The sequence below is a fragment of the Pseudomonas sp. NBRC 111138 genome (assembly GCF_001320835.1).
GTDB lineage: Bacteria > Pseudomonadota > Gammaproteobacteria > Pseudomonadales > Pseudomonadaceae > Aquipseudomonas > Aquipseudomonas paracarnis.
Window position 1 is genome coordinate 1 of the sequence record NZ_BCBO01000096.1, and the last position, 57,671, is coordinate 57,671.

At 55.2% G+C, this 57,671-nt stretch carries 42 protein-coding genes and 5 pseudogenes (1 of these 47 running past the window's edge); 20 read left to right on the forward strand and 27 right to left on the reverse strand.

Going from position 1 to position 57,671, the window contains the following annotated elements; translation table 11 throughout:
- The 3 genes from APH41_RS18255 to APH41_RS18265 all read left to right on the forward strand — a co-directional run.
- Positions 1-1,114: hypothetical protein (locus APH41_RS18255; protein WP_054920511.1), on the forward strand; the 1,114-nt coding region annotated here is incomplete at its 5' end.
- A 57-nt stretch (positions 1,115-1,171) separates the two neighbouring features.
- The gene (locus APH41_RS18260) at positions 1,172-1,399 is read left to right on the forward strand and encodes an AlpA family transcriptional regulator (protein WP_054920514.1); all 228 of its coding nucleotides are present in this window, start codon (positions 1,172-1,174) and stop codon (positions 1,397-1,399) included.
- A 434-nt stretch (positions 1,400-1,833) separates the two neighbouring features.
- Positions 1,834-2,532 (forward strand): inovirus Gp2 family protein, encoded by a 699-nt coding sequence (locus APH41_RS18265; RefSeq protein WP_054920516.1) that lies wholly within the window; start codon positions 1,834-1,836, stop codon positions 2,530-2,532.
- Positions 2,533-2,733: 201 nt separating this feature from the next.
- On the opposite strand, the gene APH41_RS18270 is transcribed toward APH41_RS18265, so the two are convergent.
- Positions 2,734-3,522, reverse strand: a complete 789-nt coding sequence (locus tag APH41_RS18270) for a hypothetical protein (protein ID WP_054920518.1) — start codon at positions 3,520-3,522, stop codon at positions 2,734-2,736.
- A 50-nt stretch (positions 3,523-3,572) separates the two neighbouring features.
- The gene (locus tag APH41_RS18275; RefSeq protein ID WP_054920652.1) at positions 3,573-3,926 is read right to left on the reverse strand and encodes a hypothetical protein; all 354 of its coding nucleotides are present in this window, start codon (positions 3,924-3,926) and stop codon (positions 3,573-3,575) included.
- 198 nt (positions 3,927-4,124) lie between these two features.
- Here APH41_RS18275 and APH41_RS28315 point away from each other — a divergent pair, with 198 nt between their 5' ends.
- Positions 4,125-4,370, forward strand: a complete 246-nt coding sequence (locus APH41_RS28315) for a helix-turn-helix domain-containing protein (RefSeq protein WP_082430467.1) — start codon at positions 4,125-4,127, stop codon at positions 4,368-4,370.
- A 228-nt stretch (positions 4,371-4,598) separates the two neighbouring features.
- Here the strand turns inward: APH41_RS28315 and APH41_RS29455 are convergent, their stop codons facing one another.
- The 6 genes and pseudogenes from APH41_RS29455 to APH41_RS28320 all read right to left on the reverse strand — a co-directional run.
- Positions 4,599-4,733: a hypothetical protein gene (locus tag APH41_RS29455; RefSeq protein ID WP_256220331.1), complete on the reverse strand. Its 135-nt coding sequence runs from the start codon at positions 4,731-4,733 to the stop codon at positions 4,599-4,601.
- 56 nt (positions 4,734-4,789) lie between these two features.
- Positions 4,790-5,683 carry a hypothetical protein gene (locus tag APH41_RS18280; RefSeq protein ID WP_054920520.1) on the reverse strand — a complete coding sequence of 298 codons (894 nt, stop codon included), beginning with the start codon at positions 5,681-5,683 and terminating at the stop codon, positions 4,790-4,792.
- A gap of 88 nt (positions 5,684-5,771) precedes the next feature.
- A complete protein-coding gene (locus tag APH41_RS18285; protein ID WP_082430468.1) occupies positions 5,772-6,776 on the reverse strand; it encodes a YqaJ viral recombinase family protein in 1,005 nt (334 codons plus the stop codon).
- Positions 6,777-6,848: 72 nt separating this feature from the next.
- Positions 6,849-7,817: a DUF932 domain-containing protein gene (locus tag APH41_RS18290; protein ID WP_054920524.1), complete on the reverse strand. Its 969-nt coding sequence runs from the start codon at positions 7,815-7,817 to the stop codon at positions 6,849-6,851.
- A gap of 96 nt (positions 7,818-7,913) precedes the next feature.
- Positions 7,914-8,186: a hypothetical protein gene (locus tag APH41_RS18295; RefSeq protein WP_177333578.1), complete on the reverse strand. Its 273-nt coding sequence runs from the start codon at positions 8,184-8,186 to the stop codon at positions 7,914-7,916.
- A 402-nt stretch (positions 8,187-8,588) separates the two neighbouring features.
- Positions 8,589-9,046 (reverse strand): annotated as a pseudogene (locus APH41_RS28320) (transposase); the annotation flags it as partial.
- A gap of 143 nt (positions 9,047-9,189) precedes the next feature.
- Between APH41_RS28320 and APH41_RS18305 the strand changes: the two are divergent.
- Genes APH41_RS18305 through APH41_RS18325 form a run of 5 tightly spaced genes read left to right on the forward strand, consistent with a single transcriptional unit; the run spans position 9,190 to position 18,346 of the window.
- Complete coding sequence (locus APH41_RS18305; RefSeq protein ID WP_371262628.1) at positions 9,190-9,429, forward strand: helix-turn-helix domain-containing protein; 240 nt, start codon at positions 9,190-9,192, stop codon at positions 9,427-9,429.
- Between the two features lie 17 nt (positions 9,430-9,446).
- Positions 9,447-12,656, forward strand: a complete 3,210-nt coding sequence (locus APH41_RS18310; protein ID WP_054920531.1) for a helicase-related protein — start codon at positions 9,447-9,449, stop codon at positions 12,654-12,656.
- Between the two features lie 15 nt (positions 12,657-12,671).
- Positions 12,672-13,451, forward strand: coding sequence for a DUF4391 domain-containing protein (locus APH41_RS18315; protein WP_054920533.1), 780 nt, complete (start codon positions 12,672-12,674; stop codon positions 13,449-13,451).
- The gene (locus APH41_RS18320; RefSeq protein WP_054920536.1) at positions 13,451-15,313 is read left to right on the forward strand and encodes a site-specific DNA-methyltransferase; all 1,863 of its coding nucleotides are present in this window, start codon (positions 13,451-13,453) and stop codon (positions 15,311-15,313) included. Before APH41_RS18315 ends, APH41_RS18320 begins: the two co-directional genes overlap by 1 nt.
- Before the next feature lie 12 nt (positions 15,314-15,325).
- On the forward strand, positions 15,326-18,346 hold the full coding sequence (locus tag APH41_RS18325; protein WP_054920538.1) for a type III restriction-modification system endonuclease: 3,021 nt from the start codon (positions 15,326-15,328) through the stop codon (positions 18,344-18,346).
- 170 nt (positions 18,347-18,516) lie between these two features.
- On the opposite strand, the pseudogene radC reads toward APH41_RS18325, so the two are convergent.
- Both radC and APH41_RS29460 read right to left on the reverse strand, forming a co-directional pair.
- Positions 18,517-19,013 (reverse strand): annotated as a pseudogene (gene radC, locus APH41_RS18330) (DNA repair protein RadC).
- 96 nt (positions 19,014-19,109) lie between these two features.
- Positions 19,110-19,437: pseudogene (locus tag APH41_RS29460) on the reverse strand (hypothetical protein).
- 479 nt (positions 19,438-19,916) lie between these two features.
- Between APH41_RS29460 and recC the strand changes: the two are divergent.
- Genes recC through recD form a run of 3 tightly spaced genes read left to right on the forward strand, consistent with a single transcriptional unit; the run spans position 19,917 to position 29,148 of the window.
- The gene (gene recC / locus APH41_RS18335) at positions 19,917-23,387 is read left to right on the forward strand and encodes an exodeoxyribonuclease V subunit gamma (protein ID WP_054920541.1); all 3,471 of its coding nucleotides are present in this window, start codon (positions 19,917-19,919) and stop codon (positions 23,385-23,387) included.
- Entirely contained in the window at positions 23,384-27,058 is a 3,675-nt protein-coding gene (gene recB, locus APH41_RS18340) for an exodeoxyribonuclease V subunit beta (RefSeq protein ID WP_054920543.1), read from the forward strand. The genes recC and recB overlap by 4 nt, the downstream gene beginning before the upstream one ends.
- Positions 27,055-29,148: an exodeoxyribonuclease V subunit alpha gene (gene recD, locus APH41_RS18345; protein ID WP_054920545.1), complete on the forward strand. Its 2,094-nt coding sequence runs from the start codon at positions 27,055-27,057 to the stop codon at positions 29,146-29,148. Before recB ends, recD begins: the two co-directional genes overlap by 4 nt.
- Here the strand turns inward: recD and APH41_RS29085 are convergent.
- Positions 29,136-29,300 carry a hypothetical protein gene (locus APH41_RS29085; protein WP_177333579.1) on the reverse strand — a complete coding sequence of 55 codons (165 nt, stop codon included), beginning with the start codon at positions 29,298-29,300 and terminating at the stop codon, positions 29,136-29,138. The genes recD and APH41_RS29085 overlap by 13 nt on opposite strands.
- Before the next feature lie 121 nt (positions 29,301-29,421).
- Between APH41_RS29085 and APH41_RS18350 the strand changes: the two genes are divergently transcribed.
- The 3 genes and pseudogenes from APH41_RS18350 to APH41_RS28335 all read left to right on the forward strand — a co-directional run bounded on the left by APH41_RS18350 (position 29,422) and on the right by APH41_RS28335 (position 31,297).
- On the forward strand, positions 29,422-30,063 hold the full coding sequence (locus tag APH41_RS18350) for a tetratricopeptide repeat protein (RefSeq protein WP_156359067.1): 642 nt from the start codon (positions 29,422-29,424) through the stop codon (positions 30,061-30,063).
- Positions 30,053-30,310, forward strand: a complete 258-nt coding sequence (locus APH41_RS18355; protein WP_054920550.1) for a hypothetical protein — start codon at positions 30,053-30,055, stop codon at positions 30,308-30,310. Before APH41_RS18350 ends, APH41_RS18355 begins: the two co-directional genes overlap by 11 nt.
- Before the next feature lie 236 nt (positions 30,311-30,546).
- Positions 30,547-31,297, forward strand: a pseudogene (locus APH41_RS28335) (NAD-dependent deacetylase).
- A 28-nt stretch (positions 31,298-31,325) separates the two neighbouring features.
- On the opposite strand, the gene APH41_RS18360 reads toward APH41_RS28335, so the two are convergent.
- The 3 genes from APH41_RS18360 to APH41_RS18370 all read right to left on the reverse strand — a co-directional run bounded on the left by APH41_RS18360 (position 31,326) and on the right by APH41_RS18370 (position 35,116).
- Positions 31,326-31,862, reverse strand: a complete 537-nt coding sequence (locus APH41_RS18360) for a GIY-YIG nuclease family protein (protein ID WP_054920553.1) — start codon at positions 31,860-31,862, stop codon at positions 31,326-31,328.
- A gap of 45 nt (positions 31,863-31,907) precedes the next feature.
- The gene (locus tag APH41_RS18365; protein ID WP_054920555.1) at positions 31,908-32,930 is read right to left on the reverse strand and encodes a YafY family protein; all 1,023 of its coding nucleotides are present in this window, start codon (positions 32,928-32,930) and stop codon (positions 31,908-31,910) included.
- 95 nt (positions 32,931-33,025) lie between these two features.
- Complete coding sequence (locus APH41_RS18370; protein WP_054920557.1) at positions 33,026-35,116, reverse strand: AAA family ATPase; 2,091 nt, start codon at positions 35,114-35,116, stop codon at positions 33,026-33,028.
- A 157-nt stretch (positions 35,117-35,273) separates the two neighbouring features.
- Between APH41_RS18370 and APH41_RS29465 the strand changes: the two genes are divergently transcribed.
- Positions 35,274-35,405 (forward strand): hypothetical protein, encoded by a 132-nt coding sequence (locus APH41_RS29465; protein ID WP_256220333.1) that lies wholly within the window; start codon positions 35,274-35,276, stop codon positions 35,403-35,405.
- Between the two features lie 13 nt (positions 35,406-35,418).
- On the opposite strand, the gene APH41_RS18375 is transcribed toward APH41_RS29465, so the two are convergent.
- From APH41_RS18375 to APH41_RS18385, 3 genes are all read right to left on the reverse strand, one after another.
- Positions 35,419-36,069 (reverse strand): HEPN domain-containing protein, encoded by a 651-nt coding sequence (locus tag APH41_RS18375; protein ID WP_054920560.1) that lies wholly within the window; start codon positions 36,067-36,069, stop codon positions 35,419-35,421.
- A 127-nt stretch (positions 36,070-36,196) separates the two neighbouring features.
- Positions 36,197-36,535 (reverse strand): YkvA family protein, encoded by a 339-nt coding sequence (locus tag APH41_RS18380; protein WP_054920563.1) that lies wholly within the window; start codon positions 36,533-36,535, stop codon positions 36,197-36,199.
- An 82-nt stretch (positions 36,536-36,617) separates the two neighbouring features.
- Complete coding sequence (locus APH41_RS18385; RefSeq protein WP_054920565.1) at positions 36,618-37,040, reverse strand: hypothetical protein; 423 nt, start codon at positions 37,038-37,040, stop codon at positions 36,618-36,620.
- Positions 37,041-37,664: 624 nt separating this feature from the next.
- Here APH41_RS18385 and APH41_RS18390 point away from each other — a divergent pair.
- From APH41_RS18390 to APH41_RS18400, 4 genes are read left to right on the forward strand one after another with little or no spacing between them, the layout of a single operon-like run.
- Positions 37,665-39,047, forward strand: coding sequence for a hypothetical protein (locus APH41_RS18390; protein WP_054920567.1), 1,383 nt, complete (start codon positions 37,665-37,667; stop codon positions 39,045-39,047).
- Positions 39,044-40,951: a hypothetical protein gene (locus APH41_RS18395; RefSeq protein WP_054920569.1), complete on the forward strand. Its 1,908-nt coding sequence runs from the start codon at positions 39,044-39,046 to the stop codon at positions 40,949-40,951. Before APH41_RS18390 ends, APH41_RS18395 begins: the two co-directional genes overlap by 4 nt.
- On the forward strand, positions 40,938-41,294 hold the full coding sequence (locus APH41_RS29205) for an SNF2-related protein (protein WP_256220334.1): 357 nt from the start codon (positions 40,938-40,940) through the stop codon (positions 41,292-41,294). The genes APH41_RS18395 and APH41_RS29205 overlap by 14 nt, the downstream gene beginning before the upstream one ends.
- Before the next feature lie 41 nt (positions 41,295-41,335).
- Positions 41,336-43,690 (forward strand): DEAD/DEAH box helicase, encoded by a 2,355-nt coding sequence (locus APH41_RS18400; protein WP_218187868.1) that lies wholly within the window; start codon positions 41,336-41,338, stop codon positions 43,688-43,690.
- Between the two features lie 343 nt (positions 43,691-44,033).
- On the opposite strand, the gene APH41_RS18405 is transcribed toward APH41_RS18400, so the two are convergent.
- The 10 genes and pseudogenes from APH41_RS18405 to APH41_RS18450 form a co-directional block, all read right to left on the reverse strand.
- Positions 44,034-45,326, reverse strand: a complete 1,293-nt coding sequence (locus APH41_RS18405) for a hypothetical protein (RefSeq protein ID WP_177333580.1) — start codon at positions 45,324-45,326, stop codon at positions 44,034-44,036.
- Between the two features lie 242 nt (positions 45,327-45,568).
- A complete protein-coding gene (locus tag APH41_RS18410) occupies positions 45,569-46,300 on the reverse strand; it encodes a hypothetical protein (protein WP_054920573.1) in 732 nt (243 codons plus the stop codon).
- Positions 46,301-46,357: 57 nt separating this feature from the next.
- On the reverse strand, positions 46,358-46,720 hold the full coding sequence (locus APH41_RS18415) for a hypothetical protein (protein ID WP_054920575.1): 363 nt from the start codon (positions 46,718-46,720) through the stop codon (positions 46,358-46,360).
- 8 nt (positions 46,721-46,728) lie between these two features.
- Positions 46,729-49,371: a hypothetical protein gene (locus APH41_RS18420; protein WP_054920578.1), complete on the reverse strand. Its 2,643-nt coding sequence runs from the start codon at positions 49,369-49,371 to the stop codon at positions 46,729-46,731.
- A gap of 41 nt (positions 49,372-49,412) precedes the next feature.
- On the reverse strand, positions 49,413-49,805 hold the full coding sequence (locus APH41_RS18425; RefSeq protein WP_156359068.1) for a hypothetical protein: 393 nt from the start codon (positions 49,803-49,805) through the stop codon (positions 49,413-49,415).
- 176 nt (positions 49,806-49,981) lie between these two features.
- Positions 49,982-50,485 carry a hypothetical protein gene (locus APH41_RS18430; protein ID WP_054920582.1) on the reverse strand — a complete coding sequence of 168 codons (504 nt, stop codon included), beginning with the start codon at positions 50,483-50,485 and terminating at the stop codon, positions 49,982-49,984.
- A gap of 68 nt (positions 50,486-50,553) precedes the next feature.
- Positions 50,554-52,806 carry a dynamin family protein gene (locus tag APH41_RS18435; protein ID WP_054920584.1) on the reverse strand — a complete coding sequence of 751 codons (2,253 nt, stop codon included), beginning with the start codon at positions 52,804-52,806 and terminating at the stop codon, positions 50,554-50,556.
- A 10-nt stretch (positions 52,807-52,816) separates the two neighbouring features.
- The gene (locus tag APH41_RS18440; RefSeq protein ID WP_177333581.1) at positions 52,817-54,985 is read right to left on the reverse strand and encodes a dynamin family protein; all 2,169 of its coding nucleotides are present in this window, start codon (positions 54,983-54,985) and stop codon (positions 52,817-52,819) included.
- 1,298 nt (positions 54,986-56,283) lie between these two features.
- A pseudogene (locus APH41_RS18445) lies at positions 56,284-56,553 on the reverse strand (integrase); the annotation flags it as partial.
- A 25-nt stretch (positions 56,554-56,578) separates the two neighbouring features.
- Positions 56,579-57,671, reverse strand: the 3' portion of a protein-coding gene (locus tag APH41_RS18450) for an integrase arm-type DNA-binding domain-containing protein (protein WP_054920591.1). The gene runs 167 nt beyond the window's last position; only the last 1,093 of its 1,260 coding nucleotides appear in the window; the start codon falls outside the window, past its right edge; its stop codon occupies positions 56,579-56,581.

Genomic DNA, 57,671 nt, shown 5'->3' on the forward strand with positions numbered 1-57,671 from the left:
CGTGGCTATGCAACTCCAGTTAGCGAGCGTCATCACACCTCCCCGCGCTGCTGCACCTTACCCGGGGCTGGTCGAGCGCCTGATCACGGGACCTTACATTCACGCCACAGGACCTGACGTGGAGATTCATGGGGTACCGGCGAAGCTCGCTCGGGTGGGGCAGAAGAGGAGCGTGCCGAATCGCACTTCATTGCTCAGTCGATCCAATCGGCTTCTTCTTGCAATGCTATTCGCTCATGCAGACCGTTTTGGTGTTGTTAATTCATTCGGGAATGTAGAGCTATGCCGGCTCGCCGGTCTTGAGCAGACAAGCCTTAAACAGCGAATTAAGAAACTCATTGAAATGGGATTTATTCGACGGCACGTGCCTGGAGTCGCCAGCCCCATTTTTGCTGAAAAACTCAAAAGCAGTTATGTCCTTAACTTGAACCATCGGCAAATCACCTTGGGTGCGGACATACTCGGCTTCGTCGTGCATGAGAGTGTGGACGAGGGGGCTGATGTTGTACGGTATTTGGGGGCCGTGTGGTTTGATCTTGAACGCTGGCGGAGCTCTGCTGTTAGACATAGGCCCTCATTGTCCGAACTTCTCACGCCCGGCTCAGTTCTCCGCCTTTTTAGGCGTGCGCCCAAGCACGCGATTGAGCAGCTTGAGTTTTTTTTGAGTGGTTGCGTGACAGAACTACTTACAAAGCACTGGGAGCAGGTAGGTGTGGCTAGGTCTGACTTTGCCCTTGGTCTCCGAGATCGCATCAGCGCATTTTTTCGCACACCGATGAGGGATGTTAAGGATGGGAGTCTCATCGACGAGGTTGAGGTCATAGATTTTTTATGGGGAATGACTATTCAGTTTGCGCGTGCGTGCAAGGGGCGCTTTTCACAAATTGATGGGCTTGCCTGGTCAAGTCTGAATTTCAGACTGCTACCCAGTGATTTGCGGCTGGGGTATGCCAGTTTGGGGATGTTGATTGATGGCGCCGGTAGCGGTGGCAGGCTACTGCGGGAAGCGGGCGAACACGTTGAAACGACGGAAATCACTACGGAAGCACTTTGCCCTGCGGAGCTTAGAATGAAGGCTGGATTGCTCACACCGTCACGAGCAACAGCCGTCTAGGCGGTTATTTTTTATCGCTCCTGCCAATCCTCTGAACGAATAAGAGGAGCCCCGTTCATGAGGATCATTCGCTTAAAAGAAGTCATCGATTCGACAGGCCTTGCCCGGTCGACCGTCTACAAATACATCGCGGAAGGTACCTTCCCTAAACCGGTATCACTCGGCGAGCGCTGCGTCGGCTGGGTTGAGAGCGAAATACACGATTGGATCTTGGCACGGATCGAGGAGCGGGATATGGCTGAGACCGTTTCAGTTCGGTCTGGCCGCTTGAGTATGGCCAGCTAAAATCGACCCTGTGCGCCATGACCGGTGGAAGCCGGTCATGGCGCTTATGCTGGATAGGGCAGCACTCCTCATCGGACGTCCCCAGCAGACCGAGTAATGCTGCTCCTTATTGCTCGGATCGTTGGGAGGTCGGAATTCGGGTTGATGGCTATCAAGGCCGCAGATCGATGGTTTATCTCCGGAGTAGACGCCCTGAAGAAATTCACCATGTAACTTTGAAAACTCCTCCCACAATCCCGGTGTGGCCGAGAGAGTCATTCTCGGTGCGGGTAGTATGCTTTTACTGATACTTACTACCCGTAGGGTTCGTGGGCAGATTCATTGCAGCATCGACAAGCGCATCCTGAAGAGGGCAGGAGGCAGGTACGAAGTAACGGTAAAAAAATAAACAACAGGCTCAGGTTATGAAACTCACCAACTGAGGCGTCATAACCATGATTCGCAATCCTGACAACACCAGCTGCCAACCGCTTCGTCATCCCGACAACACCAATCTCCACTTGCACTACGACGACACCTTTGAAGGCCTGCCCGTGATGATCGAAAAGGGGCCTTTCATCCGGGAATATCTGTCCAGTCTCAAGGAAACCATCGAGTTGGCCATAGCCCAGTATCCGAGGGTGTTGGCATTCAGAGCGGATCTCAGACTGCCCCGGGGGATTGATCTGCCTGACTACGCCAATACGAATCAGGTCATCAGCAAATTCTTCGAGTCCTTCAGGAGGAAGATCCAGTACCACCAGGAAAAGGTACGTGAGCGCAATCAGTACGCTCGTGACTGCAAGGTTCGCTACGTCTGGTCGAGGGAGGTCGGTCAGGGGGGCAAACAGCACTACCACGTGCTGATCCTCTTGAATCGAGATGCTTACTACACGATGGGGCGGCTCGGTTCAGAGAGGGCGAACATGATCAGTCGCATGGAGGAGGCCTGGGCTGGTGCGATGGGGATGTCAGTCAACCAGGTAAGAGGGTTGGTGCATATTCCAGAGAGTGCTGAATACCGAATCGATCGGTATGTCCGTGGTGGTGAAGATGAACTGCCAGCGCTTTTCTGTCGTGCCAGCTACCTGTGCAAGGCGGCTACGAAGTCTTACAGGGATCGCCAGCGAGGCTTCGACACTAGCCGAGGATGACATCGCGACTAGGGCGTGTTCTGCAGGGTGCGACAGTTATTCGAACTGATGATGGACAGAGTGTGCACTGGTTGGGTTACGCAATTATAAAGTTGGTCAAAAAATAAATGCTGAAGTGAAGCCAATAAGGGGCGAATGCCCCTTATTGTCAGGCTTCCCAAGCCGACAGCGCTTTCAGTGGTCCGGCAATGCTCAGGATTGTTATTGCAACAGATAGCCCATCGGCTGGTCATCTTTGTCGAAGCAGAGGATGGTTTCACAGTGGCCGCCTAGCTGGTCGGCATTCGATTCACTCACCGAAGGCAGGTACTTACCCAGTTCTGCAATAGGGACTTTTTTGCTGTTGATGTAACAGTCATCATCCATACGCGGATTGCACCAGGCGGTTTTGACTTCTGGCCGACCGGATTGGGGAGTAGAAGAAGTCTTCGCTGCTGCTGATGCAGCTCCGCCCTTCTCCTGATTCCACGCTGCCCAACCACCGATGTAACGCTTATCGAAAGTCGAAACCAGCTCATTGTCCGGGACACCTGCATCTAAGTAGAACTTCATCAGTAGGCTGCCCGCTTCCGCGTATGAAACTTGACGGGTGGCGTCGATGCGGTAGGCGACTGGCTTGCCATCAGAGCTACTGCCTATGCGATACCAGATGGAGAGCTGAAACGGAGTGTCCTCTTTCCAGTTACCTACCTCTGCACCCTGGATTCGACAATTTCCACGCTGGCACATGCCATTGACTTTATTGGTGACGCTGGCGTTCTGCTGGCGTTGAGCATCCCAGAGGTCCACGTACCGCGTGCCGCTGAGCCAGGTACAAAAGAGCATTGGTTGACCCGTCGCTGCTGGGCGGGTGACGCATGGAATCGCTTCCGGGAGGTTGTGGGTCGATTTCTCGTCGGGAAAGAAAGCCGCTGTACCTTGGTACGCGGAGATTTCAGCTTTGGCGTGAGCACAGGACGCGAGAAGAAGGATGCTGAGGATACGTTTCATGGTTTATTTCTTACATATGACGGGTTTGACGAGAGGGCTGAGCAAAGCTGCTATTTCTTGTAAACAACCTTGAGCCGCTTGTTGACGTAGTCCTTGATGATTTCGTAGTCGGGATTGTACGTAACGAGCGTATGACCTACGCCTGCTGCAGCCGTTAATGTCGCTATGGTCAATGTTGCAGGTGTTGTCAGGACGGTGAATACGGCGCCGAGTGCACCGCCTTGTACCACTGCACTTTTCACATCGCTTTTGACTCGACACTTCAGCCCCTGGCTTTCAATCTTGGTTTCAACCAGTTTGATACCTGTCATGAAATTGCCCCTGAGACCATGGATCTCGAAGGACGCTTTACTTTTCACGAGACCTTCAATCTGCGCTTCATTCAGACCTGTTACGACGATCATGGTTTTTCTGAGCTCCCTGCATGAGGTGGTGGATTGGAGAAGAAGTCGAATATCAATCTTTTGAGGTGAGTGTCGGTTTGAGAGGTCCTTCATGTCAGGGGGAAGGCCTTCTGTTGGGTCTGCTCAATGTCACAGAGGTGCGAAAATGGGTCGTAAATACCGTGGTTGTCGAAGCATCATAACGCGACGATTTTCGCCATGGCAAGAATCTCTGCAAACCACGATAAAGACGGTGACCTGGTAGCGCTTGGTGCGGTAGTGCGTGTGCGGCGACTACGGCATACGCTGTCGCAAGAAGCCTTGGCAGATGCTGCTGGGATTGATCGTTCCCACATGGGGAAAATTGAGCGGGGGGAGAGAAATGTTACTTTTTTGAACATTCTCCGAATTGCTACTGCGTTGAAATGTAAGCCGTCAGATTTGCTTTTCGAGGCAGGCTTATGATTTCGTCAATAGAGTTTAGAACCTCATGAGTGGACACTCTGTTTAATGTTTGTTGGGGGCGGTTGCTTTGCTCAGGATGGTCTTGGATTCGCAGATCAAGCAGTATCGAAGCATGATTCATGCTCCTGGTAAAAGCGGCCATGTGCATGGCCGCTGACGGTTACTTGGAATATTTCAGGTGGGTTTGCCCCGACTGGCGGAAATTAGTCTGAGCAAGCGACTCAGGATTCAGCAGGCCAGCACCAGGGCCAGTAACAGCGGTGGAAAGCGCAGCATGAGCAGAATATTCAGCACTAGCACCCCGGCGGCGGCAAGCGCGCCGACGAATATGAACAAGCAGAGCAGGAACCTCAGTAGGGTCATAGCGGATCTCCAAGAGCTTCTGCCTGGCTGATGTACTCAGTACAAACAGGTTTGATTCATCGAGCCTGCGAGGCGAGAGTTTCCAGCTTGCCCCCCAGAGTGTTGGGAACTGGCGGCGATTCACCCTGGCTAGAGTTGCTCGCGGGCTCCGAGTTTGCGAAGAACTCCTCGATCACGATGTGACTGTCCTCCTCGCAATCTTCGAAGGCTCCGTTGCCGAAACCCCTACTAGCCGCGTTATCCAGTGCCGTTTGGTCAAAACCTGCTGCTTGTCTCTGTGTATCGAGCTCGCTCGCCTTTTGCAGCGCTTCGGTCATATCCATACCATTACGTACCGTAAGATCGACGTAGAAGATCGGCGTGCCGTGGCTTTGCCTGGTGGATTTACCTCGCAGGCGCAGCTCCAGTGGCAGGCAAGCCAGCCGATTACCTGAGATGGCCTGGAAGTAATGCAGTCGAGCGGCCAGGGTGCGGATGCTGTTGAATCCGGTGGTGCGGAACACAAAGCTACCCAACGAATCCTCATCACCGATGATCACATTCAGTCGTCCGTAAGGTTTGCAGGCACCGCCTTTGGCCAGTGGGCAGGCATCGGGCGAAGGGCAGGGCAGAGACTGTATGCCGTCCTGGGTAGTGCGCTTGCAGGTTTCACCATTGCCCACGCACAACGGTCGCCCGGACTGCCGGTCGAACAGGGTGTAGTCGGCCCGGAAATTCAGCTCCGGTTTGTTGAACAATAGGCGTATAGGAATATTGCGCAGCTTGTCTTCCTTACTCTGGCGCAGTTCGTCGTTGAGTGGGTGTAGCAGCCAGCCATCCCTACTTTGCACCTGGGATGTGATGGTGAACTGATCATCTTTCTCCGGCAGGCGTTTACCGTTTTTCTCAACGACTTTGCCGATGGAGATTCGTCCGAGCACGGGCGGTGTCAGGGCTAAGCCTTTCAACATGATGGTTCTCCTGGAAATGAAAAAAGGCCAGCCACGCAGCGCGAACTGCGTGGACTGGCCAAGGGGAGGGAAGTGAGGAATAGCTGAGTCAGTTGATCAGGAAGCGGCGACTGCCTTCCTTGGTTTTGGCGTAGCGGACCTGCAGGTAAGGTTTCTCTTGCAGTAGGCGTTCGACATCAAGCACGGTGCTGTCCTTGGATTTCTTCCAGCTGATGTAACCGCTGGAAAACTCCGCTCGGGTGGCCTCGCCCATGGCCTGCAGCAGTATCTGCTTGAGCTGGGCCTCGCGCGTTTCCTTCTCGCCGATGGACTGGCGAACGGCCTTGAGTTCCAGGTAGGCCGCTGCTAAACCGGCGCGACTGCTGAAGTCGACGGTCTGGCCGTTGTCTTCTGGGTACAAGCAGCGCAAAGCTGCTTCAGCCGATGCGCTACCGTCGGCCGGTGGCGGGGTATCGGTTTCCACGTAGGTCCAGAACTTGCGCTCCAGTTCGATCAGGCGAGCGATCATTTGCTCGTCACGCTCGATGCGATGGATTTCCAGGTGCTGACCGCCCAGCAGTACCGCCACATCCGCGGCTTGCTTGCCAGTGACGGCGAGCTGGTGCATCACTTGAAGCTGCACATACTCGGGGACGCCGTCCTTCCAAAGGCGTGCCCCATTTATGCCGGCGGTTTTGCATTCGAGGATCTGCACGTCATCTGCGCCAATTACCTCGCGGTCGATGTTGGCGAGCATCCAGGGCAAATCGGGACTCGGATGCTGCAGCACGGCGTTGATCCGTCGCACCTTGTTCTTTGTGAGCTTGCTGTAGTGCCAAGCGACAATGGGCTCCAGCACATTGCCCCAATAGGCTGGGCTTTCTTCATCATGAGGATTTATCTTCGGTAACGTTGCATCGCGACCAGTCTTTTCAAGCCATAGTTCCAACTGCGACTTGTACGGGTTGAGCCCAACCGCAGCGCTTGCATCGGAGCTACCGATGCCTTGTTTACGCACTGCGAGCCAGTCCTCACGCGGCAGCTCTTTAGTGCTGATCAGGCGAAGGGCAGGGCGGGGCTTAGGAGGACTACTATTCAATGAGGTTGCTTTCATCGTGTTCACCTGCAGGCATAAATACGCCCGACCAGCACAAGGCTGACCGGGCGTGGCGATTGACGAGAAGGGTTAAGCTGCGAGACGCAGGGCTGCATCCAGGGCGCGTTGCTTGATCTGCGCACCCTGACCAAACCACGCCGAGTCCATGCGGTACTCATTGCTACGTGCGCGGCGCTCATGATCGACGTACTCCGTCACCGCATTGAGCAAGCCCCAGGCGGTGCCGCGTGCCGACTCGAGCTGGCTGCCCCGACCACGGCCTTCATACAGCTCTTGCACCTTGCGCAGGGCGCGTTCGTTGGGTAGTTGCTCCGGTAGTTGATTGCTCGGATTGACCTCACACAACACCGACATGAAATATCCAAGAGCCTCATGCCACTGGACCTTGCGTTCAGCGAGATGGCGCATGCGGTACATGAACTCGTCCCAACCGGAGACGGCTATGCCGAGTTGCTTCTTCACTGCCTTCGCATCGAAGCGGGTATTGTGCGGCACCTTGATTGCACGAGATGAACCGTCCAGGGCTATCGTCAAAGTGTTGTTGCATACCACGCGCACGGTGGTGGGTGTTGCCGTAGTGGCCAGGGTGCCATCGCAGGACGTGGCTAGCAGCAGGTAGCCGTTGACCTGATCGTTTCCTTTCAGGGCAGCGCCTTGTCCGGTGCGCGCCAGTGCCCAGAACTTGCGCCCGCCTTTGAGTACCCCCGCAGTCTCTAGCTCGTAACCGGAGACCTCGGTGAGGTCACGATAAAACTCCAAAACTTCCCGAGGCTGCACGGTGTGGTAGCGCTGGGAAACCACCGACAGCGGTGCTTTGGTGTCCGAACGGTAGAGCACCTTTTGCTCGGGGAAGGAGTGGATGCTGCCGAGATGGCCGACAGTATCGGCTTTGAAGTGAACGGGGCTTTCTTGGATTGCCCAGTCCATCCCAGCTTCGCGTTGCCAGATTTCGATGGGTTGTTTCTGCGTGAGCTGATTACCCAGGCCATGCCAGGGAGTTGCGCCTGCGTAGGCCATAGTTTCGACGAAATGAGCCATGGTTGTGATTCCTTTAGGTGCATGCCGGCATAAAGCGCCGCGCAGAGCGCAGCACCGTCCGGACGATATGGATAGAAAAGGTGTGGTCCTGCCAGATCAGGCCGGCAGGTTGAAGCGGTGGCCACATAGCAAGCAGAGGTTGTGGGCCAGGACGTGGCGATCGAGCGACTCACCCAGTTGTGCGCCCAGCGCACAACCGCCAACTCCGCCGGCCAAGCCACCGAGGATGGCACCCGATACCGAACCGAGTGTGATACCGACAGGTCCAGCGATAGCGCCGATGAGCGCACCAGCCTGACCACCTGCTAGAGCTGCGCTGACGCCACGGGCGGCACCGCCCACGGTGCCGATGGCTGCCCCGATTTTCATAGCGTGATGGAAAGAGGCAACTTTGGGGGAATGACAGCGAGGGCACTGCAATGACATAGAGCGAACCTTCTTGGTGATAGTGTCATAGCAGTTATGTAGGACTGAGATTTTTTTGAATTGGATAGCGCTGTCGCAAACCGCTCGCTCTCAACGTAAATATTTTGTGATCGTTTGATGTTGCAATGATGCAATTGTAGTGGCGTTGTGCCTCTAAAAATCTCATGAAGCCCGCTCAATCGGCTTCTTATAGACCTACTTCACTCAGACTGAGTGTTTTGCTGCTGCTTGTGCGTTTAAGGTGATTTTGCAAGGAAGTAATAAAAAACTGAGGCAGGCAGAATGAAGCTGGATTATGAGCGACCATTGATGGCTTATGCGTATCTAGCCCAGTCGGGTGCGCAGAACGCCGCCGCTTTCCAGCCACGAATGCCTAATCAAACCCAGTAATCGCTGATCGTCTTTAGCGCGTGCAGATTGCGGCTCAGACAACCAAGCGTAATAACCACTGGGATGGACTTTCAGCGTCAGGCAAAGCCGTCGAATGGAATAGTCGCCCGCTCGCTGCTTGATAAAGGCGTACTTCAACCGCACTCCTTGGCAAAGTACGCGGCGGCCTTTTTTAAGATGTCTCGCTCTTCGGTGACCCGCTTGAGTTCGGCTCGCAGACGCCGCAGTTCCGCGTGCTGATCGTCGTCTTGCTGCCGTTCTGTCTGAGGTTTGCTGTAGCGCTTTATCCAGGCATAGAGGCTATGCGTCGACACGCCAAGACGCGCCGCCACATCAGCGACAGGCAGCTTCTTTTCGGTCACTTGATTGACCGCTTGGATTTTGAATTCTTCGGGATAACGTGGGTTGCTCATGGCACCTCCTGATTGGCCTCAGTTTAAGGCAAAGAGGTGTCTACGAAACCCGGGGTGATTCAACCAAAGTCTAATGGAGATGACAGTCATGGATGTAGGTTCAGTAGGCTGTAATGCCTAGCTTAAGAGCTGGACATTCTTAGTTGGCTGACCCCCTGATTTTCCCCTATTCTCTCACTCTTCAAGACAGGGTGCATGATATGCCTGAAGAGATAATGACCCTTAAGGAAGTGGCCGAGTACCTCAAACTCGCGGAAAAGACGGCCTACCGCCTTGCTGCTGAAGGAAAAATTCCGGGCTTCAAGGTAGGGGGCAGTTGGCGGTTCCGAAAGGTTTCCATCGAAGACTGGATTGATCTGCAAACGACCAAAAGTCGCATTTGAATTGGAGTGGACAAGCTTTGTTACTGGACAACAGAAATAACGGCCATGTAGGAAACTCGCTGCGTGAAAACCTCGCCGCAGGGTCGAAGCTATCCGTGCTTTCAGGCCTGTTCACCATCTACGGCTTTTCTGCCCTAAGGAAAGAGCTCTCCCGCATCGATGGCGCAAGATTGCTGCTGTCTGGCTGGGACAGCATATCTCTTCAGGCGCTCATCGGGTTGGATGCCGACCTGCGTCTCGTGAACCAGCTCGACCAGAAGCGCATCGCCAGGGAATGCGCCAAATGGCTCGCCAGCAAGGCCGAGGTCCGGTCAGCCAACGCGGCCCAGAATATGTTCCTTGTTGAAGACGGCAGCCAGGGCAGTTTTGCCGTTCACGGCAGCTCTGCCTTCACCCCCACCGGGCTGGGAGAGGTGCAGTCCGATACCCCGCTGATGAATACCGGCATCAACGAGCCAGAAACGACCAAGCAGCTACTGTCCTGGTTTAACTCTGTCTGGGCAGATGCCCCTAAAGCCCGAGACATCAAGGACGAGCTCCTTGAGAAACTGGAGTTCATTGCCGCCGACCAGCCGGGCGACTTCATTTATTTCCTGACGCTCTACAACATTTTTAAAGACTTCCTCGATGATATCGACGAAGACAGCATTATTAAGACAAAGACTGGGTTCAAGGACACCCTTGTCTGGAACAAGCTTTACAAGTTCCAAAAGGACGGCGTGCTGGGTGCTATCGACAAGCTGGAGAAGCACAACGGCTGCATCATCGCCGACAGCGTCGGTCTGGGTAAGACCTTTGAAGCGTTGGCCGTTATCAAGTACTACGAGCTGCGCAATGACCGTGTGCTAGTGCTGTGTCCGAAGAAGCTTCGGGATAACTGGACGATCTATACCGTCAACGACAAGCGCAACCTTCTTGCGCAGGATCGCTTCAATTATGACGTCCTGAACCATACCGACCTGTCTCGTACGAAAGGCAGTTCCGGCGAGATCAATCTCGAAACCCTGAACTGGGGAAATTACGACCTCATCGTCATCGATGAGTCGCATAACTTCCGCAACAACAATCCCACCAAAGGCACCAAAAACCGCTATAGCCGCCTGATGGAGGACATCATCCAATCAGGCGTGAAAACCAGAGTGCTGATGCTCTCCGCCACGCCAGTGAACAACCGCATGAACGACCTGAAAAATCAGGTCGCCTTCATCACCGAGGGGCGCGACGATGCCTTTATCGATGTCGGCATCAAGAATGTGGAAAGCACGTTGCGCCTGGCGCAGAAGCAGTTCAACCAGTGGGTCAAGCAGCCGCCTGAAAACCGCAGTGTGGCATCCTTGCTGGATACGATGAGCTTCGACTATTTCAAACTGCTCGATATCGTCACCATTGCGCGTTCCCGCAAGCATATTCAGAAATACTACGGCACGGCAGATATCGGCGAGTTCCCTGTGCGACTGCCACCACAGAACATCTATGCCGATCTCGATTCAACGCACGAATTTCCGCCGCTGAAGGAAGTAAACAAGACGATCCGCAGGCTTTCACTGGCGGGCTACTCGCCCATGAAATTCGTCCGGAACGATAAGAAGGATGAGTACGCCCGTCGCTATGACAACGCTGTTGGCGACGGCAAGGGCATGTTCAAACAGGTTGACCGGGAGGAGAGCCTGATCCACCTGATGCGGGTAAACCTGCTCAAGCGCATGGAAAGCTCAATCAACTCTTTCACGCTGACCTCGCAAAAGCTTCTCGCACAAGTGGAAGTGTTGTTACGGAAGATTGACGCCCATGAAAGCGGCGATATTGAAGCCTTGAATATCGAGGATATTCACGATTTTGAAATGGATTCGCCTGAGCTTGAGCCCTTCATGATCGGCAACAAAACACGCGTCCTCCTCCAGGATATGGATCTCATCCGGTTCAGGCAGGAGCTTGAGGCGGACAGGATTTTCTTGACCACTATCGTCGAATCCGCGCAAGCCGTGGACGAACATCGCGATGCCAAGCTGGAAAAGCTTAAAGAGGTCATTGCCAAAAAAGTCCGGGAGCCTCTCAACCCCGGAAACAAGAAGGTCATCGTCTTCACGGCCTTTGCCGATACCGCGAAATATCTCTATGCCAAACTTGTCGGCTGGGCGCAGGACGAGCTCGGAATCCACAGCGCCCTCATCACGGGTGGTGGCACCAACAAGACGACCCTGGCCGGAGCGGGCTCGGATCTGAACAATCTCCTGACGGCTTTCTCTCCTGTATCGAAAGAGCGCGGAAAGATCGATCCCGACGCCAAGGCTGAGATTGACCTACTGATTGCCACCGATTGCATCAGCGAGGGGCAAAACCTTCAGGACTGCGACACGCTCATCAACTACGATATTCACTGGAACCCTGTACGGATCATCCAGCGTTTTGGCCGCGTTGACCGCCTGGGCTCGAAAAACACCAAAATTCAGCTCATAAACTTCTGGCCAAATATGGAGCTAGACGAGTACATCAATCTTGAAGCCAGGGTGGCAGGCCGCATGATGCTTCTGGACGTCTCGGCTACTGGAGAGGAAAACGTCATTGACGCCAACGCCCAGGAAATGAACGACCTGGAGTATCGCCGCACGCAGCTTCAGCAGCTCAAAGATGCCGTGGTCGATCTGGAAGACATGGCGGGCGGCGTCTCCATTACGGACTTAACCCTGAACGACTTTCGCATGGATCTTTCAGGCTACATGAAGAAGGGCTTGCACAAGCTGGCACAGGCTCCTCACGGCCTTTATGCCGCCGTTACCATAGATGCCAATCTCAAAGCGGATGGCCTCAAGCCCGGCGTAATATTCTGCTTGAAGAGCATCAGGGATGGTCATCGGGCCGTCCAGGTGGATGAAAACTACCCCTTGGCACCATATTTCTTGGTTTATGTCTCGGATGAAGCTGTTGTCGAGCTCAACTTCACGCAAAGCAAGAAGGTTCTCGACCTCCTGAAGAAACAGGGGCTCTCAGCAACATCCATTGATAGGGAGGCTGCTGGGCAGGTAAACGACCGTACAAGGAATGGTTCCGACATGGAACAGTACCAGCAGCTGCTGGCAGTCGCGGTAGATAGCATTGCAGGCAAGAGCGAGGAGAAGGGCGTACAAAGCCTCTTTACTAGAGGCGGTACGGTACTGACCGCTACCAGCAGCCAGGGCATTGAGGATTTTGCAGTTGTAACCTACCTCATCATCACGGACGCTCCGTAAGGCAAAGGAAACGCTATGTCGCCAGGTACACTGGAAGCCTTCATTGACCATCTTTCAATTCCCAGATCCTGTGAATTGAACAAACCCGTTTTTAAGAAACTCTTTCTTGAAAACGGGGTGCTGGACATCGCCGATAAAACGGCCCTGAAGGACGACGTTGATAAGATCCGCTGGCTCTACACCCTAAAAGCCGCGACTATCAACGTCGCTGCGTATGTTGATAGCGAGCGCGACTTCTCTGAAATCGCAGTTCTCCAGGTGGATCTGACATCGACTAAACGGTTGAAGCGAATTGCGACCTTCATGCAGCGGTCGATCCCATACCCGCTCATCCTGCTGTTCACCCATGAAAACCAGATCTGCCTCAGCCTGTCCGACAAGCGCATCAACCAGGCGGACAAGGAAAAATGGGTCGTCGAAGACCCCCTTTATACGGATTGGATAGACCTTGCCATGCCAACAGCGACGCAGGCAACCTTTCTGGAAGACTGTAATATCAACAGCTTTTCCTTCACCAATTTCCTTAGTTTCTATAAAAGTCTTACTGAGCGTGTCATAGCTATTAGTTGTGCTGCTCATAGCGGACATTATGAGCGGGGGGCAGCAGAAGGCGAAGGTACGAGACCACGCGAGGGCCGATTAGATCGGCTCCGCGAATTTGAAAGGCTCACCCTGCAAAAGACAGAAATCGCCAATAAGCTGAAGAAAGAACGGCAGATGGGGCGACAGGTTGAGCTGAATACCAAGATCAAACAGATTAATGACGTAATTGAAAAAATTAGAGAGAGCATTTAATGAGCAAGCCCGCTATTGATTTGGTTACTCTACAGGACGGTGAAAGCGCGAACATCGTCAACGAAAATATTGAACAGCTTAAAAGCATATTCCCTGAGGCCTTCGGAGAGGGTGGGGTGAATTTCGATACGCTACGACAACTTCTGGGTGATGCCGGGGCTGTTGACGAAGGCGAAGAAAGGTATGGTCTTAGTTGGCACGGAAAGAAAAAGGCTCGTCAGATTGCACTAACGCCATCGACGGGCACGTTATTGCCTTGCCCGGAGGAAAGTGTCGATTGGGATACGACTAAAAACCTAATTATTGAAGGCGATAATCTTGAGGTGTTGAAGCTCCTGCAAAAGAGCTATGCTGGCAAGGTCAAAATGATATTTATTGATCCGCCATATAACACTGGAAATGAATTCATATATCCCGATAATTTTCAGGATAATCTAGATACATATTTGCAGTATACTGGGCAGAAAGACAGCGATGGCTTGAAAGTGTCCAGCAATACTGAGGGCTCTGGTCGATTTCACACCAATTGGCTCAACATGATGTATCCAAGATTAAAGCTATCAAAGTCGTTGCTGCAAAACGATGGCGCAATATTTATATCCATTGACGATAGTGAAGCACCGAGATTGAGAATGCTTTGCGATGAAGTGTTCGGCGAAGAGAATTTCATTACCAACATCATTTGGCAGCATAGTGTTCAGCCAAAAGGCTACTCCGGAATATTTTCCGTGCATCATAATCATATATTGATGTATAGAAAGTCGGAGGACTTTGAGCTGATGTCCCTTGAAAGAACGGACGAGGACAATAAAGCTTACTCAAACCAAGATAATGATCCAAAGGGGGATTGGCGAACGGGCGATGTTAGAAACGCTCTGTATAGGAAAAATCTTAAGTATCCAATTACAACTCCGTCCGGAAAGATAATTAATCCTCCTGATAACGGATGGCGATGGAGTAAGGAGACTCTTAGTAGCAAAATTGCTACGGGAGAGATATTCTTCAGTGAAGACGAAACAAGAATTATCAGAAAAATCTACCTCGCTGACCTTGATGGGCGTACGCCAGAAACAATTTGGTTTGCAAAAGACTCTGGAACCACCAGGTCAGGCGTAAAAGAGCTAAAAGCCACCTTTGAAGGTGAGGTTCCTTTTGATACGGTAAAGCCTACAGAGCTAATAAAGCGAATGATGAAAGTATCTGGCGTTAACGCAGGAGATATTGTTCTCGATTTTTTCGCGGGCTCTGGAACTACCGGTGCAGCTGTTTTTGATACCGAACAGTCTAGGTTCATATTGGTGCAGTTACCAGAAGAAATCGATGAGAGCAAACCTCATGGTATTACTGCCAGAAAGCTTGGTCTGTCAAAAATTTCGGATGTCACAAAAGAGAGACTAAAGCGCTGTTCGGTTAATAAGTCTCCCTCTAATGCAGGATTTAAAGTTTTCAAACTTTCAAGCTCCAACATCCGTGCATGGAGCCCGGATCGTACCGATCTCGAACAGACGCTACTTTCTCATCAGGAGCACTTGATTGAAGGGCGTACCGAGCAAGATGTTCTTTATGAGCTTCTAATCAAGCGCGGCATCGATCTGGCTGTGCCAATCGAAAGCAGGAATGTATCCGGCAAAGAAGTCTACAGCATTGGTTACGGTGTATTGTTCGCGTGCCTTGATGAGTCTATCACCCGGGCCGATGTTGAAAATATTGCCCAGGGAATTCTCAAATGGTACGGAGAGCTGAGTCCGTCCTCAGATACGCATGTCTTTTTCCGCGACAGTGCATTCAGTGATGACATAGCGAAGACCAACATGGCAGCCATTCTGGAACAGAATGGCATTACCCATGTTCGCAGCTTGTAAGGAGTGTCACTGATGAAGCTGCATTTTGAAGACAATCTTGACTATCAGATGGCGGCAATAGAATCCGTCGTCAGCCTTTTTAAAGGGCAGGAAATCTCGCGCTCGGAATTCACGGTTACCTATCGTACAGAATCTGGGCCACAGTCCTCACTTGGTCTGGCGGAAAATGAGCTTGGTGTTGGTAATCGCCTGCAATTGGTTGATGAAGAGCTTCTCGATAATTTACATGCTATCCAGCTCGCTAACGGTTTACGCCCTGCTGGTAACCTCGCCAGTGGAGACTTCACGGTAGAAATGGAAACGGGCACAGGTAAAACCTATGTTTATCTGCGCACGATATTTGAGCTGAATAAAAATTACGGCTTTACAAAGTTTGTAATTGTCGTGCCTTCTGTTGCGATTAAAGAAGGCACGAATAAAACGCTTAAAATCACGCGCGACCATTTCGAGAATTTGTATCCCAAAGCGAAAGGCTACGAGTATTTTCTCTACGACTCATCTAAGCCCGGGCAAGTGCGTAGTTTCGCCACCAGTTCCAATATCCAGATCATGGTGACTACTGTTGGCGCTATCAACAAAAAGGAAGTCAACAATCTCTATAAAGAACATGAAAATACGGGCGGCGAAAAGCCCATAGACCTGATAAAGGCCACCAGCCCGATCATTATCGTGGATGAACCGCAAAGCGTGGATGGTGGTCTGCAAGGGCAGGGTAAAAAGGCTTTGGACGCCATGAACCCACTTTGCACACTGCGTTATTCGGCAACGCATGTCGATAAGCATCACATGGTTTATCGTCTAGATGCGGTTGACGCTTATGACCAGGGCCTGGTCAAACAGATTGAGGTTGCCTCCCTCCAGATCGAGGGCGGTAACAACAAGCCTTATATAAAGCTCGAATCCACTCATAACCGTAAAGGTTCGATCACTGCAAAAATCGAAATCGATGTGCAGCGTGGGCAAAAAATCAGCCGCGAGACACTGACAGTTGAAGATGGTGACGATCTGGAGCAGATTGCTAATCGTGCCATTTACGAAAACATGCAGATTGGCACGATCACTTGTGGCAAGAACAACGAGTCTATTCAGATCAAGGCACCGGGAATCGACGAGACTCTGCGCCCTGGTGACGCCGCAGGCGGCGTTAGCCCTGATGAGATTAAGCGTCTGATGATCCGCCGGACAATCAAAGAGCATCTCGATAAGGAGCTGACCTTTGCTGCCAACAAGCAGCCTATCAAGGTCTTAAGCCTGTTCTTCATCGATAGCGTTGAGCATTATCGTCAGTACGACGAAGATGGCCAAGCAGTCAAAGGCAAATATGCCACGATGTTTGAAGAGGAATATACCAAGCTCGCAAACTCCAGCGACTACCAAAGCCTCTTCAAGGAAATTGACCTGGAGACAAATGCTTCCGAAGTCCATAACGGTTATTTTTCCATCGATAAGAAGGAAAGGCTCGTAGATACTGCGGAAAATAACCAGGCCGGTCGTGATAACTCTGAGCGTGCCTATAACCTGATTATGCAGGAGAAAGAGAAACTGTTGAGCTTCGATACCAAGCTCAAATTCATCTTCTCTCACTCTGCTCTGAAAGAAGGCTGGGACAACCCGAACGTCTTCCAGATTTGCGCATTGCGCGATATGGGTTCGGAGCGGGAGCGCCGTCAGACAATCGGGCGAGGCTTGCGCCTTTGCGTCAACCAGGACGGGCAGCGCTTGCGCGGGGCTGACATCAATACGCTGACAGTCATTGCGACTGAGAGCTATGAAGAGTTTGCCGAAAATCTTCAGAAGGAAATTGAAGAAGATACCGGCATCCGCTTCGGCATCGTTGAGTCTCACCAGTTTGCGACGGTGCTAATAATCGACGATAACGGCGAGGCGGCACCACTCGGCGTGGGCCAATCTGAAAAGATTTGGAAATTCCTGAAAGCTGAGGGCTTTGTTGATGCCAAAGGCAAGGTTCAGGACTCGCTTCGCACGGCCCTGAAGGATGGCAGCTTTAAGCTACCAGACGATATCAAAGCTGATCTTGGCAGCAAGGCGGAGATAGCCGAAGAAGATATCCAGGGCATTCTTAAGAAACTGGCAGGCAAGCTCGATATCAAAAATGCGGATGACCGCAGAATTATTTGCACCCGCGAGGCCGTTCTTCAGAGCGAAGCATTCAAGGCGCTCTGGGAGCGTATCAAGTACAAGACCACATACCGGGTTGACTTCAACAACGATAAGCTCATTACCGATTGCGCAAAGGCTATTCTGGACTGCCCGCCCATCACCAAAACTAGGGCGCAATTCCGGAAAGCTGACATCGCGATTGGCAAGGGCGGTGTGACATCAGAAGAGACATTCAAATCCGGCTTCACCACTATTCATGAAAATGACATCGAACTTCCGGACATTATCACCGACCTCCAGGACAAGACTCAGCTCACCCGCGGCAGCATTGTCAAAATCCTTAAAGAGAGCCATCGTCTGCAAGATTTTGCCCGCAATCCGCAACAGTTCATCGACTACGCGTCAGAGGCTATTAACCGCACCAAGCGATTGGCCCTGGTCGATGGTATCAAATACAGCAAAATCGGCGATGAACACTTCTATGCGCAGGAGCTTTTCCAGCAGGAAGAGCTGAAAGGGTATTTGAAGAATACCTTGGAAGCGCAGAAGTCAGTCTACACACACGTCGTCTATGACTCGGCAGGCGTAGAGAAGACCTTCGCCGAAGATTTGGAAAAAAATGAAGCCGTAAAGGTGTACGCGAAGCTGCCGTCCTGGTTCAAAATTCCAACACCACTTGGCACCTATAACCCGGACTGGGCGGTGGTCGTCGAAGATGAAGGCCAGGAAAAACTGTACTTCGTGGTAGAAACCAAAGGCAGCACATGGTGGGGCGATCTGCGCCATGTCGAGGGTGCTAAAATAAAATGCGGTGAAAGGCATTTTGAGGAAGTCGCCAATGACGACAACCCTGCACAGTACATACGTGCGGTTGATGTCAATGGCATGATGTCGCACATTGATCAGGACTAACATTCAGAAAAATCTGCTGAAAACGCTCATGGAAACACCTCAATCGAAGCATTTCGATTGAGGTGTTTTTGTGAACCACTTACGGTTGAGTGATCTACCTGCGAGATGTCCCCATTGGTGGTTTATCCCTGATTCACCCGAGGGTAACCATTTCAGGCGGAAGAAGCAGGCTACAGGTAACCCAACTCTGCCAGTGATACACAGCCCTCACAGGCCACGACGATATGATCAAGCGTCCGTGTGCCCACCATATTGAGGGCATCTTTTAACTTGATGGTCAGCTCGCGGTCTGCCCGGCTTGGTTCTGGATTTCCTGATGGATGGTTGTGGATCAATATCACGGCTGCTGCGTTGTGCTCTAAGGCCGTCTTGACTACCTCCCTTGGGTACACGCTGGCGCTGTCCAGCGTGCCTCGAAAAAGCTCCCTAAAGGCAATTACTCGGTGCTGGGTATCGAGCAGTAGCAAAGCAAAGACTTCGTAGTCATGGTATTGCAGTAGGTTTGAAGGTGAGCAAATACGTGTCTGGGTTCAGTCAACGCTCGGCCTTTAGAGAGACGACTCATAGCGAGTTGTTGAGCCATCTGCAGAATATCAGCTTCGGTAACTGGTGACTCCATGACGTAAGTGCCGGATTTTTCTCCGGCTCTGAGTTTATGGTATTTCATTAATAAGCTCCTGATAGCAGGTGCATGGTGTGAATCAGCACGCATAAAAAATTTGTAGTAATGAAGGTGCGGATTCATCCGGAAGTTGGTCTGTTTCTAGTTGCGAACACTGAATGCGTATCCGCAATGCAAACACTGGTGGTTATCTAGAAACTTCTCATCAGTTTGTTCTCCGATCGCTGCTCCAGCAATACCTCCTGCCGCGCCTCCAAACAATCCGCCGAGTTGCTCCAGCAATGCTGCCGACAGCAATCCCTACAGGTCCTCCGACGACCCCGATTGCAGCACCTACTTCTGCTCCAGATAAGGCGCCAGCAGCACCACTGGCTGCACCGCCTACAGAGCCAATAACACCACCAGTTTTTCTTCCAGCGTTTATTGTTGTTACTCGATTGGATTTACAATTTGGACATTGGGTATACATTCAAAAATCCTCACTATTACACGTGTTAGGGGGTTAATGGAGCGCTCTCGTTGGGCGTTCATTTACGTGATATAGGTTTGATTTTTTTTGAATGAGGTTCAGAGCGGATTTGGTGGGTATTTCCTATATAAAAAACGATCGAGGAACTGCTTACTTAGCTATTTCATAGGGCGAATGTCGCTGTTAATGGTCGCATTGAGCATCAGGCCGTGACCTGTCTATAAACAGCACAGGTTTTTACGTGTTTTGCTACTTATTAGCTGCTTTATCAGCGCAAAAGGCTAGGTATGTGCCTGAGAAGTTGTCCTGTGCAAACAACCAGCATTTTCTAACAACATTGAGCAGCCTATCCTCCGCTCCCATGGATGGTGGTGCAGACCTTCGTAGAGGTGGTGACGCATAGCCATATCGGATTAAAGTGATGGCCTTTTGCTGCTCTATATCGCAGAGCTGAGCGTTCAGACCTGAGGGAATCGTTTATGCAGGATGCGGACTCGTTGAAGCCCGGCTTCATGATTATTCACGGCAATCGCTTGGACGATTTGCGTGAGCTAGCGGTAAGCTGGATGCAGCGCTACCCGTTGGCCCCGTTGGAAAATGAAGTCGTGCTGGTGCACAGCAACGGCATTGCTCAATGGTTGAAGCTGGCGCTGGCTGAAGATCCTAATAATGGTGGCTGCGGTATCGCCGCAGCGTTAGATGTGCAACTTCCTGCGCGTTTCCTGTGGCAGGCCTACCGGTCTGTATTGGGGGCCGAGACGACACCAGAGTCCTCCCCACTGGACAAGGCGGCACTGAGTTGGCGACTCATGCGCTTGTTGCCTCAATTGCTAAGTAAAACCAATTTCAGCAGTTTGCGGCGATTCCTTCAGGAGGATGACGATCAGCGCAAACTCTACCAACTCTCCGAGCGGCTGGCGGACCTGTTTGATCAGTATCAGGTCTATCGAGCCGATTGGCTGGAGGATTGGGCGGCCGGGCGTGATCAGCTAACGCACATCAAAGGTGGTGTGAAACCGCTGGATCCCGACAACCTGTGGCAGGCGGAGCTGTGGCGCGAAATATTGGCGGATGTAGGCGAGGGCGCTCTTGAGCAGAGCCGTGCCGGTGTTCACAAGCGTTTTGTCGCACGCCTGCGTGAAGCCGAGCAGCCCCCTAATGGTTTACCTCGGCGTGTGGTGGTGTTTGGCATTTCATCTATGCCGGCACAGGTTTTGGAAGCCTTGGCCATACTCTCGCGCTACAGCCAAGTGTTGCTGTGTGTGCACAACCCTTGTCGCCATCACTGGGGCGATATCGTCGCTGACAAAGACTTGTTGGGCCATGCCTATCGCCGTCAGCCAAACAGAAGTGCCTCTATGGCAACGAGCCAACATGGCCAGCCTTTGCTCGCCGCGTGGGGTAAGCAAGGTCGCGACTACATCAATTTGCTCGACCACTATGACGAGCCGACGAGTTATCGACACCTGTTCGAGGGCCTAAACGGCGGGCGTATCGACCTGTTCAATGACGAGCCACCTTCAAGCCTCCTAGGTCAATTGCAAAGCGACATTCTTGAATTGCGTCCTTTGGCTGAAACTCGCGAAGTGTGGGGCCCTGTCGATGTTGCAAAGGATCGTTCGGTACGCTTTCACGTGGTCCACAGTGCGCAACGTGAAGTGGAAGTGTTGCACGATCAGTTGCTCGCTCTCTTCAGTGCCAATCCTGAGCTAAGCCCACGTGATGTGATTGTGATGGTGCCGGACATCAATGCGTATGCACCGCATATCGAGGCCGTGTTCGGTCAGGTGCCGCGTCATGACCCTCGTTATCTGCCCTTTACCCTGGCCGACCAGGGGCAGCGTGGCCGCCAGCCATTGCTGATCGCCCTCGAACACTTGCTTAAACTACCCCGTAGCCGCTTCGCCGTCAGCGATATTCTCGACCTGCTGGATGTGCCGGCGCTGCGTGCGCGCTTCGGCATCAAGGAAGCGGATGTGCCGATCCTGCAGCGCTGGATCGACGGTGCCGGTGTGCGCTGGGGCCTCGATGCGCAGCAGCGCGAAAGCCTGGATATGCCTGCGGGCCTGGAGCAAAACACTTGGCGCTTTGGTATGCGCCGCATGCTGTTGGGCTACGCGGCCGGTCAAGGGCCTGAACTGAATGGAGTCGAGCCCTATGACGAGGTCTCTGGCCTGGAAGCTACACTGGCGGGACCTCTGTTTACCTTGCTCGATCACCTGGAAATTGCCCGTGAGGACCTGCAGCAGCCGGTCACGCCAGTACTCTGGGTCGAGCGCCTGCAATCGCTGTTGAAGGTGTTCTTCCGCCCGGTGGGGGATTCCGAAGAGTTGCTGGTCAACCAATTGCTCAAGCTGCTCGATGACTGGCTCCGCACTTGCGAGTCCGCGCAGTTCGCCGAGCCCTTGCCATTGAGCGTGATGCATGAGACCTGGCTTTCCGGCATAGAAGAGGGCGGCTTGTCGCAGCGGTTTCTCGCCGGTGCAGTGAACTTCTGCACGTTGATGCCGATGCGTGCGATCCCGTTTAAAGTGGTGTGCCTGCTGGGCATGAACGATGGTGACTACCCGCGTCAACAGTCTCCAGTCGACTTTGACCTGATGCGCAACGATTACCGCCCCGGTGACCGCTCCCGCCGTGAAGATGACCGCTACTTGTTGCTGGAGGCGCTGTTGTCGGCCCGAGAGCAGCTTTACGTCAGCTGGGTTGGCCGCAACATCCGCGACAATAGCGAGCGTGTACCCTCGGTGCTGATCGGTCAGCTGCGTGATCACCTGGCCAGTGGCTGGCGATCGGCGCCGCCTGGGTCGCTGCTGCATGCCTTGACCCAAGAACATCCGCTACAGCCTTTCAGCGCGGCCTACTTTGCCGACCATCCCGGGCCTGATGGACTGTTTACCTATTCCCATGAGTGGCGTGAGGTGCATGAGTCGCGGGCGGAGGAACTCTCGGTCGACGTATTGCCAAAGCTAGCGCAAGACACGCCATTGACCCTGCGCCAACTGGCTGGGTTTGTACGCGACCCCGTGGGGGCATTCTTCCAGCAGCGGCTCAAGGTCAATTTCGACAATGACGAATTGACCAGCCGTGACGACGAAACCTTTCAGCTCGACGGCCTTGAGAACTGGCAACACCAGGACCGACTCAGCCAGGCACTCAAGCGTTGGGTAGAAGAGGACTACCGACCTGAGGACGCGGTGGCCGAGCTTGATCTGCATGTGCAGCGTTTACAGCGTGAAGGCAAGTTGCCGCTGGGCGGCTTCGGCACGTTGAGCGCATCGGCATTGGCCGAGCCAGTGCCGGACATGCTGGAGCGTTATCACGCGCAGTTGCAGGCGTGGCCGGAAATCGAGGAGGGCCAGACCGCCGCGACGATCGCGGCGCACGAACCGACCCCTGGATTGGGTGACTGGCTGGGTGGCATTCGCCGCAATGCCCAAGGTGAGCGAGCCTACTTGCAGCTGGACAGCAAGAAGCTATGCAACGACGACAGTTGGCGCTGGCACAACCTGGTTCGCCCCTGGGTGCGCCATCTGGCATTGCAACTGAGTGAACCGGGCTGCACCACGATTCTGGTCAGCTTGAACGGGGACGTAGTGTTCCGGCCAATGCCGACGCAACAGGCGCAGGAACAGTTGCAGTCGCTGCTCGACGCCTGGGTGGCGGGCATGCGTGAGCCGCTGCCGGTCGCCTGCAAAAGCGCATTCGCCTGGCTCGAGGAAGTGGGGGGAGGCGGGAAAGACAGCGACGCGACTTCCGAGAAAGCCCGCGAGACGTTCGATGGGGGCTACATGCGCACTGGAGAGGCGGACAGCTCTTTCGCCTTGCGCCGTGCCTACGCTGACTTCGATCAGCTGTGCGCCTCCGGTCATTTCGCCTCATGGGCCACGCGCCTGTATGGCGGACTGTTCAATCATCTTTCTTCGAGCCGCGCAGGGAGCGACCAATGAAACCGTTGAGTCTCAACCCCCTCGACTTTCCCTTGCATGGCAGCCGATTGATCGAGGCGAGTGCCGGTACTGGCAAAACCTTCACCATCGCCTTGTTGTATGTGCGTCTTGTGCTTGGTCATGGAGGTGAAGCCGCCTTCAAGGACCTGCTGACACCACCGCAGATTCTGGTCGTAACCTTCACTGATGCGGCGACTCAAGAACTGCGCGACCGTATTCGTGCGCGTTTGACCGGAGCGGCACAGTGCTTTCTGGAACCTGAGCGCGAACACGACAAGCTGCTGCAGCAACTGCGTGCCGAGTACCCGCCGCAGGAATGGCCCGATTGCGCGCGTCGGCTGCAACTGGCGGGTGAGTGGATGGATGAAGCGGCTGTCTCGACCATCCATGGCTGGTGCTATCGGATGCTGCGTGAGCATGCCTTCGACAGTGGCAGCCTGTTCACCCAGACACTGGAAACCGACCAGAGCGAGTTACTGGCCGAGGTGGTCAGGGACTATTGGCGTCGGCATTTCTATGAATTGCCGGTGGAGCAGGCCCGAGCCATCGGTGATTGTTTCAAAAGCCCGCAGGAACTGGGGGATGCACTTGGTTCGTTGCTGGCGCGACGGGATGCGACCTATCAATACAACACCCAGCCCCTTGAAGCCCCAGGCTCGTTGCAGGCGTTACTTCAAGAACCGGGTGAATGGTACGGAGCAGTCGGCGAACTGGAGCGTAACGCTCGAAAGCTTTGGCTTGAGCATCAGAACGAACTCGAGGAGGTGTTGCGCAGCATTCGTCCGCACATGAGTGGCAATACTTACAGAAAAATCAAACAGGATGACGTCTTCAACGGTCTCCTGAACAAACTGGCGCAGTGGTCCAGGGGGCAACCGGCACCGCACAACGTACACGCCTTCGGTCAGACAGGCATAACACTGAATGGAAAGGCCGTGGCACCTGAGCATCAGGCGTTCAAGGCGATCGATCTATGGGTCGAACAGCGTGATGCGAAAGTCGATATTCGGGCTCAGTTGCTGCTGCACGCCTTGCATGAAGTGCGTGAGCGCTTTGATGAAGAAAAGCGCCGCCGTGCCGAAATCGGCTTCGATGACCTGCTCAATCGTCTTGACCAAGCCTTGCAAGGCCCGTCCGGCCCTCGTCTGGCCGAGACCATTCGCAAGCAGTACCCGGTCGCCCTGATCGATGAATTCCAGGACACCGACCCGGTTCAATACCGGATCTTCGAAACCATTTACCGCATCCCGGACAACCTGGATGACTGCGGCCTGTTCATGATCGGCGACCCGAAACAGGCGATCTATTCATTCCGTGGCGCGGACATCTACACTTACCTCCAGGCGCGCGAGGCGACGGCTGGCCGTCATTACACGCTGGGGACCAACTATCGCTCCACCAAGGCGATGGTCGACGCGGCCAACCACTGCTTCCGGTTCGCTGAAGCCCAGCCTCGCGGCGCATTTCGGTTTGCCACAGAAGACCAGGGCAACCCGGTCCCATTCAACAGTGTCCAGGCCAATGGGCGTGACGATGTGTTGCAGATCAAAGGGACGGATCAACCGGCCTTGACCTTCTGGCAGCTGGAAACCGAGGGCGTGGTCAATAACGCCACCTACTTGCGCAAAGCCGCTGAAGCCTCGGCATCGGCGATTCAGGCCTGGCTTGATCCCGCGGCAACCGAGCGTTCGGGTTTGCTGAAAGAGAATGGTGAATTCGTCGCCTTGCGGCCCGCCGATATCGCCATTCTGGTACGTAATCGCAAGGAAGCCGAAGCCATCCGCAAGGCCCTGGCGCATCGACAGCTGGCCAGTGTCTATCTCTCCGACAGGGACTCGGTCTTCGAAAGCGAAGAGGCCAGAGACCTGTTGTATATCCTGCGAGCGTGCGCTCAACCCACCAGTGACCGGCTGGTGCGTGCGGCCATGGCGACCCGCAGCGTCGGGCTGACATGGCAGACCCTGGAGCAATTGAATCAGGATGAGTTGTTCTGGGAACAACAGGTTTTGCTGTTCCGCGATTTTCGGGTGTTGTGGCAACAACAAGGCGTGCTGCCGATGCTGCGAAAGCTACTTGCCACGTTCAAGGTGCCGGCCCGTTTACTTCTGGAAGATCAGGGTGAGCGGCGCTTGACCAACCTATTGCATCTGGCCGAATGGTTGCAACGCAGCGCAGCCGAACTCGATGGCGAGCATGCGTTGATCCGCCACCTGGCCGAGCAGGTCGATGGCCAGAGCGAAGAAGAAATTCTGCGCCTGGAAAGCGATTCGGACCTGATCAAGGTCATCACCGTGCACAAGTCCAAGGGCCTGGAATACCCATTGGTGCTGCTGCCGTTTGCCTGTAGCGCCAGGGCGATCGATGGCCGAAGCACAACACCGCCCATGTTCCACGACGACAAGGGTCTGGTGATCGAGCTGATCAAGGGCGATCTGGCCAAACCGGCACAGGCGCTTGCCAACAATGAGCGCATGGGCGAAGAGATGCGCCTGCTCTACGTTGCCCTGACGCGAGCCCGTTACGCCACCTGGATCTGTGTGGCGCCTCAGGGCTCCAGGGCAGGAGGCACATCGACGGATCTGCACAAGGCCGGATTGGGCTACATGCTGGCGGGTGAGAAGCCGATCGCAGCGGCGCAACTGCCTGGCGTGGTCGAGGGCTTGGCTAGCGGCTGCACGGACATTGCGGTGTGCGCAGCGCCGGTGCCGTCCGACGATGTGCATGCGGCACCAGCGCCACCGCCGGTGGGGCCGGCATTGCGACCCTTACACAAGCTAGCGGCAAACTGGTGGATTGCCAGTTACTCCGCCTTGGCCATTGCTGACGGCAATGTCCTGATGGGGGCAGAACTGGGTGTCAGTCTTGAGCCTGCGACCGCGCTGGAAGCCAATTTGCAGGAACAAGACGAAGCTGAGACCTTGCCTGCAGGGGCCGGGATTCACGGTTTTCCTCGAGGGGCGGGCCCGGGCACCTTTTTGCACGGATTATTCGAATGGGCCGGCCGCGAAGGCTTCGCCAAGGCTGCTGGTAATCCTGAAACCCTGCATAACACCGTTGCCCGGCGCTGTAATCTGCGCGATTGGGAGACCTGGATCGAGCCTCTGTCCGATTGGCTGGGCAGCTATCTGAATGCGCCACTGCGATTCAACGGTACCCAGTGCAAACTATCGACCCTAAGCACCTATCAGGTAGAGATGGAGTTTTGGTTTTCCAGTCGCGCGGTGAACGTTCAGCGCCTTGATGCGCTGGTGCGGCAATACACGTTGGGTGGTGCACCGCGTCCCGTACTGGCCGCCAATGAGTTGAACGGCATGTTCAAAGGCTTCATCGACCTGACGTTTGAATATCAAGGTCGCTACTACGTAGCGGACTACAAATCCAACTGGTTGGGCAGCAACGATCAGGCCTACGACGCCGAGGCGATGGTCGCGACGATGCTGGACAAGCGTTACGACCTGCAGCTGTGCCTGTATCTGCTGGCCTTGCATCGCCAGCTCAAGCTGCGTCTTCCTGGTTATGACTATGAACAGCACATGGGCGGGGCGTTGTATCTGTTCGTCCGTGGCCACCAGGCACCGACTCAAGGGGTTCATTTCGAAAGGCCACCGCGGCAATTGATTGAACAGCTGGACCAACTCTTCATGGGGCAACACGCGGAGGCCAGCGTATGAGCCAGACCCTTAAGCAACTCAGCAACAGCCAGCGCTACGTTGACCAGCCGGCGGTGCTCATAGGTGATGCCAGCGGCACGGAGCTGCTGCATCAACTGGACAATTGGGTGAGCCGTGGCTGGTTGCGCGCGCTGGATCGTTCGTTCGCCACCTTCATTCTTGAGCAGGACCCCCAGGCCAAAGCCAGTGTGTTGCTGGCCGCCGCGATGACCAGTCACCAACTGGGGCGCGGGCATTCCTGCCTGGATCTGGCCGCCACGTTGCACGCCCCGGACTTTGTGTTGTCGTTGCCACCTGAAGGCGAGGAGGGCAGCCAGCTACCGTCACAGTGGTTGCTAGGCCTGGACATCACCCAGTGGCGCCAGGCGCTAACCTTGAGCCCGCTAGTGGAGGACCGGGACGGGCTACAGCGCTTCCCGGAACGGCCGCTGGTGTTGACCGGGCAGCGCCTATACCTGCGTCGTTACTGGAACTACGAGCGCAGCATTGCCCAGGCGCTGAGTACCCGCTTGAGCGTGGACGCGGTAACACCGGAAAAACTTTCCAGTCGGCTCGATGCCTTGTTCCCTGACACCTTCGAAGTTAACGGTGAGCGCCGCAGCGACTGGCAAAAAATTGCCTGTGCGCTGGCGGCACGAGGCAATTTCAGTGTCATCACCGGCGGCCCCGGCACCGGCAAGACCACTTCAGTCGTGCGCTTGCTGGGGCTGCTGCAAACCCCCGCCGTGGAGGATGGAAAACCGCTGCGCATTCGGCTCGCCGCACCCACCGGCAAAGCAGCGGCACGCTTGTCCGAATCCATCGGCAAGGCCGTCCGTGAGTTGCCTGTGAGCGCCCCGGTGTGCGAGGCGATTCCGACCGATGTTTCTACTTTGCACCGATTGCTGGGCAGCCGACCGGATTCGCGAAACTTCATTCACCACCGGGATAAGCCGCTGGAACTGGATGTATTGGTGGTCGACGAGGCGTCGATGATCGACCTGGAAATGATGGCCTGCCTGCTCGATGCTTTGCCCCGTCAGGCCCGCTTGATCCTGCTGGGTGACAAGGATCAGCTGGCGTCGGTGGATGCCGGTTCGGTGTTGGGCGACCTGTGTCGTGATGCCGAAGCTGGCGGCTACAGCGAGCAGACCATGGCATGGTTGAAGACCCACAGTGGTGAGGCAGTCAGCGCGCCGGGATTTCAAACGGCGGTCGGTCTGGGCGATCCGCTGGCCCAGCAAACCGTGATGTTGCGCTACTCCCGGCGTTTCGACGCCGAGCAAGGGATTGGGCGTCTGGCGAAGCTGGTCAATGAGAAAACTGCTGTTGAAGCACGAGGTCTGCTCGATCAGCAATTAGCGCAGTTGTTCAACCTCAAGTTGCGAGGCGAGCACGATGCCACGCTCACCGATTTGATTATCAACGGTAAAGGCGATGCCCCTGGCTATCGTCATTACCTTGAGCAGCTACGAGACCAGCGTCCCGGGAGCGACACTGCCTGGGACGATGGACGCTGGGCCGCTTGGGCCGGCAAAGTGTTGACCGCATTCGATGAGTTTCGCCTGCTCTGCGCACTGCGTCGCGGGCCATGGGGCGTTGAGGGGCTGAACCAGCTTGTCGCCGCCGAACTGCGCCGCTGCGAGCTGTTGTCCGGAGATCAGGGCTGGTACGAAGGGCGGCCGGTACTGGTCACCCGCAACGACTACAGCCTGAACTTGATGAATGGTGACATTGGTATCGCCGTCTGGGTGCCGGGTCCTTCGGCAGAACGGGTGCTGCGCGTGGCCTTCCCGCGAAACGATGGCAGCGGCGGCGTGCGCTTCGTGATGCCGAGTCGGTTGGTGGAGGTTGAGACCGTCTTCGCCATGACGGTGCACAAGTCCCAGGGTTCAGAGTTCAATCATACGACTTTGGTGTTGCCCGATGCGCTGAACCCTGTGCTGACCAAGGAGCTGTTGTACACCGCCATCACTCGTGCCAAGCAATGGTTCAGTCTGGTCGAAGCAAGCCCAGGGGTGTTTGAAGGAGCGGTGAGTCGCAATGTGCAGCGAACCAGCGGGCTGGCGCTGCAACTGCAGGATGAACTGGCAAAACTTCAACGCACCTGAGTGGGTGCATTCAGGCATTTGTAGCCAGGGTACTGCGCTTCAGCGGTGACCTTTGCCATGGTAGAGGTCACCGCCTGAACCGTGATGGTAAAGTTGGCTTGGGGGCCTGCTGTAGCGACCACACGTTGCATGAAGGCTTTGTAGGTTTTCATGGGTTCAGGCTCTGGTTAAGGGTGTTAAGCCTTCACTGTGATGATCAGCCACGACAGGATGTGTCGAGATGCGTCTGCGACACAAAGTGACGTCGGCATTTCGATAATGGGACCTATCGAGATGATCAACCAGAAGGCTGTACGAATGAGCCCTGACAAAAAAATGCTCCAGTTCCTGAACGCCCTGTTACCCGAAGCCGAGTGCATGCGGTTTGTTGAGTCGCGGTCACCATGCATTGCGGATGCAGACATTGGAATGCCGTCCTTAAGAGTGCTGAAAGCGCCTGTCGACGGCAAGCTTGCGTACCTCATGTTCAAGGCCGCGAGCCCCCTGGCCACTATGGCTGATCCCGCTTTGCTGCGCATTCTGTATCGTTCGCTACGCGATGACGCGCTCGCTTCAGACCCAGATGCGCTCAATGATCTCGGCTGGCTATGGATCAACGGTCGTCGCGTCCCTTTCAATAGCGTCCTCGCTCGGCGGTTGTTCAAACTTGCGTATGTACTGGGATCCGGTGAGGCGGCATTCAATCTTGGCGAGCAAGCCTGGTACGGTCGAGGCATGTGCGTTAACCAGGACCTTGCGGCCAGTTACTACGAACAGGCTTATGAACGCGGTGTCATGTGCGCGGCGCAAGCGCTTGGGCGTCTGTATGAAAAAGGAATGGATGGCCAGGCACCAGACTTTGCCAAGGCAACGCACTGGTACCGGCTGGCCGCCGGAGCTGCGCATGCGTCAGGAGATAAATGCTATGGGTTTTGAGAGTTGGGCATCGATGGCAATGCTGGGGCTGATCCTTTCGGTGCTGGTTGCGCTGTATGCGCGATGCGGCAAAACCTGGCGGTTACTCAGCTATTGGCATGTCACGACGCAGGAGCGTCAAACGCGCGCGAATTGGCATGCCGAGGAAAATCGCGAGCTCAAATCGGCGCTGCGAGCGGAAAAGGCTCATGTGGAACAGCTACAGCGCAAGGTAGAAATTCTGCAGGCCTTGCTGCCTGTGGCGTAATCCGAGCGGGACAGAGGAGTAATGACATGCCCATTAGACCAAGACCCTTCACATTTGTCTGTGGCAATTGTGGCTGGAAGAAAACGGTCGCGCCCCTCAGTGATGCCCTTGGACCGGGGGATTGGTGCGATCGATGTGAGAAATGTGGAAACGAAGCGCTAACCTTGCACCCGGCCAACATGATTGATCGTACGTTGGCTGAATGGTTTGGCCGGTTACGAAGGTAGGAAGAGGTCATGATCGAATTCCAGGGGCAGCGTTTGCGCGATGCGTCCCATGTGGTCGTATTTACTGGAGCGGGCGTTTCCGCAGAGAGCGGCATCCCGGCGTTCCGCGACGCCATGACCGGTTTGTGGGCGCGTTTTGATCCTGCTGCGCTGGCAACTGCCGACGCCTTTCGCAATGATCCGGCGCTGGTGTGGGGACGGTATGAATGGCGACGCTCAAACGTTCTCGCCGCCAAACCGAACCCCGCCCATTTGGCTATTGCCGAGCTCGCTCGGCTAGTCACCAGGCTGACGGTCATAACTCAGAATGTCGATGATCTGCATGAGCGAGCGGGTTGTCATGGAGTGATTCATTTGCACGGTAGCCTCCACTCGCCGCGCTGCTTTGCGTGTGCCCGGCCGTATGAGCAGGGCACGAGTACGTTGAATGAACCTGAAGACGGACGCAGGATCGAACCGCCATGCTGCCGACATTGCAACGGCAAAGTGCGGCCGGGCGTGGTCTGGTTCGGTGAGTCGCTACCGGAGCAGGAATGGCGCGAAGCGCTGACGGCTGTCAGAGGTTGTGATCTGCTGCTTTCGGTGGGGACTTCGGGGGGTACAGCCAGCGGCGCAAATTCCCCAGGTAGCCAGGGAACACGGCGCTGTAGTTGTGCATCTTAACCTGCAGCGAGAATCGGTCCAGGGAGTAAAGGAGTTCAGTCTCGTCGGCAAAGTGGCGGAAATAGTGCCGCGGTTGCTTGCTCAGGCAAACGGATAACGGGTGTCATGGGTGCTCGGTGAACGGCTTAACGAGCACCTTGTCTACCGAACATGGGCTTGCTCGAAGCCCACAACCCATCTTCTATCGCCTGGACGACGGCCCCGTTGGTCTGGTTGCTGAATCTCCAGGCCCGGATAAACAACTCGCCCTCCCGGTCTGGCAGCCAATGGCAGAGTTGCATGGCGTAGGTGCCCCTATGGCCGAAGCCCAAGTGTTGTTTGATCCGCGCATCCAGACTGGCGGAGCTTCCGACATACAGCAGGCGTGACACCGGATTCAGGCGGCAATACGCCCGATCATTCTTCCGCGCGTCCTTGGCCTCTGCAAATGCCAGGTAGAGGTCTTCGGGTGCATCGTCTTCGACTGAAAACTGATAGATGTAGCGCGCTGCAGGCGAGGACCACTCCTTGAGTGTAATCAATGCCTGAGCTGGATAGCCGTTGCGGATCTGGCCGAAAGCAATACGCACATCATGGCAGCTATCGACTTTTGCTCCTTCGACATTTTCAGCCAGTTCGCGAAGATTGCCGGCGATGTCTGTCAGCGTGGATTGAATTAGCATGTTTTCTACCTTTGGCAGCGGGCGTTGGTGGGCAGCACGGGCTGATTACAGTGAGCTGTCGACAGGTTCATACGCCGCTGCGGCACGGCGCAATGTATCGCCCACTTGCTGGCGCAGCGCGAGCGGCTCCTGCACCACCAACGAGTCGCCCAACGACAAAATCCACCAGTGCAGTTGCCAGGTATTGGTTACCGTCGCTTGAACCTTGAAACCATCCGACAGCGGCTCAAGCACCATGTCCGTGCTCAAAGGTGTCTCTCGAATCAGTCGAGCCTGGTGATCACTCACCCAAGCTTCGAAGCGGATTTTCTCGGGTTTGCCGAACTGCAAAGCGTCGGTGGCAAGGTAGGTTTGCAGCTCGAACGAATCCAGCCCCTGGCATGACGTCTCGAGCGCTGTTACCGCGCGAAAGCGATGCACCGCGAATTGACGGACGTCGGTATAAGGTGCGGCGGTGGCGATGAGATAGGTGATCAACCCGCGCTGGACAATGGCCAAGGGGTTGAGAGTCAGTTCGCTGATTTTGTCATTGTGCGCCGAGTAGTACTGACAGTGAACCTGCTGCTCGCTGATTAGGGCGTGCTGCAGTGCTTCCAGGGTTTCTGCCTGGATTTCCGGAGCTCGAAGATTGAAATCCGGCCGAACGCTCGCAACTTTGTCGGGCCAGCGGGCAGCGGGGTTGCCGTCTTCGAGGCCTTTGAGTTTTTGCCGGGCATGCTCGAAGCGCGGTTCCAGCACGCTCAACATGCTGCCCGGAAGTAGCGGGCGCACTGCATCTTCGACCAGCGCCAGACTGACGGCTTCAGTCAGGGTGATGCCCTGCAACTCGACGCTCACGCCCGGTTTCCAATACCAACCGAATGGCGTTCCACCATCGTTGCACTGCAATGGAAACACTATAGACAGGTCACGCAGGTCGCGCTCGATGCTGCGGCGGCTTATGGAGTAGCCTGCGGCCGTCAGGCGGGTCAGCAACTCACTCACTGTGATACCAGGGGCGCGTTTGGGCAACTGTTGCAGCAGCTCCCATTGACGACTCAACGCGGTATGGGTCTTGGCTGAAGGCAAGAAAAATCATCCTTGTATTGTTGAAGCTGGCCTGTGGCCAGCGAATTTGCCGGGTTGTCTGCCTATCGGCGACAACCCGGCAACCTTTAGTTTGGTTAATGTATAAAGCCGATTGGGCGCTGCTGCCCGGCGGATTTGAGTCGACACTCGGCCAGCAACGCCCCCGCCAGCTCATCGGCACTGGTGAATGGCTTGAAACGCCCTCGGCGTGCCACTGCCGCAAAGTCACCCGGGGTCAGACGCGCCTCACCTCGCAAGCGATTGGCGGCGCTGTGGTGCGGGTCTTTCAAGGCTAGCGCTTTTAAGTGTGCGGCAAACAACGCCTGGGCCTGGGCGGTGACCAGATAGCCGAAATGCACCTTCAGATCGAAGCGCCGCAAGGAAGCCTCGTCCAGGTCTCGGATCAGGTTGGTCGAAGCAATGAACAGCCCTTGATAGCTCTCCATTTGCGTGAGCATTTCATTGACCGCAGTCACCTCCCAGCTCTGCCGCGCCTTGCGCCGGTCCTGCAAAAAACTGTCGACTTCATCGAGTAGCAGCACTGCATCTTCCTGCTGCGCGCGCTCGAAGGCGCCCGCCAGATTCTGCTCAGTCATTCCGACATAGGGTGATACCAGGTCGGAGACGCGCTTGATCATCAACGGCTTGCCCAACTCCTGCGCCAGCCATTGGCCAAAGGCAGTTTTGCCAGTGCCTGGCGGACCGTAGAAGCACAGGCGTGCCTGGGGATGGACACGTAGTCCGTCAATCAGACCGTCAAGAGCATGGTCTGCGTTGATCCATTGTGGAGAGTAGAAGGTGGGCAAGCCGCTACCGCCGTCATGTTGCAGCTTCTCGAGACCCTGTGCTTTCAACGTACCGTCGACGATGCAACGGATCGTCGTGTCCAGCGTCTTGCTCGCGCGGTTTCCTAAGCTGCGGCCTACTCGCACGGCTCGCTCCAGCACCGCCGGTGTCACCTGTTCATGGGCGCTGAGATGCTCTATCAACTGATCACTCAACTTGCCCCCGCCACACTCACGGAGCATCTGCTTGCGCTGCGCCAAGGGCGGGTTGGGGATCTCGATAACCAGATCGAAGCGACGTATATGTGCCGCGTCGATAGCCTCAATGCTATTGCTCAACCAGAAACACGGCAGCGCATTCTCCTCCAGTATGCGATTGATCCAACCCTTCTGCGAGCGACTATGAGCGTCGGTGCTGGCGGTTTGAAAAATGTCTTCGATCTCATCCAGTACGAGCAGGGCCCGTTGCGAGCGCAGCACGCTGTTGGCCGCACGCAGGGAGCACAGGCGCTGTTTGGCCTGTACGGGATCACCCTCGCTATCGGTGCAGGCCACTTCATAAAGCGCGCTGTTCAGGCTCTTGGCGAGCAGTCGACTGAGCTGAGTCTTGCCGGTGCCTGGCGGACCATAAAGCAGAATGTTCACGCCTTGACGGCCCTGCGCCAAGGCTTTGGCCAGGTAGCGTTCAGCGATGTTCAGTGGCTGTTTGATGTGTCGGTAGTGTTCCAGGCTCAGGCTGCCTGGCGGACTCAGGCGGAAGGCATAAGCAAACAAATCCAGCGATGTACCCTTGCTGAATCGCAGCAGTCCGGGAAGCTCCTGATTGCTCACCGATAACATCGAGCTCAGTGCTGTTGAGGCGCGGGAATTGCTCCCCACCTCCAGCAAGCCCGCCCGGATCAGGGGGCTATTATTCGCGAGGCAGGCCTCGACCTCGGGGAGTTGCAGGCCCAACAATACCGCGAGGACTTTTATGGCACGGTTGAATCCCACCATGCCCAACTGATCGGTAGCATCACAGAGCACCGGGTCGATATGCATCAGTACGCAGAAACCCAGTACCCGCAACTCTGCCTCTTCCAGTCCCAACAATGTCCCTAATGCCTCCAAATTGCTCTCCAGGCGATCCGGGTAGGGTGTATCCGGATTGCTTGCCTCGAAAGCGCGAGCGGCTCTACGCAGGGCCGACAAGGCCTGCGGTGGGCTGTACTCGTCTCGCTCTACCCATTTGGCCAGGCCAACCTCACGGGCCAGATCATCATCGTTGAACCCGTGTCGACTGATTAAATTCCGATGCCCCCCCAGGTCTAGCAGCAGTTGGAAACTCCACTTCAGCGAGAGTGCACAAGTGTCGGCAGCGCGGCGGCTGTCGTGGGCGAAGGGGGTAAGGCGGGTTCCCATGCTGAATGTCCTGATGCTGTGGAGGCGACAGGATGGGGCGAGGGGTGGTCAGAATGTGTCGTTGTAATTGAGGTCAGTGAAGATTCAGGTTCGACACAATCTGTCGTGCCTGAATCTTAGTCTGGAATCCACAAAATGAATCAGAGAGAGATGGGCAATGTTAAAGAACGTACTGGCAATCGTGGGTTTGGTCGTGGTGCTCAAAAAGAGCTTTGATCTTTACCACAAGTACAAGCAGATGGAGCGAGAGAACGATGTCTGGCGCAAGGCAGCCAGTGGCAGGGATTGATTAACCCTGACACTCAGGACTGCACGACCGGATAGCAGGCGTCCCCCCAGAGCGTATCGGGATTTTCCAGCATCAGATGGATAATCAATGGCACCAGCTTGCCGAGTAGTTTGCCGCAATCGCGCAATTGTGGTCGGTTGATACTGCTATCCCAGGTCGCACCGCCATGCATGATTTGATTGCGCAAGGTGTAGATGCGATTGAAAAGCACCGCAAGTACATCGGCGGTATCGCGTTGTGCCAGGGCAGACTGCGCTCTGCGTCGGCCGTCGGCGAAACGCTCGCTCCATTGTTGCTCGGTGATCTTGCCGTTCTGGTGATCCCAGAAGCTCTGGAAAACATATGGGTTATCCAGCAGCACGCGGATGCTTCCCGAGAACTCGGACCAGACCAGTTTCTCTATCTGCCGTTCGCGATCCAGATCGCAAAGCTTGCGCAGAAAGGCGCGGAAGGTTTCCTGTTCGGATAGCCGATAGTTCTCGTCGATGTCAGTTGCGTAAGCGGCGTTGAACGCAATCCATAGGAACACGAAACGACCGTCCGGATCATCAGCTTGTTCGGCGCGTTGCAACCAGCTCAAGGACCGGTGCACACGCAATGTCAGGTTGACGTGATGGTTGTCGCGTTCAAGTCTGTGACGCGCCTTGAGGGTTTGGTAATCCATGAGGCTGACTCTGCAGGAGGGATGGAGTGGGGGCATGGTTCAGGGGCATGCCATGACGCTGATGGTTGCATCTGTTCATGTTGAAGCCTTACTCCCAAACGGTACCGAAGTAAGGCTTCCACTTAAATCAGGAAAACCACTGCTTCAATGTTTCCTTTGCCTTGGCCACATGTTCGGCCTTGATATGGCTAGCGGTCGCTGCCAACGCTGCGCACAGCACGCCGATGTCGTCGGAGTAGCCCACGATTGGCGTGATGTCGGGAATGACGTCGATCGGAGAGATAAAATAGCCGAGTGCACCATAGATGGTGGTTTTTGCCCAGGTCGGGGTATCTGAGTCGGTTGCGGCGTAGTACATCTTCAGCGCCGGTTCCAGTGCCGCCTCGCCGGCGGATTTCGCATAGTTTTTAACTTTGTCCCAGAACGAGTCGTCTGAGTAATCCTTTTCAAATGCGCTGTCTGACATGGTGTGCTCTCTACGGTTTTTTGGTTTAGACAAGGTTTGTGCAATTAATAGGGACGCTGAAGCGGTTTTCGCCAAACCCGCTTCACAACTTGAGCTCCCTCCATTCATAGCCGTTGTACTTTTCCCAGACTGCAGCGTTCTCAAAGTGCAGGTACACCCGCCACTCATCGGGATTGACCTGAATTTCTCCACCTATACGGGCGCAGTTACCGAATTCTGCGCGTAGAAAGCTCTCCAGTTGCTGAAAAAACGCATCGGGCAACTTGGAACTGCCGGAGACGTAGCAAGACGATCCATTGGCGAAAATGCTGCAGGGTTGAACGCTTGACCATAGCGTTGCTGTTGCCTGGTCGGGATGTTTCTTAATCCATTCCAGAGCGAACCGATGAAGCAGGACATGCCAGTTTCCGTCGGCGTACTCGCCTTCAATCCCCCACATATCGATTGTCAGGAACAAGGTGGGCTGCTTCGAGCGTTTCTGTGACGGATAGAAGGACTCATGCATGGGGATATCTCTCACTGGTTCAGATGTAAAACAAGACGAGTAAATGTTGAACATCCCCACGACATATTGTGTCGCGCGCGACATCTGGATTGCATGGGCGCTCGCGTGCAGCAATTATCGTGAAGTCAGCCGAATTGACGCCTGTCGTTCCGTGACAAGGGAAGGGGGGGGTTAGGAAAGGTGCGAGGGACGGATAAATCAGAGCTGCTACAGACATTCGCAACTTCCTTGTGCGTATAGGCGTTCGTGGCTACGAAGAGAGATCCACTGCACGATATCGGCATGAGTCCAGCAAGCTTTAATGGAAACTCGTGTTTACGAAGATGGTAGCGTCAATGCCGGTTCATGTTTGATAAGACAGGCTTTTTGGATATGGGTTACCAGATTTTTTGCTTTCTATTTGCAAGTCAAAGCAGACCTAAAGCTGACGTGTACAAGACTATGGCATTTTGCTAGCGTGCTTGGCCATGCGTAAGCAGCAGTATTGGCTTCGCTTTGAGTTTGTTGGCTTCATGCGTCCCCCACCAGGCAGGTCGCAGGTTTACTAAGTGGCTGGGCTTTGCGCGTCTGCGGTTGCAGCGGCTGTTCGGTTTTTGATGGCTGGGACCGCCGAGGTGTCCGAGTGTGTTGCTGAATGAGTTTCTGACTGAGTATGACGATAGTCTTGGCAGTGAGCTGAATATCGATCCGTTGGGGTTGCAGGTGATTTGGTCGGCGTTCGGCCAGCAGATTTTTCAGAACCGGATCAGCTCGATCTCCAACGATATCCGCAACTACACTTTGAATCTGTTCAATCACTGGTTGATCAAGAACCTGATTGATGACGACTCGGTCGCGTTAGGCAATGGGTTGAAAAAAATCTACGGCGGCAAAAATGATCTGAACTTTAAGCATGCTTGCCTGGTGTACCTAGAAAATCTGTACGTCTATAGCGTCATCGCTCATCAAGACATTGCTGGCCTGGAAAGCACCGGTGTGCTGGGAATTAGCAAGGCGCGATGCAGGTGGTATGAACGCAGCGGGAACCCTCGGCTTTCGTTTAGCCATAACAGCGAGGCTCAGGTACTGGTTCGTCAAACCATGCTTGGTGTGAGCGGTCGCTATAAAACTCCGCTGGTGGAGATGGGTTTTTTCGATCGTCAGTATCACTACAGTTTGCCGACGGCCGCACCGTTGTGGAAAAGCGCAGAGACACTGTTCAAGGGTGTCCCGACACTCTCCCGCCTTTACCACTTACTGCGCCTGCACCTACGGGAATTACTGGCGAGCAACAGTGGCGAGCCGAAGCGGGATTTTTCCGACATACCCACGACGCTCACGCTGGCTCTGATTGAGGCCTTTCCTTCTTCGGCGGTTGTCGGCACCAGGACTTGCGACTTCTGGCTCTCCATCACGGAGCTGGATCAAGGCGCACCGGGAGCGTTGTACAAGGTGCTCTCACCCGCCAATCGCGGCGAGGGGCTCAGCAGCTCATCCGCTGCCGCCGTGTTTGAGAAGGCGGTGAAGCAACCGCTGTCGCTAAAAGCGCAGGGCAAGCTTGAACACGTGCGCCTACTTGAGCCTTTACTAGGCGAGCTGGATCTGTTGTTCAACCTGATGCTGGCCGAGAAGTCCCAATCCTTGAAAGAGGTTCAACGACGCTGGGAGGCCCTCGGCCGTAATGCCGCCACCCTGAAATCCTATGCCGACCCCATTGAAGAGAACGTAGCGATGTCTTCAGTGCTTTCGGCAACCGGACAATCACGACTGAATCGCTTGCTGATATTGGCCCGGCAGGGTGACGCGCCGGCCCAGATATGCACATTGCTGAACTACCATGCGCAAGTCATGGAAAGCCGCGGGCAGTCGCCGTGGCTGACATTGGTCAATGGCGCGCAGCTCAAGCTACATGTACGGCCACGGGCCGAGCCGACCCTCGCCGACAGGCCGTTGGGTTGTTGGGTGCATCAGTATTATATTCCTCAGTTTCGTCATTTGCTCGGCGGCTTGCAGGGAGTAGCTGCATGAAGCTACTCGATGCCTTCAAGCAGCAGTTGGAGGAACTGGGCGAAATACGCCGGGTCTGGCTGACTACCTTCAATCTGAATATCGGTTTTGTCGAAACTTACCTGCTTCCGGCAGTGCTGGGCATGGATCAGCCCCGCAATCGCATGGACTACGAAAGCTTCCAATCGTATCTAGTAGAAAAAGACATCGATTTTCGGATTTTCTGCGACAAACGCATGCTGGGGGCCGAGCAGTACAAGCGTACGGCCATCCATGTTCATTGCGTGTCAGCGCGCGCATTCAGTGAAGACGATGGCTTCACAGACCAGACACTATTTCATCCGAAAGTCATCTACCTGGAGAGCAAGTCGGGACAGATGGTGTTAGGCGCGGGCAGTGCCAACCTGACTGTCGGTGGCTGGGGGCGTAATCAGGAGGTGTTCACTTTTCATCAGGTCTGCAATGTCGGTCAATACAAACAGATAAAAACTTTTTTCAATGCATTGATCGAACCGTGGGAGTTGACGTTCAATTGGCCCGACAGACGCTTTGCGAACAACGGTTCCGATTGGCAGTTCGTGCACAGCTTTGACCGAGACACTTTTCTCCAACGACTCATGGCGCAGGACAGGATCTCTTCGTTGCAGGTGTGGTCACCTTACCTGGCGGCGGACCTGCCCGATCTACTGGCTCGACTTCAGCAAGTGTCGGGCAATCCCAGGTTGAAGGTGGCACTGGTCGCGGACCGGCTTGAGGGCCGCTACTTCCGAACGCCTTGGAGCGAAGCACTGGCAACGAGTATTGACGATGAGAGCCTGGCTTTTCATCACAACCCTTCCTTTCGCCATAACCTCGTCGAAACAACTCACGCCAAGGCATGGTTGTTTCGCTCAACCAAGGGTTGCCGCCTGGCGATCGGCTCGTGGAATTTCACGCACGCAGGTACCAGCAGTTTCGAACATCGCAATATCGAAGCGGGTATCGTACTGAACTACAAGCGCAACGCAGACATGCTTGGAGACCCCATCGATGTCACCGAGGCTGACTTTGCCAGCGATCAGTTGTTGCTAGAGGACAGCCTGACCCTTCCAGAGGAACTGCCATTCGACCTGAACGTGCATTACGACTGGAAGAGGGCCTGCTTTACGGTGACGGGCCATTGGTGCGCAAACAAACCCAATAGTGATTATTGGTTGAAGCTGCCGGGTGTGAACGAACCGATGCCCCTGCACTGGAGGACACGACGTCAGGGTGGAACCTTTTCGCTGACGCCGATCGAGCGGATTACCCCGGATAACGAGGCAATGCTGGCGGATCACAGCTACAGCATTCTTCTGCGAAACCAGACTCCTCCGGTCTATCGGGGGATTATTGTTGAAAGTGGTCAGTCTTTCCGGCGTGCGCAAGGTTTCGAGTCGCTCAAGGATTTGCTCGACAGTTTGGTCACTCAAATTGATCCGCAGAGCGATAACAATACGGTGCTCCGCGCGTGCCTGCGTACAGGTGCCGGGCCGGATGAAGACCTGCCGATACCTTCGGCCTCTATCGAACATGACGCGTTGTCTTATTTCCGACTGTTCCAAGCGATTGAGCACTTTCGGGAGCGCCTTAAGGCAGCCACGGAAACGGTACAGCTGGAGAAGTGGCTTTTCGGCTATCCAGGTTGTCTGCAGGAGCTGGCGGCCAAAACGCGCCAGCAACTTCAAGGAAGTCAACCCAGCGTGTTCAACTGGTTTCTCGCACAGGAAGTCAACTCGCTTTATGGCCAGGCAGTGCGGTCATACCGGAGCAATGAGCGCCGCAACCCTGCACAGACATTGTGGTCGACATTGCGAGTAGTGCCGCCAAAATTGCCGCAGGGATTGGAAAAGCATCTGGGCTATCTTCGTTGCGTCGAAAAGGAATGTGACTATGCGCCGCAGTGAGTGGGGGGGCTTGAAGCCAGAACAGGTCGCGGACTGGATCAACTTCGACGCGACTGATCGCGACTGGCATTACGCAAGCAGCGAGCGTATTTCAATGCCGGCGCGTCAGGCCGAAGGCGTCGCTGGTTTGTGGAACAAACTGTCTATGCACAACGTGGCACTGCTGGCCGATGAGGTCGGCATGGGCAAGACGTTTCAGGCGCTAGGTATAATGGCGCTGCTATGGAAACTGAAGCCCTCTGCCCGGGTGCTGGTTATGGCACCCAATCGGGACATTTGCCATCACTGGGCGCGGAATATGCGGCCTTCCTACGCGACCATTACCGGGGCGGTGAGCATTTGACCAGCGATGCGCCCCACCGCAGACCGCGACATGAAGCGCAAATGCACTGGCGGCTTGCGGATCTGGCGGAGGCGGTCAGTGAGCGCAGTGGACAGCTCTATCTCACCACGATTTATTCGCTCAGCAACCTGGTTCTGAAATGCGAAAAAGAAGAGGGTGATGTGTTGGCAAAAGCGCAGCAAGCCGCTGCCGGCATTCACCGAGAACTCAAGTCATCGCTGGGAGATAATGGGTTCGATCTTATCGTCGTGGATGAAGCCCATTATTTTCGCAACGCTGATGGAGGGTCACAGCGTGCCAAAGCAGCCAGAAAACTTTTCGGTGAACCGGGCAATCGACTGGGGCAGAAAGTCTTGCTGCTGACCGCTACGCCCAGTCATTCCTCGCTCAAGGATATAGCGGCCATTCTTGGCTACTTCATCGATACTCCGGTCGACGGGCGACAACTAGAGCCGGATGAGCTTCTAACCAAATATGCGTTGCGGCGTCTACGTCTGATGCAAGGTGCACAGGGCTACCGCAACAAGTACAACTATCGTCATGAAAAAGCCTTGCCGGCAAGCTTCCAGGACAATCCTGAAGCCGAGATGTTCTTCGCGTTGTATCAGAAAAAACTCATGCAACAACAGGGGCAGGCTGGTGGCAATCGCAGGTTTTTGTATGGCTACCTCGAAGGATTCGAATCCATTGGCGCCAAGCTGGATGCCGACGTTATGGATGCTGCACAGGCGGAACAGGATCACTCCACACAGGCATTCTCTGGCGCTCCGGATACGAAGATTCTTAATCATCTAACCCAACTGCACCGTGAGTATTTCCCCAGCTATCCCGAGCATCCTAAATACGACACGCTGATGTGCGAGTGCCAGCCTAAAGATGTTTTTGATACGCGCATGGCTTTGCACGAACACAAGCATCTGGTGTTTGTGCGGCGGATCGCTTCGGTTCGGGAAATCACCCAGCGCTTGAATGCAGCGAGTGACCAGATGCTGGCGCGACGAATTGTCCAGGCCTGGCAACCGGAAGATCAGGAGCGAATAATAGAGCGGTGGCGGAAGAATGGTTGGTCGCGTAGTTATTTCAATCAGTTTGTTAGGCAGCAGGCATCTGAGGATTTGGGCGATCAGGATCTGTTGGATGATCAGGATCAAACAGATGTTGCCGATGCTCAGGAAGGCGATGAAAAACTGGCCTCCCGCATTGCTGATCTGTTTGTAGTGAAGAAGAATCGCAAGGAGCGCAGTACGGACTGCTCGAATTTCAGTTTGCGATTGCGCAAGCCCGAGAGCCTGTTCTCTTTATTGTTGGAGCCGGCAAGTGATTACCGTCGAGGCGGGTATACGCAGTATGACCGCAAACATGTTGGCGAGCGTGATCGCGACGACTACGGTACGGCGGCGCTGCAGGCGCGTCTTGCATCGCACCAAGGGGGAGCGAGTAGCAGCGAACTGGGGGATCGGGCCGGCCGAATACAAATCGATTACGACAGACCAATGCCGAGCCTGTGGAGTCTGATGTATGAAGGCCTGCCCGAAACTACGCGACAGAGATTGAATGTCTGGCTGGACCCCGAGACGGGAAATCGAGGTATCGCCGAAAACTTCGGCAATTACGTGAAAGCAGGCTTCCTGTTTGCCAGCCCCGTAATCATCGAACTCTATAGCTGGTTCACTGAGTTTCGTCGCACCTCTCATGGTGGCGATGCTCAGCAGCGTTACCTTGCTTTTGTCAATTGGATGACACCGCGTTTGCCAAGTTCGCTGATCCGGAAGTACTTCATCGCGGCCCTGGATTCTTTCGAGCAAATCTGTGAAAAAATAACCGATCATGCGCTGGCGGACTGGCAGAAAGATTGGCGCACGCTCACCAGTTTGCAAAGCCCTGCCTGGTTCGCCAGTGGTCAGTCAGGTAACCGGCAGCGGCTGATTCTTGGCTTCAACAGTCCTTTTTATCCAAACGTGCTAGTGGCGACTTCGGTATTCCAGGAAGGAGTGAATCTGCATCTGCAATGCCGCAAGGTGCATCACTATGGTATCGCTTGGACGCCTGGTGACAACGAGCAGCGAGTAGGTCGTGTGGATCGGCTGTTCGGTCGAATAAACCGGCAGTTGCAAGAGCACGGAGAGGCTGAACTGGCGATTCACTATCCCTATCTCACACGTTCGTTCGACCAGGAGCAATTAGCCTCATTCGTATTGCTCAAGCATGCGGTCGAGACGCGTATGGACGCCTGCCGTCACACCGAGTTTAACGACGAGATCGATCTGCGTAATGTGACGGACGATTGGGAACAGTACCTGCGCAAACCGGTTGGGGGCATGCATACCGATGACCCATTTCCTGCGTGTTTTGAGGATAAGTTTTTGCCAAAAAAAGCCTATCTGCCGCGTGCGTGAATCTTCTCGGCAATCCTTCAGGGGGTTTTAACTGCATTGATTAGCCCTCTCCGCTATGTAGGACAAAGCTGGTGTCAATAATTTTACTCGGACCCTCTGGTCAAAAAGGCCCAAATTGGCAAGGTGGAATTATTCCTAATAGCTAGCCTCATAATCAGCTTCGGTGAGCGGGATTAGCTGTGTCGCTACTGCACTTAGCTTGACTTGCATTTGCGGCCGGAAGGTAAGTTCTCTTGGGAAAGTACTGCTTTAATAGTCCGTTCAGTTTCTCATTCGTCCCAGTGCAGTCGGGGTGTCTTTTCTCCACGGGCCGTCGGGGACCACCGTTCTACTCTCGAAACCTTCAGTTTGTCGCAGCAAATACTGTCCGGTGATGGAAGTAATAGTCTTCGTAGCGGCTTTGCAGCAGTGACAATGACAGCAGCGTGGCAATGCGGTTTTCGACACCATGTTCCTTGCACAGCGCCGGCAGGCTTTGAACCAGACAGGCGAAGCTGCCGGTAAGGGCGGACTTGGCCACCTCATACGGTGCTGCAAGCTGCTGATCAAGGTGCTGCTGCAAGTCTTCGGTATCGTGTGCCAGGCGATTGATCGTGTGCTGTGCCGTTGCGAAGAAATTACGCACCGGGCCGATTAACTGTTCCATCTCCTTCTGCCAGTAATGCAACCACCATTGCGCTAACGGGTGCCCCGGTGCAAGGGTAGGCACGTTCCAATCTTCGAGCGTTGCGGTGTCGGCTGCCAATTGCCGAAGCCAAGTCTTGAGAACCTTTTCGCGAAGTTGTGGGGCCTTCAAATCCATTAGCCGGTACATGTTCATACCCGCCACGAATTCCCCACCGAGGCGTGCCTTGTCCAGCAGAAGCTTGCCGCGCTCCAACAGTTCTGCGGACTCGAGTAACCCTGGACTTATGTCCCATTCGGCAGGCCAGCTTTTGAGCGTCACCGCCCATGGGTTAGCATCGAGAGGGGCCGCAGAGTGTCCGAGCGGGGCGAGCAGTCGGTTCCAGAATTGATCGCGAAAGCGTTGAAGATTGTCGGAGGGCAGGTCTTGGAAGTCGATGCAGAAAACGTCCAGTTCCAGTTCATCCGCCACACGATCAAGCTCCTCCCATAACCGGTAGGCCAGATCCTGCGCACGTTTTTTGAGGTGAACCGCATCCATGTCCGGGCAGGCGGTAATCACCATGAGCAGCTTGGCCCGGCCTAAAAACCTCACATCGTCGTAGGCTTCGGCCAGGGCCGACATGAAATCCTTCAGGTGATCGGCATTGGTTGCGCCATCAAGCCGGGCGGCCTGACTCACATAGACCAACGCCAGGTTGTGGAAACCGGTCATCAGTGATGCCGCGTTCAACTCTGCGATCTCATCGTCACCGGAGTTCCAGCCGGGGGTGTCGATCACAAAAAGGCGTTTGGGGCTCTTGTCGTCACCGTAGCCATCGCCGTTGGGCAGGATTAGCCGCGGCTCATTGATCGTCAGGCGCAACCTGTGCAGCATCGGGTCCAGGTGGGTGAGCTCATTGCGTTCGGGAAAATGGTCAAAGGCTTCGAGAGTAATGGCCGGTGAATAGTCATGCTCACGCTGGATCAAGGTCAACGCTGGCGAGTCGCCGCAGGTGATTTCCAGTGGCAAACGGGTCTGGCGCTCAAGGGAGCTGATCGGGAACAGTGCCTGTGGAATTTGATCGCCAAACAGCTCTCGCAGCAGGCGCGTTTTGCCGGCGGAAAACTCACCGACGAACCTGGCGGTGAGGACTCCGTCTTGCACAGGGGGAGTGTTCATCACGCTTGCGCTGAAGGACAGTAGGTGCTGCTGTACCGCCAGCGAACGGGTGAAGCCAATGTTTCTAGGCACTGCATTGGAAGTCATGGCATTCATACACAGAAAGGTTCAGAGAGCACGCCGATCAATTGATCTGCGTTCCAGACGATGCGTTTGGCAGCATCTTGCCAACCCAGGCGGGAGAGGGTGGCCAGTTGTTCGGTATCCAGGCACTGCGTCACGAAACCGAGCAAACGGTTTCGCAGCGTGGGATCAGCCAGAACGCCTTGTTTCCATTCATCGCCTGCTTGTACCAAGGCGATGAGATTTGATAATCCGCTGCGGCACGCTTGATACGCCTCGCTGTTATCCGACAGCAACAAAGGTACAAGCAAAAGGTGATGATTTTTCGGACCCCAGTATTGCGGATCACGGCAAAGGTCATCGTTTTGCACCGCCGACACGGTTTGGTAAATCAACTGTTCGGCTTCACCGGCGACAGTGGCCGAAACGTTTGCCCCAATACGTTGCACCGCTTGCCAGAACATCGGTTGCGCGCGAAGCAGGTTCTGCCGGCACACGGTCAAGCCTTCATCGAGCGCATCATCAAGGACACGGGCATAGAGATGAATGCGCGCGCAGTCGAGCAGCAACTGTTGTGTCCGTTCACTCACGGGGCCATCGAGCCAGGGCTCGGCCAGCACGGCGAGTAAGGCGGGAGCGTGCTCGGCCACCGCCTTTAGTCGCTGAACGGCATGGCGGGATGCAACATTGTTGTCGGTCAGATGAATGCGGCTGATGTCGTCGGACAGCTGCTGTTCAAGACGGCTGACGATGTCTTGCATGGACGTTCTCTTTTATTCGCCCTGATGGGGCAAGGTCGGCGAAGCGACAGTTCTCATTCAATTGCCATAAAGCTGCTTGAGTAAACGGCCCAATTGTGGGGGAAGTCCCGAGATGCTTTCGGCAGGTTTTTTCACCTCGTGATTTTTTGGCTGAATGTTTTGCCATTGAAGCAGTTGCGCTTGCATCGTTGCGATTTCGGCCACCGTTTTAACGTGCACCGCCGTCGTGGCCAGTTGCCTGAGGTAATCATCGCAGTGGCGGTGCAGTGTGTGCTCAAGCAACTGACAAAGCCGGTTGTGCCTTGCCTCCTCCAATGAAGCAACGGCCTGCAGTTCGGCAGTCTTTGCCGACGATGACCTGCTCGCCCGTGATTTCCCAGCTTTTGGTTGTGCTTTAGCTTTGGTTTGACGCGATGCCATGGGGGAACTCACTTATCCAGATCCAGAAGCGACAGGTTGTCGAGATCATCGTCTTCGATGGCCTGACGCGATATGGCCGAGCAAATTTCGATCATGGAAGGCCCGACGATGCGGGCAAAAACCCGTTGACCTTGAAGATTTCCAGGTAAGTCCAGGCGTTTCTTGAACAAACCAGGATCACCCTGTTTCAACGCACCGGTATGCGCTTGTGGCGACTGGGAGTGATAGAGATTGAACACCCCCTCGCTTGGCGCGCCGAGTTCGTGCCACTGCTCATACTCACTGCCTTGAGCGACGACCACCTGAAAGTGCCCCTGGCGAATTCGGCCCACATAATGTGCAAAGTGCGCTTCGTCGCCCGACTGCTCCTGCGAACGGTTGATCACTTTGACCGTACTGCCCGGACACAGGCGTAACAGCCCCAGTGCGACACCGGTCTTGGCGGTCGGCGTAAACGGCGTTTGCTCGCAAGCCGGTAACGGCTCATGGATAGTCAGCGACAGGCTTTGCCCGGGGAACAACTGATTGGCATAGCGGCACACCCGTGCCAGGGATTCGCTGGCATGAGTCTCGGCCTGACGGCCGGTTTCGAGCGCCTTGAAGGTGCCCAGAACCCAGTGCGATCGACTGGCGTTACCGGCCAGTAATACCTGAACGTGATCAGGTTTGCGTTTGGCGAAGGCTTTTTCGAAGGCCGCAAGGAAATTGTAAATACCCTGTTCGACACGCTGTTCCAGATAGGCGTTGAGTTCTTCGAGGGGAATGGTCAATTGACAAGGAACCTTTTGCCCTTCGCGGTCCAGCAGGTCCAGGGTTTCGATGCCGCAAGTGCTGTCCAGTGCGCCGTTCTCCCACAGCGGGCGCAGCCGCGCCATCAGCATTACTGTATTGGTTGATGCGGCCTGGGTCTGTTCGAGGAACATTTCGCTGCCGGCAAAGTCGTCAGCATCCAGCGGTCGGGTGAAGGCGATGCGATGTTTACGGCAGGTATCGAGGTTGTGACGCAACACCCGGAACGCCAGGTGCTCCAGCAGATTTTCGCCGCCGAGGAACTTGTCTCCGGCCGCGCCGAAGTGTTCGAACACTTCCTCCTTGCCTTCGTCCTCTTCCTCTGGGGTGGGCAGGCGATAGTAGCCAAAATCGAAATCGGTGGTGCCGCCGCCAAAGTCGAACACGGCGTAAGCAACGCCCTCAGGATGAGGTTTGATACCCAGGTACGGCATGATACCAGCGGCATAGGCGGCCGGCTCCGAAGCACGCTCTTCAACGGCGAATCGAGCGAACACCGGTTCGCCGACCAGGCTCGCAGGCAGGCTGCGCAACAGGCCACGGCGAAATGAGGCGAGGATCTTTTCCTTGACCTCGCGCGGGTAGCCGACCGGGAAAGTCATGTAGTAGCGCAGGAACAGGCCGCGACCGCGCCAGTTGATATTCAGGCCAAGAAACCAGGCGTACAGCTCAATCGGATCGAACGGGTCCTGCGGGCTTACACTCATGGCCTGGCCGCGCACCGGATTACGCAAGGTCAGGGCGGCGAGTTCGTGCTCCATCCCCTGAGGTTCCTGCCGATCGCTCAAGCGTACGCGAGGGGTGGTGCTTTCGCGCAAGGCCCAATGTTTGATTTTGGCCAGGGTGCTGGCGACGACGCGTGGGTTGCCGTTGTTGTCGCGAAACGTCTGCAATGCCGCGTGGGAGCAGCGTACATGGTCCCAGGACACGCCAGGGCGAAAGGTCTCGCTCTGCCAGGCTTCGAGCAGTCCGGGGAAATTGATGAACTCCAGCAGCGTCGGGTTCTCGTAGTGCTCCGGGCGCTCCTGCTCCCAATAGTTGCCCAGACCGACCCGCAATAGCTTGTGCTGGTCATTGTCGTCGTAGGCCACCACCGTACTACTGGTGCCAAAATCGATGGCCACATTGCAGTCCTGGACATCCAGTGCAGGGTTGCGGGCACGTACGCCTTGCTTGGTCAGCAGCTCTTCATCCTTGCCCCAGAACTCCCACAAACCTTTGTTGGGATCGGTGAATTGCATGGAGTCTAGCTTGGGCAAGCGGGCCGACACGTAATCGATATCGAAATACGCTGCCTGAAGGTCGGGCACGTCCTGCAGCATGTTCAGCGCCAGCAGCTTTTCCTGGGGCGTGCATTCGCGTAACTGCCACCCTCGTTGAAGCGCTGTCCCCACGACTTCCATCTTGCCCTTGCCCACCAGCCAATCGTTACAAGCCAGCAGGGCGCCCGAGCGATGCCCAACCAGCTCACAGCTATCGAGGTCGACATTGCCATTTGAGGTGACCCAGTTATCCTTATCTAGCAGACGACTTTTTACCCCCTTTCGCAGAGGGTTGGCAGCGTCATTGGCGAATGCGGTGAGTTCGCGCTTGGTCGGCAGGCGCCAGTTCGACAATCTTCCGACCTTCGAGGCGGCTGCCTTGGTTTTTCCTTCGGCGACGTTGAATGTTGCGCCGATGTCCGGAGTGGCATCCCACAGCAGTCCCGTATTGCTATCGTAGATCATGGTTTTCTGGCTGGAGTCGTCGAGCAGCACCCACCAGAACGGCTGCTTGTTCAGCGTTTCAGCGACGATTTGGGTCAACGTTGATATGTAATGCTTGTACAGAAAGTCGGGGATGATCTTTTCCAGGGTATCCATGCGCAAGTGTCCTTGGTCTGCAAAATAACGATATCGGCACGCTAGGTGCGAACCAGTGGTTTGCGCTGTAGTTGTCCGGCCGCGTTGCGCAGGCCAGGCAGCCATTGCGCGCTTACGGTGTCACCATGCAGCGTGCCGCGCTCGTGGGACAGCGGATCGAAAGGCGTGCCGGTCTGTACGGGTTGCAGACTGGCCTGATGCTCATGCCACACGAGATTGTGCAGCGCCAGGCAACGGGCCAGGATTTGCTGCTCGGTCGCTGATGCATGGCGTTGTTCGTCTTTGCATCGTGCGGCCAGGCGATCCCAGAGCAGTAGCAGTTGATCCCACTGCGAGGCGACGGCGATCAACCGTACCAACTGACGCTCGACCGGTTCGTCAACGCTTAGCCAAGCTTGCTTGAGGGCAGGGTCCATATTGATGCAGTCGAGCAATTCGCGCTCCGGGCCAAAGGCTTGACACTCAACGGTAAGGGGGGCAGCCGAGGGTGATGGGGCGCAGAGCTCGCGGAGCGCCTGCTGCACCTGTTGGTCGGACGCAAGCAAGGCTAGCAAGGTTGTGCGGACAGTGCCTTGCAGCGCGGAATTGGGGAGCTGTGGCTTATCTTCGTTCACGCAGAAGTCTCCAGCAACATCTGCATTGAACGGCGAACCTTCAGTTGGTAAGGCAGTTGGTGACAGAAGGCCACGATGCTGGCACGGTCTTGATTGCTCAATTGAAGGAAGCGCTGTTTCATGTCCAGCACTACCCATCCATCCGGTTCCGCGTAAGGTGAGGGGATCACGGGGACATATGTGCTGCCGGCCAGTACGGCCAGTTGGTCAGGGGGCACCGTATTCCAGAAGTTGTGATAGATGATGGGCAAGTAAAGGCTCAGTAAGTCCATGCTGGCGGTGGCCCTTTTCTTCCGTTCACGCAGTTGCTTGTTTTCCTGACGCAACTGATTCAGCTCGTTGAGTCCAATGCGCTGTTCCAAGGCCTGGGTGCGCTCGGCCAGCAAGTCGAGGTAACGGAACACCACCGCAGTTTCGGTGAATGATCCGAGAAAGCGCTCCAACTGTTCGGACGGGGCGGAGTCAAGAGTCTGCTGGGCTGATGGGTTTGCAGAGGTCATACAGGGTTGCTCTCGGGCGTATACGCAATGAGCCCGCTTCGCCTTTTATGGGAAGCGGGCTGGGCGGTTCAGTGCAGCGTTTGTAGGGTATGTTCCAGAGCCAGCGCCTGCTCGCGCAAACGAACGAGGGTGACCTGTTTGTCGTGAGCGCTGGCTTGGGATTGGGCAGTGAGCAGATCAATGTCCTGCAGGCGCTCATTGAGCAGCGCTTCGACGCGATCCTCCCAATAACTGCGGACTCGATTGTGCAGAAGCTCGTCCATGGCCGAGGCCTGACGGTCGAAGCTTTGCAGCCATTGGGTCCTGGCTTTTTCCGAACTGCGCCGCAGTTGGTTGAGGCGCTCCTGCTGCAAATGCTGCAGAGCCTCACGATGCTTTTGTTCGGCTTGCAGCTTGAATCGCTCCAGCTCGTTCTGTAAGCGTATTTGTTCTTTCTGGCTCTGTTCCAGTGCCCAGCCGGTCAACTGGCGTTCGTTGGCGATGTCTTCATTGCGAGCCAGGGCTCGGCGCAGCGTCTGACGTTGTTGCTCCAGTTCGGCGATTGCCGCTTCGCGCTCGGCCATGGCATGAGCGTCGACCACCTGAACTTCGGTGGGGCCACCCAAGGCATTGCCGACGCGTTCGCCCCAGTAGCTCAGAGACAGCATTTCCAGGCCGCCGAGCTTGTCCATGATCGGTTGCGGGATGCCTTTGACGGTGGAGCTTCCCTGCTGAACACCTTTGACGACCTTGACGGTAGTACTGATGGTCTTGGCCAGTTTCCCGGTATTAACCGCGATCTTGGCAACCTTGGCCCCTTTACCGATCAGTGCCGCAATCTTCGCTCCGGCCGATGCAGGGTTGACGAGCATCAGGCCAATGTCGGCAACCTCTCCTACCATCCGTCCAATGAAGGCCCCACTGAAATTGCCCGTCTGTTGCAGCGTCATCGGCAGTGGTTGGCTCGTGAGAGCCTGTTGCTGATGGGTCAGCACCTGCAGGCTCTGCTCATGATCGTCCATGTCCTGGACCTGCAAGGCTGCCTGCTTCTGCGTCATCACTTGCTGAGCTTCCTGCTGCTCGTTCAACGCCTGTTGCAACTGAGTCAGTCGGCCGATATCGATAAAGTCCTCGGCGGTCACCGTTTCCGGGGCGGGCAGGCGCAGGTTGAACTCGACGATATCGGCCGCGGGCAGTTCGAGGGTGCCGTAGCTCTGCGAGAGCTCGCTGAACTGTCTGGCGATATTTCGTATGGCGGCCGCTAATTGCTGGCTACCTTGCTGACCGAAGCGCTCCCATTCGGATTCTTCAGAGAGGGTGACGGCCTGCTCATCGAGTTGCTGCGCCAGGTGTTGACGTTGCTTGCCCAGGCTGACGGTGGCTTGCTGGCTGAGGCGGGCGCGGTCTGCTTGCTGGTCGCCATACAGGTTGGACTTGAATTCGGCCAGTCGCTGTTTGCGCTCGACCAGTGCTTGATGCAGGGCTTGTGCCTGCTGTTCCGAGTCGACCTCGCAAGCGCGTTGCTGATCGGCGTTTTGCCCGAGAGCATTCTGCAAAACCGGGCGCAGCTCTGCTTGAAAACGACGCAGGCGTATGCTCTGAAGATCGTCGCGTGCACGCTGCACGAACTCCAGAATGTCTTCGCGCCCCAGGCCTTCGCGATGGCTGGTCGCCAAGCGCGCACGCAAGCCAGTGGTGCTTTCGATTTGCTGGGCCCACTGTTCGAGCGACGGGGCTCTTTCACCCCGCGCAATAGCCGCTTCGATTTCATCCCAGTGACTGACCAGTACTTTCACGCGCTTGCCGGACTGCTGCACGATTCTTAGCGTGTCCATGTCAGCGGCGGAGGGACCACGGGGGCTCAATAGGTAAAGCACTGCGTCAGCCTGACGAACCTGAGACAGGGTGTATTCGCGATGGTTGGCAGAGGTGCTGCCCAACCCCGGCAGGTCGATGATGGATACGCCTTTGAGCCAAGGCTGAGGCAGTTCCAGCACCGCGCACGCCGCGCCATGAGGGGCATGGGTGGTGACGTCGGCAAATTGCGCCTCATCCAGTGGCGATTGACTGCCATCCCGACCAACCAACGACATGCCCCGGTCGGCGGCATATTCAATGAAGGTGGGCAGGGCGGTTGTCTCTTCGAGTGCGGTTTGCAGCAGCGGCTCTTGCAGCAGCATGTTCAACAGGCTGCTCTTTCCTACGGAAAAGCTCCCCAGCAGAGCCAGGCGCAAAGGGGTATCGGCATGAAGGACTTCAGCGGCCAGGGCCTCGACCGGCTGTTGCCAGTCGGTCGGCAGACTGGACAAGAGTTCATTCAGAAATGCATTAGGCTGTGACATGGTCGCTCCTTCAGGCCTTCAGCGCATTTTGGGTGATGGTCATCAGGTCGTCGATATCTTTACAGGCTTGCTCCAGACGCGATCTGCGCTGGGTAACATTCAGCTTGCCCTGTTCCAGCAGCGAATGGATTTCTCGGCGCTTCTCCAGCTTTGCGTTCAGCGGCTCGAGATACTGCTCTTTCACGCAATCCTGCAGCGCCTGCATTTGATCGGCGAAAACGTTGTTAATGGCATCCTTCACATGATTTTCCAGATGGCGAATGCGCTGTTCCAGCTGACCGGCGGTGTTTTTGATCAGGCGTCGGGTCGTTTCCTTGATCAACTCGCCCTCGGCGGCCTGCGACTTTTGTTCGAACAGCGCCTTCTTTTTCTCGAACTCGGACACTTCGCGCTCGTACTTCTTCTGAGCCTTTTCCATTGTCATGCGCATGCCGGTCTTGCGCTCTTCCTCGGCGGCGATCTGATGCAGACGTTTTTCTTTGTCCTTCAGAGAATCCATCAGTTTGTCCCGCTCCTCCTTCCAGGCTTGCACGTTGCTGTGGTCGGTGTACGGTACTTCGCCATAGGTATCGTCGCTGTACATACCGCCTTTTTTCACCACTTCGCGGCGCGAAGACGCTCTCGGGCTCGGCTGCCCGCCCAGACTGTCGTGCATGCGCTCGACGCGAGACAAGGCCTGGCGTGCCAATTCCAGTTGGGCTGCATTGGACATGTATTTGGACATGTCGCTTTCGATGCTGTCGATCTGCTCATTGCGGGCGGCAATTTCCTGCTCCAGGGCCATTGCTTGCTGGCGGTGCTGTTCGATTGCGCTGAAGTCGAGCATGAATTGAGTGTCGAGCGATGGCATCTGAACATCCATCTTGCTCATCTCACCTCTGATTCGACCTGCGTGTTTTTCCATCTGCTTGCTGTAATCGGCACTCAGCCCGTCCAGCGCCTTGGCCAATTCCTGCTTCTGCCTATTCCATGCGTCGCCGACCTGTGCTGAGATGGATCGGAACTGCTCGTGCAGATCGTCCGGCAGGGTCACGGTCTTGACCCGTTTCTTGATCTGTCGCTCCACATAACCGGCGTCGACCTGGTTCTCGATATCGGCTTTGAGCTCGGCCAAGGGGCTGATCAATTCGCGCTGAATTTTTTCGACCAGTATCCGGGCCGCGCGATCATGTTCTTCTCGCGAATCTCGTGCGACGGCTTCGGACTCCTGTTCGAGCAACTGGGTTTCCAGGTCAAACTGAGCAAGTTCACGTGCTCGCTCTTCAAGGCTCTTGTCCGACTCCAGTTGTTGCAGCTCATCTTGTAGCGTTTCGGCCAGTTGTTGCTGGATGTGGAACATCTGTTGCATCGGCTTGCTATAGAGCTGTTCCAGCGCTTCACCGTTGGTAAACATTTCAGCAATACGCAACGACAGTTGTTCAATGCCCGACTGTTTGCGCTTATCTGGATCGCTCTCCATCGCCCAGTGAGCGCTGACCGGGATCAGATGATTCTTGTCAGTCAGTTGCTTGTACTCATTATCGTCTTGCAGATGGCGGCGGAAGTTCTGCCGCACAACGTCCAGCTTTTCCTCAATACGCTGCTCCACCGGCACGCGACGCTCACGTGCGTCGTCGGGTGCCAGTACCTTGTCCCACCAACCAATGACTGTGACAAACTTTCGAAAGTTGTTGCGCAAGGTTTCTGTTAGAAATTCCCATTCCGTAGCGGCGCCACCGAGCTGTGTGGTGTTTTGAACCCATAGGGCTATGTGGGCTTCGGCAATGGCTTTGCGAGTGATGGCTTCGTGGTGTTTGATCACCGTTTCCAGGCCTGGGGTGTCCACCAAAACCAGCCCCTTTTCGAGCAAGGGGTGGTCCATGAACGCCTCGATATAGTCCAGCGTCTGCCGAACATCGGCGTGGCTTTCATCCAGTTCGGTGCCCCAACGCTCGAGCGCCATGTCGTCATTCCATGGCACTTCCTGCACTGGTCTTCCATCTTGGAAATGGATGCGAATGAAGCGCTCGGTGCGATCGGCAGGCAGCATGCGTACGAAGGTGTTGATGGCGGTGGTGGCTTGCAGGGCGGTCGGCAGCAACTCAATCCCCAACAGCGCGTTTACCAGGCTTGACTTGCCACGGGAAAACTCACCCAGCACGACCAGGCGTACGGCATCTGCATTCAATGCATCCAGCAATTCGGCAAAACGGGCATGGGAAGTGCGTAGCTTGTCACTTCCGAACTCATTGAACAGGCTTTGGGTGCGGCTGAGGAACTCCTTGGCCACTTTGATTTTCTGCTGACGCTGTTCGAGGCCTTGAGTCAATATGTTGGTCATGGATTGTTATCTTTCTCAGGTTGTCTGGCGGCTTGAAGCTTGTGCCGATAAGTAAGAAAAGGTCTTCCGCGAGGAGATGCACGACGATTGTTTAAGCATTCAGCAGTCGCTGGCATTTAACCTGACGTGCAGGAAGATAATTGACGGATCAACGCGCAGGGTGTCGGAAGCGAATTCGGTTGGGACCGATGCTCAGAAAATTGATTAGGGTTGAGCAGCATGACTGTGTCTCCTGACAAAAGGTTGTTCCTTACCCGAGAGGCATCTCACAGGTCTGGGTGCGTCCGAATTGCTGACTTGGTCAAACCTGAAGTTTGAGTTTGACAGGTGTTCGCGACAGGTTGTGTCGTCATGCGTTGACAAAGTATTCCTGGCTGACATCCTCCGGATGTCACGGATGCAATGTGTATCTCGGCAGCACATTGTTGTTAGTCGTAAGGAAGTGTCATGGATCCAAGCCACTAATTTATGGCTTTTTGATATTGATTGTCCATTTCAAGACTTGCTTAGACGGAGCGACGTTAGCTCAGCCGAGGTGAGTCCTAGAGCAGGATTCAGAAAAATTACTGATGGGTGAATCGTGCCGATGACCGCCTCAGTATCAGCCAAGGCGTAGTCTATCGGAAGGGTTGAGCATCGGCGTTTTAGATAAGCGCCGAGCTGTTTCATTTTCTTCGTTCACCACATTCCGTCGTTCGTAGGGCTGCCGTCTCGGCTCTGCTGGTCGCCGTAGATTAGGACATCACTGTTGACTCGCTCTAGGTCTCGGGCGTCGAAGTCGACGAAGGGGGGGCGGGAATAATCTTGCTCAAAGGGGTAAATGATGTGCGCGAAGCCACTGATATCCTGCTAGCCGGCCGTAGACATGTGCTAGAAAAAGTCCAAGTGAAATTCGCTGGCCTTAATAAGACCGTCGCCATTCAGCTGTCCAATAACGGCGCTGCGAAGCTCCCCGCAGTGCTACCGAACGATCTTCTTCGTCATTTCGTACTTCCTTTCCTCGCGGAGACAGCTGAAGGAGTTCATTTAGGTGGCTCTATCGCTTCTCTTGGCTGCTTGGCATATACACTGAGAGTGCGGGGGCCGAGCCCGATGCACAGTCCAGGCAGCCGGCTGTCATGGTCGAGTGATTGTTTATCACTGGTTGAAGTCTCTCGTTAGCGTATTGAGACGACTTTTCGATCTTGGTTCTGGCTGAGGGCCGACACTGACAGGCTCCCAGTGGCTGCTTCCTGAATGTGCTTGCTCCACCAGTCCATCATAGGGCGTATGCGTTCGATATAGTCCGCCCGGTTGTAGGCACTGCGAACCTCGTCCTTGTCCACATGGGCAAGCGCCACCTCGATCAACTCAGGATCCCAACCGTGCTCGTTGAGAATAGTGCTAGCCATTGAGTGCATGCCATGGCTCACCAGGCGTCCCCTCGAAACCAAACGCGTTAGCGTCATGTAGCTAAGGAATGGCTGACCCATTTACGTTGAGGGTCACAAAATTGGCCCATTCAGTCATCAGCATACGGCGCTTTTCCAGCAAGTCACTGCGCCAATAGGCAGCTTCTGCCCCATGCGCAACCACGTGAGCCAACGACATCTCGCAGACCTCGCGCGCGTGGTGCGTACATTCAGCCGCCCAATCCCGGAACGTGCTGCGAAAGCCGTGAGCCGTGATGACATTGTCATTGCTGTCACGCCAACCTTTCCCCTGACCCTCTCGATCCTTTTGATCCATGCGGCGCAACGTCATCAGCATGGCCATATTGCTAATCGGTCGACCCTTGCGGGCGCCTGGGAACAGCAGCGAGCTGCCTGCGATCCGCGGGAGCCCTTCCAGCAAGGCTATAAGTGCATCGGAGAGCGGCACAGTATGGGGCTTGCCAGTTTTCATTCGCACCGCAGGAATCGACCATAGCTTGGCTTTCAAGTCGATCTCACTCCAGTTCGCTTCAAGCACTTCACTGGTTCGGCAGGCCGTGAGGATGGTCATTTTGAGCGCGCTGGCAGAGAGTCCTTCCACACTATTAAGTGCCTGCATAAAGCGAGACAACTCCGAGTAGGGCAGTGCCGGGTGGCTTTGGGTGCGTTTAGTCTTGGCGCTTGGTGGTAGCAGTTTGTCTAAGTGTCCACGCCAGCGGGCTGGATTTTCACCGTCTCGTAATCCACGTGCTTTAGCGGCATCGAGGACCAGTTCGATCCGGTTGCGTACCCGGCTCGCTGTCTCGTTTTTGCTGCTCCAAATAGGCTTCAGGATTTCGAGAAGATGCTCGGTGGTGATCTGACTAGTCGCTAGCTCACCGATAATGGGGGCGGCGTAAGTAGCCAGTGTGTTTGTCCACTGTTGGGCATGTTTGACGTTTTTCCAGCCGGCACGATGGGCCTCTATGTAGTCGTTGGATACGTCTTGGAACGTTACGGATTTCCTTATGCGATGGTGCTCAGCAGCCTGCTGTGCTATGCGCTCATCATCACGCGCCTGCAGCGGGTCAATGCCGTCCCGCAGTAGGCGCCGATTATCACTGCTTTTTTGTCGAGCCTCCTTAAGACCGATT

Excerpts from the sequence above, each read along its gene's own strand:
- APH41_RS18415 (WP_054920575.1), bottom strand. The coding sequence starts at position 46,720 with ATGGCATCGCGTCAAACCAAAGCTAAAGCACAACCAAAAGCTGGGAAA.
- APH41_RS18325 (WP_054920538.1), top strand. The coding sequence starts at position 15,326 with ATGAAGCTGCATTTTGAAGACAATCTTGACTATCAGATGGCGGCAATA.
- APH41_RS18295 (WP_177333578.1), bottom strand. The coding sequence starts at position 8,186 with ATGAAAATCGGGGCAGCCATCGGCACCGTGGGCGGTGCCGCCCGTGGC.
- APH41_RS18280 (WP_054920520.1), bottom strand. The coding sequence starts at position 5,683 with ATGTTGAAAGGCTTAGCCCTGACACCGCCCGTGCTCGGACGAATCTCC.
- APH41_RS18355 (WP_054920550.1), top strand. The coding sequence starts at position 30,053 with ATGGGTTTTGAGAGTTGGGCATCGATGGCAATGCTGGGGCTGATCCTT.
- APH41_RS18430 (WP_054920582.1), bottom strand. The coding sequence starts at position 50,485 with ATGACCTCTGCAAACCCATCAGCCCAGCAGACTCTTGACTCCGCCCCG.
- APH41_RS18420 (WP_054920578.1), bottom strand. The coding sequence starts at position 49,371 with ATGGATACCCTGGAAAAGATCATCCCCGACTTTCTGTACAAGCATTAC.
- APH41_RS18265 (WP_054920516.1), top strand. The coding sequence starts at position 1,834 with ATGATTCGCAATCCTGACAACACCAGCTGCCAACCGCTTCGTCATCCC.
- APH41_RS18435 (WP_054920584.1), bottom strand. The coding sequence starts at position 52,806 with ATGTCACAGCCTAATGCATTTCTGAATGAACTCTTGTCCAGTCTGCCG.
- APH41_RS18285 (WP_082430468.1), bottom strand. The coding sequence starts at position 6,776 with ATGAAAGCAACCTCATTGAATAGTAGTCCTCCTAAGCCCCGCCCTGCC.
- APH41_RS18270 (WP_054920518.1), bottom strand. The coding sequence starts at position 3,522 with ATGAAACGTATCCTCAGCATCCTTCTTCTCGCGTCCTGTGCTCACGCC.
- recD (WP_054920545.1), top strand. The coding sequence starts at position 27,055 with ATGAGCCAGACCCTTAAGCAACTCAGCAACAGCCAGCGCTACGTTGAC.
- APH41_RS18375 (WP_054920560.1), bottom strand. The coding sequence starts at position 36,069 with ATGGATTACCAAACCCTCAAGGCGCGTCACAGACTTGAACGCGACAAC.
- APH41_RS28315 (WP_082430467.1), top strand. The coding sequence starts at position 4,125 with ATGGCAAGAATCTCTGCAAACCACGATAAAGACGGTGACCTGGTAGCG.
- APH41_RS18370 (WP_054920557.1), bottom strand. The coding sequence starts at position 35,116 with ATGGGAACCCGCCTTACCCCCTTCGCCCACGACAGCCGCCGCGCTGCC.
- APH41_RS29465 (WP_256220333.1), top strand. The coding sequence starts at position 35,274 with ATGTTAAAGAACGTACTGGCAATCGTGGGTTTGGTCGTGGTGCTCAAA.
- APH41_RS18320 (WP_054920536.1), top strand. The coding sequence starts at position 13,451 with ATGAGCAAGCCCGCTATTGATTTGGTTACTCTACAGGACGGTGAAAGC.
- recC (WP_054920541.1), top strand. The coding sequence starts at position 19,917 with ATGCAGGATGCGGACTCGTTGAAGCCCGGCTTCATGATTATTCACGGC.
- APH41_RS18380 (WP_054920563.1), bottom strand. The coding sequence starts at position 36,535 with ATGTCAGACAGCGCATTTGAAAAGGATTACTCAGACGACTCGTTCTGG.
- APH41_RS18350 (WP_156359067.1), top strand. The coding sequence starts at position 29,422 with ATGATCAACCAGAAGGCTGTACGAATGAGCCCTGACAAAAAAATGCTC.
- APH41_RS18290 (WP_054920524.1), bottom strand. The coding sequence starts at position 7,817 with ATGGCTCATTTCGTCGAAACTATGGCCTACGCAGGCGCAACTCCCTGG.
- APH41_RS29085 (WP_177333579.1), bottom strand. The coding sequence starts at position 29,300 with ATGAAAACCTACAAAGCCTTCATGCAACGTGTGGTCGCTACAGCAGGC.
- APH41_RS18275 (WP_054920652.1), bottom strand. The coding sequence starts at position 3,926 with ATGATCGTCGTAACAGGTCTGAATGAAGCGCAGATTGAAGGTCTCGTG.
- APH41_RS18260 (WP_054920514.1), top strand. The coding sequence starts at position 1,172 with ATGAGGATCATTCGCTTAAAAGAAGTCATCGATTCGACAGGCCTTGCC.
- APH41_RS18360 (WP_054920553.1), bottom strand. The coding sequence starts at position 31,862 with ATGCTAATTCAATCCACGCTGACAGACATCGCCGGCAATCTTCGCGAA.
- APH41_RS18395 (WP_054920569.1), top strand. The coding sequence starts at position 39,044 with ATGAAGCTACTCGATGCCTTCAAGCAGCAGTTGGAGGAACTGGGCGAA.
- APH41_RS18400 (WP_218187868.1), top strand. The coding sequence starts at position 41,336 with ATGCACTGGCGGCTTGCGGATCTGGCGGAGGCGGTCAGTGAGCGCAGT.
- APH41_RS29455 (WP_256220331.1), bottom strand. The coding sequence starts at position 4,733 with ATGACCCTACTGAGGTTCCTGCTCTGCTTGTTCATATTCGTCGGCGCG.
- APH41_RS29205 (WP_256220334.1), top strand. The coding sequence starts at position 40,938 with ATGCGCCGCAGTGAGTGGGGGGGCTTGAAGCCAGAACAGGTCGCGGAC.
- APH41_RS18315 (WP_054920533.1), top strand. The coding sequence starts at position 12,672 with ATGTCGCCAGGTACACTGGAAGCCTTCATTGACCATCTTTCAATTCCC.
- APH41_RS18410 (WP_054920573.1), bottom strand. The coding sequence starts at position 46,300 with ATGCAAGACATCGTCAGCCGTCTTGAACAGCAGCTGTCCGACGACATC.
- APH41_RS18385 (WP_054920565.1), bottom strand. The coding sequence starts at position 37,040 with ATGCATGAGTCCTTCTATCCGTCACAGAAACGCTCGAAGCAGCCCACC.
- recB (WP_054920543.1), top strand. The coding sequence starts at position 23,384 with ATGAAACCGTTGAGTCTCAACCCCCTCGACTTTCCCTTGCATGGCAGC.